The 41,041-nt window shown below is 37.7% G+C and carries 35 protein-coding genes (1 of these 35 running past the window's edge); 24 read left to right on the top strand and 11 right to left on the bottom strand.

Going from position 1 to position 41,041, the window contains the following annotated elements; translation table 11 throughout:
* The 10 genes from LB467_RS09880 to LB467_RS09835 all read left to right on the top strand — a co-directional run.
* On the top strand, positions 1 to 725 hold a 725-nt coding region (locus tag LB467_RS09880), incomplete at its 5' end, for a serine hydrolase domain-containing protein (RefSeq protein ID WP_224473868.1).
* Positions 726 to 910: 185 nt separating this feature from the next.
* Complete coding sequence (locus LB467_RS09875) at positions 911 to 2,497, top strand: type I restriction-modification system subunit M (protein WP_224473867.1); 1,587 nt, start codon at positions 911 to 913, stop codon at positions 2,495 to 2,497.
* Positions 2,497 to 2,739: a hypothetical protein gene (locus LB467_RS09870; protein ID WP_224473866.1), complete on the top strand. Its 243-nt coding sequence runs from the start codon at positions 2,497 to 2,499 to the stop codon at positions 2,737 to 2,739. Before LB467_RS09875 ends, LB467_RS09870 begins: the two co-directional genes overlap by 1 nt.
* Before the next feature lie 149 nt (positions 2,740 to 2,888).
* Positions 2,889 to 3,296 (top strand): hypothetical protein, encoded by a 408-nt coding sequence (locus tag LB467_RS09865; protein ID WP_224473865.1) that lies wholly within the window; start codon positions 2,889 to 2,891, stop codon positions 3,294 to 3,296.
* Between the two features lie 2 nt (positions 3,297 to 3,298).
* The gene (locus tag LB467_RS09860) at positions 3,299 to 3,700 is read left to right on the top strand and encodes a hypothetical protein (protein WP_224473864.1); all 402 of its coding nucleotides are present in this window, start codon (positions 3,299 to 3,301) and stop codon (positions 3,698 to 3,700) included.
* 5 nt (positions 3,701 to 3,705) lie between these two features.
* Complete coding sequence (locus LB467_RS09855) at positions 3,706 to 4,860, top strand: DUF3800 domain-containing protein (protein WP_224473863.1); 1,155 nt, start codon at positions 3,706 to 3,708, stop codon at positions 4,858 to 4,860.
* Positions 4,861 to 5,007: 147 nt separating this feature from the next.
* Positions 5,008 to 6,450, top strand: a complete 1,443-nt coding sequence (locus tag LB467_RS09850; protein ID WP_224473862.1) for a hypothetical protein — start codon at positions 5,008 to 5,010, stop codon at positions 6,448 to 6,450.
* A 157-nt stretch (positions 6,451 to 6,607) separates the two neighbouring features.
* Entirely contained in the window at positions 6,608 to 7,858 is a 1,251-nt protein-coding gene (locus LB467_RS09845; RefSeq protein ID WP_224473861.1) for a restriction endonuclease subunit S, read from the top strand.
* On the top strand, positions 7,855 to 10,857 hold the full coding sequence (locus LB467_RS09840; protein ID WP_224473860.1) for a type I restriction endonuclease subunit R: 3,003 nt from the start codon (positions 7,855 to 7,857) through the stop codon (positions 10,855 to 10,857). The genes LB467_RS09845 and LB467_RS09840 overlap by 4 nt, the downstream gene beginning before the upstream one ends.
* 125 nt (positions 10,858 to 10,982) lie before the next feature.
* Positions 10,983 to 12,320, top strand: a complete 1,338-nt coding sequence (locus tag LB467_RS09835; RefSeq protein WP_224473859.1) for an ATP-binding protein — start codon at positions 10,983 to 10,985, stop codon at positions 12,318 to 12,320.
* Between the two features lie 1,198 nt (positions 12,321 to 13,518).
* On the opposite strand, the gene LB467_RS09830 is transcribed toward LB467_RS09835, so the two are convergent.
* A complete protein-coding gene (locus LB467_RS09830) occupies positions 13,519 to 13,818 on the bottom strand; it encodes a hypothetical protein (protein ID WP_224473858.1) in 300 nt (99 codons plus the stop codon).
* Positions 13,819 to 14,108: 290 nt separating this feature from the next.
* Between LB467_RS09830 and LB467_RS09825 the strand changes: the two genes are divergently transcribed.
* The 5 genes from LB467_RS09825 to LB467_RS09805 all read left to right on the top strand — a co-directional run bounded on the left by LB467_RS09825 (position 14,109) and on the right by LB467_RS09805 (position 19,223).
* Entirely contained in the window at positions 14,109 to 15,815 is a 1,707-nt protein-coding gene (locus tag LB467_RS09825; RefSeq protein ID WP_224473857.1) for a GMC oxidoreductase, read from the top strand.
* Between the two features lie 327 nt (positions 15,816 to 16,142).
* Positions 16,143 to 17,492, top strand: coding sequence for a Gfo/Idh/MocA family protein (locus LB467_RS09820; RefSeq protein WP_224473856.1), 1,350 nt, complete (start codon positions 16,143 to 16,145; stop codon positions 17,490 to 17,492).
* Between the two features lie 15 nt (positions 17,493 to 17,507).
* Positions 17,508 to 17,843 carry a hypothetical protein gene (locus tag LB467_RS09815; protein ID WP_224473855.1) on the top strand — a complete coding sequence of 112 codons (336 nt, stop codon included), beginning with the start codon at positions 17,508 to 17,510 and terminating at the stop codon, positions 17,841 to 17,843.
* A 24-nt stretch (positions 17,844 to 17,867) separates the two neighbouring features.
* The gene (locus LB467_RS09810; protein WP_224473854.1) at positions 17,868 to 18,623 is read left to right on the top strand and encodes a 3-keto-disaccharide hydrolase; all 756 of its coding nucleotides are present in this window, start codon (positions 17,868 to 17,870) and stop codon (positions 18,621 to 18,623) included.
* Positions 18,624 to 18,626: 3 nt separating this feature from the next.
* Positions 18,627 to 19,223, top strand: coding sequence for a 3-keto-disaccharide hydrolase (locus LB467_RS09805; protein ID WP_224473853.1), 597 nt, complete (start codon positions 18,627 to 18,629; stop codon positions 19,221 to 19,223).
* A gap of 112 nt (positions 19,224 to 19,335) precedes the next feature.
* Here the strand turns inward: LB467_RS09805 and LB467_RS09800 are convergent, their stop codons facing one another.
* The 3 genes from LB467_RS09800 to LB467_RS09790 form a co-directional block, all read right to left on the bottom strand.
* Complete coding sequence (locus LB467_RS09800; protein ID WP_224473852.1) at positions 19,336 to 20,208, bottom strand: AraC family transcriptional regulator; 873 nt, start codon at positions 20,206 to 20,208, stop codon at positions 19,336 to 19,338.
* A gap of 297 nt (positions 20,209 to 20,505) precedes the next feature.
* Positions 20,506 to 22,206: a Na/Pi cotransporter family protein gene (locus tag LB467_RS09795; protein WP_224473851.1), complete on the bottom strand. Its 1,701-nt coding sequence runs from the start codon at positions 22,204 to 22,206 to the stop codon at positions 20,506 to 20,508.
* Positions 22,207 to 22,475: 269 nt separating this feature from the next.
* Complete coding sequence (locus tag LB467_RS09790; RefSeq protein ID WP_224473850.1) at positions 22,476 to 23,042, bottom strand: PAS domain-containing protein; 567 nt, start codon at positions 23,040 to 23,042, stop codon at positions 22,476 to 22,478.
* A gap of 389 nt (positions 23,043 to 23,431) precedes the next feature.
* On the opposite strand from LB467_RS09790, the gene LB467_RS09785 reads away from it, so the two are divergent.
* The 3 genes from LB467_RS09785 to LB467_RS09775 all read left to right on the top strand — a co-directional run bounded on the left by LB467_RS09785 (position 23,432) and on the right by LB467_RS09775 (position 26,099).
* Positions 23,432 to 24,019, top strand: coding sequence for a HupE/UreJ family protein (locus LB467_RS09785; protein WP_224473849.1), 588 nt, complete (start codon positions 23,432 to 23,434; stop codon positions 24,017 to 24,019).
* A 62-nt stretch (positions 24,020 to 24,081) separates the two neighbouring features.
* Complete coding sequence (locus LB467_RS09780) at positions 24,082 to 24,513, top strand: deoxycytidylate deaminase (RefSeq protein WP_224473848.1); 432 nt, start codon at positions 24,082 to 24,084, stop codon at positions 24,511 to 24,513.
* Positions 24,510 to 26,099 (top strand): S41 family peptidase, encoded by a 1,590-nt coding sequence (locus LB467_RS09775; RefSeq protein ID WP_224473847.1) that lies wholly within the window; start codon positions 24,510 to 24,512, stop codon positions 26,097 to 26,099. Before LB467_RS09780 ends, LB467_RS09775 begins: the two co-directional genes overlap by 4 nt.
* 306 nt (positions 26,100 to 26,405) lie before the next feature.
* Here the strand turns inward: LB467_RS09775 and LB467_RS09770 are convergent, their stop codons facing one another.
* The 3 genes from LB467_RS09770 to LB467_RS09760 all read right to left on the bottom strand — a co-directional run bounded on the left by LB467_RS09770 (position 26,406) and on the right by LB467_RS09760 (position 27,887).
* On the bottom strand, positions 26,406 to 27,011 hold the full coding sequence (locus LB467_RS09770; protein ID WP_224473846.1) for an FAD-dependent oxidoreductase: 606 nt from the start codon (positions 27,009 to 27,011) through the stop codon (positions 26,406 to 26,408).
* A gap of 100 nt (positions 27,012 to 27,111) precedes the next feature.
* Complete coding sequence (locus LB467_RS09765; protein ID WP_224473845.1) at positions 27,112 to 27,309, bottom strand: hypothetical protein; 198 nt, start codon at positions 27,307 to 27,309, stop codon at positions 27,112 to 27,114.
* Positions 27,306 to 27,887, bottom strand: a complete 582-nt coding sequence (locus LB467_RS09760; protein WP_224473844.1) for a MarC family protein — start codon at positions 27,885 to 27,887, stop codon at positions 27,306 to 27,308. The genes LB467_RS09765 and LB467_RS09760 overlap by 4 nt, the downstream gene beginning before the upstream one ends.
* Before the next feature lie 134 nt (positions 27,888 to 28,021).
* Here LB467_RS09760 and LB467_RS09755 point away from each other — a divergent pair, with 134 nt between their 5' ends.
* The 3 genes from LB467_RS09755 to LB467_RS09745 all read left to right on the top strand — a co-directional run bounded on the left by LB467_RS09755 (position 28,022) and on the right by LB467_RS09745 (position 31,632).
* On the top strand, positions 28,022 to 28,585 hold the full coding sequence (locus LB467_RS09755; RefSeq protein ID WP_224473843.1) for a DUF3109 family protein: 564 nt from the start codon (positions 28,022 to 28,024) through the stop codon (positions 28,583 to 28,585).
* A 524-nt stretch (positions 28,586 to 29,109) separates the two neighbouring features.
* A complete protein-coding gene (locus tag LB467_RS09750) occupies positions 29,110 to 30,045 on the top strand; it encodes a ribonucleotide-diphosphate reductase subunit beta (protein WP_224473842.1) in 936 nt (311 codons plus the stop codon).
* A gap of 240 nt (positions 30,046 to 30,285) precedes the next feature.
* Entirely contained in the window at positions 30,286 to 31,632 is a 1,347-nt protein-coding gene (locus LB467_RS09745; protein WP_224473872.1) for a deoxyguanosinetriphosphate triphosphohydrolase, read from the top strand.
* A 29-nt stretch (positions 31,633 to 31,661) separates the two neighbouring features.
* Here LB467_RS09745 and LB467_RS09740 read toward each other — a convergent pair whose 3' ends face one another.
* Together LB467_RS09740 and dxs are read right to left on the bottom strand one after the other, a co-directional pair.
* A complete protein-coding gene (locus tag LB467_RS09740) occupies positions 31,662 to 32,684 on the bottom strand; it encodes a DUF3078 domain-containing protein (RefSeq protein ID WP_224473841.1) in 1,023 nt (340 codons plus the stop codon).
* A 31-nt stretch (positions 32,685 to 32,715) separates the two neighbouring features.
* A complete protein-coding gene (dxs, locus tag LB467_RS09735) occupies positions 32,716 to 34,494 on the bottom strand; it encodes a 1-deoxy-D-xylulose-5-phosphate synthase (protein WP_224473840.1) in 1,779 nt (592 codons plus the stop codon).
* Between the two features lie 97 nt (positions 34,495 to 34,591).
* On the opposite strand from dxs, the gene LB467_RS09730 reads away from it, so the two are divergent.
* The 3 genes from LB467_RS09730 to LB467_RS09720 all read left to right on the top strand — a co-directional run bounded on the left by LB467_RS09730 (position 34,592) and on the right by LB467_RS09720 (position 40,265).
* On the top strand, positions 34,592 to 35,041 hold the full coding sequence (locus LB467_RS09730; protein WP_224473839.1) for a nucleoside deaminase: 450 nt from the start codon (positions 34,592 to 34,594) through the stop codon (positions 35,039 to 35,041).
* A 125-nt stretch (positions 35,042 to 35,166) separates the two neighbouring features.
* A complete protein-coding gene (locus tag LB467_RS09725; protein WP_224473838.1) occupies positions 35,167 to 38,754 on the top strand; it encodes a BamA/TamA family outer membrane protein in 3,588 nt (1,195 codons plus the stop codon).
* A gap of 281 nt (positions 38,755 to 39,035) precedes the next feature.
* Entirely contained in the window at positions 39,036 to 40,265 is a 1,230-nt protein-coding gene (locus LB467_RS09720) for a hypothetical protein (RefSeq protein ID WP_224473837.1), read from the top strand.
* Between the two features lie 12 nt (positions 40,266 to 40,277).
* On the opposite strand, the gene LB467_RS09715 is transcribed toward LB467_RS09720, so the two are convergent.
* The gene (locus tag LB467_RS09715; RefSeq protein ID WP_224473836.1) at positions 40,278 to 40,748 is read right to left on the bottom strand and encodes a hemerythrin domain-containing protein; all 471 of its coding nucleotides are present in this window, start codon (positions 40,746 to 40,748) and stop codon (positions 40,278 to 40,280) included.
* Positions 40,749 to 40,785: 37 nt separating this feature from the next.
* Positions 40,786 to 41,041: the 3' end of an alpha-L-rhamnosidase-related protein gene (locus LB467_RS09710; RefSeq protein ID WP_224473835.1), read on the bottom strand. It continues 2,129 nt past the right edge of the window; the window shows 256 of its 2,385 coding nt (coding positions 2,130–2,385); the start codon falls outside the window, past its right edge; it ends in the stop codon at positions 40,786 to 40,788.

The raw sequence follows: 41,041 nt of genomic DNA, 5'->3' as shown, positions 1-41,041 counted from the left end.
TGTTCTTTGATCGCTTCAATAGCTACTTTAGCCTTGAAAGAGGCACTGAATTTTCTTCTTGGTGTTTTCATTTTGACAGGGTTAATTTACAACTTAATTTCCTGTCCTATATTTGGGGAGTATTATATAGTAATACTGGATATGTGCTTTTAGCAACAATCATAGAACGAGTATCAGGCTTAACCTATTCTGAATTTATGAGCAAAGAAATTTTCCAGCCGCTTAAAATGGAAAACACTTTTATTTTTCATCGATTTCTTCAACCCAGAACAATTGAAAATTTAGCTCAAGGATATTTTTACTCCGATTCTTTAAAACAGAAAATCCCTGTTATAAATTCTAAATCAGATGATGAAGTTGTTTATTTAGACGGAATGGTTGGAGACGGAGCAATCAATTCCACTATTGGCGATTTATTTATTTGGGATAGAGCCATTCGAGACAATAAATTAATTAGTCAAAAGAGTAAAGAGTTAATGTTTTTAAACTCAAAAACTTTGAATAATGAAAGCACAGATTACGGATTTGGATGGATGCTAGAAGAAAATCCTGACATTGGAAAAATTGTTCTTCATACTGGAGATTGGGCAGGCTTTATTAATTATTTTGAAAGAGATATTAACAAGAATAATACAATTATACTTTTACAGAATGAAAAACTACCAACTACAAGAATGCCAAGAAATGGAATTAGAGAAGTTTTATACAAAGAAAAAGTAAACTAATAATATTTCCGTTTAATGTTTTAGTCAACTTCTTTTCATTCATGGTGGATATACTTGAAAATACCTTATCACAACATTCCCTCCCTACGGGAATATTTATTCTTAAAAATTTTAACTAACTTTCCCCTTCAGTTTCTTCCCTACAGGATCCTGATTTTCATGACCAAGAATACAACCCCCATTTAATGGCAAAAGCAGACATTGATTTTGAAAAAGAACTCTGGGATGCGGCGAACGAATTAAGAGGCGCGGTATCTGAGAACAACTATAAAAACTACATCTTACCCCTCGTTTTCGTAAAGCACCTTAGCGAACGTTATGAGGTGGTACGCGAGGAATTGAAGGAGCAGCTTAATGATCCCGAATCTGATTATTACTCTACAGATAAAGAAGAGATCAATTACGTCCTGGAAGACCGGGATGAATACCGTTCCCGGAATACTTTTAAAATTCCTGAAACCGCTTCCTGGCAATATTTGAAGGATAACGCCGAGCAGGATGATATCAAGGTGAAGGTTGATGATGCCTTTGAGGTGATCCAGGAGCTGTTAACGGGGTATAACCCCCAGCTGGTGAATATTCTGCCGCGGATCTTTGTGCGGAGTGAATTATCCCCCAAACAAACTGGCGGAATTATTAACCTGCTTTCCAAACCCAAATTTTCGGAAAAGGAAAATCCCGAAAGTGATGTTTTAGGCCGTATCTATGAATATTATATCGGCCGATTTGCAATGGCGGAAGGTTCGGGTGCGGGGCAGTTCTTTACGCCCGGAAGTATCGTAAGGCTACTGGTGGAATTGCTGGAACCTTACAAAGGCCGCATCTTTGATCCGGCTTGTGGGAGTGGCGGTATGTTTGTGCAGAGTTTGAAGTTCATCAAAGAACACGGCGGAAACAAAAAAGACATTGCGATCTATGGGCAGGAAATGACCGCTCAAACTTTGCGACTGTGCCTGATGAACCTGATGCTGCGGGACCTTTCTTTTGATATTAAACTGGGGAATTCTTTGCTCGATGACAAGTTCCCTAACCTTAAAGCCGATTACATCATTGCCAATCCTCCTTTTAATGTGAGCAACTGGCATCCTGAAGATCTGCCTGATGGCGATCCCCGTTTATTTGGTCCAAAGGAGGAATTCAGTACAGATGGCAGCGCCAATTATATGTGGATGCAAACCTTCTGGCACCATTTAAGCGACACCGGGACTGCCGGAATTGTAATGGCAAACGGCGCGATGACTTCCAATAATAAAGGTGAAAAAAATGTGCGGCAGCATATGGTGGACAATTCTATGATAGATGCCATTGTACGCATGCCCGATAAGCTGTTCCTTACCACCGGAATCCCTGCCTGCCTTTTTATCCTGAGCAAAAACCGCGACGGAAAAGACGGCACCCACCGCGAGCGCAATAACGAGATCCTGTTCCTGGATGCCTCCAAAATGGGCACAATGGCCAGCAGAAAACTGCGGGTTTTTAGTGATGATGATATTAGCCGAATTGCAGAGACCTACCACAACTGGAGAAACCGCGACGGAAATTACGAAGATGTTGACGGATTTGCTAAAGCAGCAACTATTACTGATGTACAAAAGCAGGATTACAAACTCACCCCGGGAATTTATGTAGGCACAGAAGCCGAAGAAGATGACGGGATCCCTTTTGAAGAAAAAATGGAGAGCCTAAAGGTGCAGTTATTAGAACAGTTCGAAAAAGGGGAAGAATTAGAGGAAAAAATAAAAGCAAATTTTAATAATTTATTCTTAAAGTAATGAATTTAGCAGAACTAATAAAAAAATCATACGGTAGTGCTGACCTTATTTTTGTCTCACACCAATTGGAAATCGATTATGCAAGAAAATCTTTAGAAGCCGCAGAAAATGAAAATGTGGGATATGAAGAATTTCTAGAAAAACATAAAGAATTTTTAAGATCGCAAAATTGTTCAGATGAACATATTGAAAGACAAATCTTAAAAGTTCAGGACTTAAGTAATTATTTCAGTAATGATTAAAACGGCAGGCAATATAAAATAGTAAGAAATGTTTAAACCTTTGTCGAACCGAAGGTCCGTGTTCGCTACTTTAGCGGGTTGACTTGCTGACAATCAAGCTCGCCAGCTCGCACTGTTTTTATTTGGATGCTGCCCCAAATTAGAAAAAAATGCTGACAGAAAATGAAATAGTTGAAAAAGTAACAAGCTTTCTTGAATTAAAAGGATATCATATTAAACAAAGTTTGACTACGAATCAGCAAGGAGTTGACATTATTGCCGAAACGGAAGTTGAAAAACTATACATCGAAGCAAAGGGCGGAACAAGCGCATCAGTGACCTCGAACAGATTTGGACTTCCATTTAGCAGGAACCAAGTCAAAACTCATATTTCTGTTGCAATATTGGCAACTATGAAAATTATTTCCAATTTGCCCGCAGGAAATCAAACTAGGGTAGGAATCGCATTACCTGACACAAAAGAACAGAGACAGGTCATTAATAACATAATTCCTGCACTAAAAAAACTTGAAATCAAAATATTTTGGGTTACTAATACTAAAGTTTCAATAGAGTAAAAATGATAATAGAATATCTCGGGAAAATATTTTTAGTAGAGTCAGTAAAAGAATCTGTCAAAGCAGTTTCTAAAGAAATTGTCAAAGGTAAAATAGACCAAGATCGCCGAGAAAGAATATCCTCAGCATTAATTGCAATTCAACAGGCTTCACTTGAAACTAGAAAATTTATAGATAACAAAGGGTATCGTGCAAACACGGATTTATCGAAAATGTGGAATGACGCACTAAAAAAATCACTTGATGCGGAATTGAAGAACTTACCCAGATTTTTACATAATAAAGCGAAATTTTGGGGTAAACCAGAGGATTGGCGAAATGAAAAAGCATCAATGGAATTAGTCCCTAAACTTTCCTATTTAGATGACCAATGCGATATGCTATTAATTCAATTGGAAAAATAAACTATTTGACAAAAATTCTTGCACATATTGACGAGTTCGGCACAAACTCAATAGAAGTTCATAAAGAAGGAGTTTCATCTCATTTCCTGATTTGTGCAACTTTAATAAAAGAGGAAAATTTAATTACTGGACAAAAAATAATTGACAAAGTCCGAAAAACTCATTTCCAAAATAGCGAAATAAAATCCTCAAAAGTAAAAAGAGCACATCACGCAAGAAGATTGACGATACTTAACGATTTAAATGAAATTGATTTTACAATTTATGTAATAGTAGTTGACAAAAAAGAAATTGATTCAGAAGGTTTAAGCATCAAACAATCGTTTTACAAATACTTCAATAAACAATTAGTAACTGACTTAAACAGAATAAACAATAAAATTACATTTATAGCAGACCAAATTGGAACTGCAGAATATCAAAAAAGTTTTCAGAAATATATAGAAAAAGAAGTTACTCAATATGATTTATTTAATGAGACCAAGCTATTCGAGTTTAGTGATAGTAAAGAAAATAATTTAATACAATTAAGTGATTTCATTGTTGGAAGTTTAGCCAAATGTTTCGATACAAAACACTTCCAAGAAAATTCATCTGATTATCTAAAGTTATTAAAAGACAAACTTAATGTTAGATTTTGGCCAAATAATGTAACCAACTATTTAAGAACAGATAAGGACACTGAAAATTTGGATCCGAAAATTGCGGAACTCTCTCTGAATTTAGTGAAAGTCTATATTGATAAAAATGAGTCCAAAGTTGAAACGGATATTACAGCTCAAATCTACCTTTTAAAATATTTAATGTTAATTCAAAAAATCAGTCCTCATTATTTCATTCAAACACACGAATTAATGGACAAACTTAAAAATGAAATTGGTTTAGAGTACTCTGTGAGACTATTTAGAAAAAATATTATAGGAAATTTAAGAGACAATAATGTAATTATTGTGAGTTCAAATAGTGGCGGATATAAGTTACCAGTAAACAAATCTGATTTAACTGAATTTGTAAATAGATACAACAGTATTTTACAACCTATGCTTTCGAGAATGAAGAAATGTAGAGATTCCATATTATTAGGTAGTTTCAATGAAATTGACATCTTGGAATATCCTGAATACGAATCTTTAAAAGAAATTATTGAATTGAAAAAATAATTTTGGGAAACAATATAACAATGCTCAAATCTGTGTTGAATCGAAACTCGCTGCTCGCTTGCTATGGTGATGGTCCTGGGGACAATCAAGCTCGCCAGCTCCCACTGTTTTGATAAAGACATCAGAAAAAATTTAAAAAACAAGCGGATGAACAACAAACAAATAATTATTACAGAAAATCACTCTGACATTGTAGAATCGCAAGTTCAGAAAATAACTGAATTTTTAGCAGATTTAGGGTTACCGTCCGACAATATTATTGCATCAAATCAAGAAAGAGGAATAATTAATCAAACTTTACCTGGTTATATTTCTCAACTTCCAGTTGAATTAAAAAAGGATGCTAGATATTTATCAAAGTTTGTTGTAGGTGCTGGATTTGGACTTTTTGATTATGCTTTGAATTCAATTTGGAATGAAGTGACCTTAGCGTTAAGAAACAAGGCTATTACTTATGGCTTGGATATTTTCTTTGATGCATCTGTAGGTGGTAAAATGCGAGAACTTTATAACTCGGAAGAAGATTTAGCTGGGTTAAAAGACAATACACTTTTAAACACCTGTAAAAAACTAGAGTTAATTAGTGAAACCACATATAAAAAACTTGCTCACATATTAGATATGCGTAATGATATTGGTATTTCGCATCCGACAAATTATACCATTAATGCTTTCGAACTAATGGGGTGGTTTCAAACTTGTATACAAGATGTTTTACAAGATATGCCATCCGATTCTGCAATTCAGGTTAAAGCATTTATTCAGAATTTAAAAAATTTAGAACAGACCATTGAAGATGACAAAGTAGAAAAAATTAAAGGGCAAATTTCAAGCCTTTCATCTTTACATTGTAGTAGAATATTAAGAACAATTTTTGGCTTATACGTTTCAGAAGACAGCAGCCAAATATTGAGAAAAAACATTTCGAAAATAATCCCCATTGTATGGAATGCATCAATTGATGATGTGAAATATAAAATTGGAATTATTCTCGAGGGTTACAATAATAATCTTCACACAAAAAAGTACGAAAAAGGATGTGAGTTTTTTGAGATTGCAAATGGTAATAAGTATAGAACAGAATCTGAAAGAGTAATTAATTTAGAAAATTTATCTAATGAATTAAGAGAAGCTCACTATGCTTACGATAATTACTATCACGAAGTGCCTGTCATTAAAAAGATAATGACATATTTTGAGGATTCAACGGATATTCCTAATGAAGTAGCATTAAACTTAATTCATTCAGTGATGTTATGCAGAATTGGTCGTGGATTGAGTTATAAGAGAGGGGTTTCACCGTCTGGAAAAGTATATTATGATAGATTTTTCAATATGCTAAAAGATGATTTTATACCATTATTTATAGCTCAATTATGCGAATTTGATATTCAACAAAAATTAAGCAGGAAAATATCAATGGAACAGGCTCTTGAGATGATATCAGAAGTTAAACATAATATCATTAACGAGAGATATATAGAATCTCTAGATTATCTACTGGAGAAATTTCCCAATACAGAAAGAGCAATTTTTAATACAGAATTTAAAAAATTAACATCTGGATTTCTGACTTGGGAAAAGAAATAAAAAAACGTTTGCTAATAACTAATAATCAATATTGATTGAGAGCACTCAAAAATGTCATTATTGACTACTATTTAAAAATTGTGATTAACCGAAAATTTCGTGTCACCTAACCGCAACTTGCGTTATTCGAAACGTTAAAAAAAGTAAACAACAACTAATGCCAGAGAATTGGAAAACATATAACCTTGGTGAATTAGTCGATTTGAAACAAGGATTAGCTATTAATAAAAAGACGAATCATCTATTATGTGATGCGGGCATTAACAGCATTCCTCTTTTTAAAATTAGAGATTTGCTTAATGATACTGTTGAACATTATGTAAAAGCTGATGAAGTACCTAGACAATGTATAGCTAAAAAAGAGGATCTGATTTATAGTAGAACTGGACAGGTGGGACACATTTTTAAAGGAAAAGTTGGCTGTATTCATAATAATTGCTTTAAAATAATACCTTCCGAAAAACTAGACAGCGGGTTTTTATATCACTATTTAAAAAATCCAGTAATACGACAATACGCGAATGACATAGCATCTGGTTCTGTTCAAAAAGATTTAAACCATACAGCTTTTAAATCTATACCTATTAAAGTTCCTGAAAACTTACAAGAACAAAAATCCATCGCCTCCATCCTTTCCGCTTTAGACGATAAGATCGAGCTCAACCTGCAGATGAACAAAATCCTGGAAGAAATGGCAATGGCTTTATACAAGCACTGGTTTGTTGATTTTGGGCCTTTTCAGGATGGGGAATTTGTAGATTCTGAATTGGGGGAAATTCCGAAGGGATGGGAGGTGCTTACTCTTTCAGATGTTACTTCAAAAATTACGGATGGTGCACATCACAGCCCTAAGTCCGTCGAAGAGGGAAAACCAATGGCTTCTGTTAAAGATATGGATCACTGGGGGTTTAATATTGAAACCTGTAGAAAGATTAGTGAAGTAGATTATCTTAAACTGACAAATCAAGGTTGTCGCCCATTGAAAAATGATGTAGTAATTGCAAAAGATGGAAGTTATCTAAAACACGCTTTCGTTATTGAAAAGGATTTAGACATCGTACTTCTATCTTCCATTGCTATTTTAAAACCAAATGGAAAACTCAATCCTCACCTATTAAATCTCAATCTTAAATTAGATTCAGTTAAGACGAGAATGAAAGCAATAGTTTCAGGTGCAGCAATACAGCGTATAGTTTTAAAAGAATTTCGAAAATTTCTAATAATAGTCCCTCCAAAACAAATTCAAGACTCCGCTCTTCAAAGTATTGAAAACCTAATGGAACAATGTTGGAACAATAATTCTGAAAACCAAACCCTCACCAAACTCCGCGACACCTTGCTACCCAAACTCATCAGCGGGGAAGTCCGCGTGAAAGATGTGGAGAAAACCTTAACGGAAGTCTTATGACACAAATGATCGAGATCACGGTACAAAAGGCTGCCATAGAGTGCCTTCAGGAGTTGGGGTATACCTATAAAGAAGGTAATTCCCTGCAGCGGGATCTCAATAAGGTGGTGCTGGAGGAGGATCTTCGGGATTTTTTAGTAAGCTCCTATCCCGGTGTTCCGGCAACCGCCATTAACGAAGCCCTTTCAGCTTTCACCCAGCACCAGGGAATGGATCTCGATCACCGCAACCGCGATTTTCACCTTAAAATGACCCAGGGGGTTTCCATTACCTGGAAAGATGCTTCGGGTAAAGAACAGGCCCGGCACCTCTACCCTATCAATTATAAAGAACCCGAGAAAAATACCTTTTTGTGTGCAGATGAAGTAAAGATCATTGGCAAGAACAGCCGCCGTACAGATCTGCTCGTTTTCGTCAACGGACTTCCGCTCATCGTTTTTGAATTCAAGAATATGTTTGATCCCGAGGTGGGTGTGGAAAACGCGCACCGGCAAATAGGGCATTACTTTCAGGATATTCCGCAGCTGTTTGATTACAATGCCATCACGGTAGTTTCAGATGGGCTGGAAACCCTGCACGGGATGTACAACTCGTCGCTTAAGTGGTTTGCTCCGTGGAAAAGTGTACACGGGGATGACCTTCAGCAGAAACAGGAACTTCAGCTGGAAACCTTGCTGAAGGGATTATTTCCGAAGAAAACCTTATTAAATTACCTGCAAAACTTCATTTTCCACGAAGACCACAACGGGAAAATAATCAAGAAAGGCGCAAAATATCACCAGTACTGGGGCATCAAAAAAGCGGTGGATAGTGCGGTGGAAAATATAAAACCCAACGGTGACGGTCGGCTCGGAGTGATCTGGCACACGCAGGGATCTGGTAAAAGCATTTCGATGGCCATCCTTACCGGGATCCTGAGGCAAATGCCCGAAATGAAAAATCCCACCATCCTCATCCAGGTAGACCGCAATGACCTGGACCAGCAACTCTATGAGAATTTTGTGCTGTGCAAAGACCTGGTGGGCCACGTACAACACGCCGATACCACAGATGAGCTGCGGGCCCTGCTGAGCACCGATGGCGGCGGGGTGATCTTTACCACCATTGAGAAATTCCGCTTAAAAGAACTGGCTTCGGGAAAAGAGCTCTCCCACCCTGTACTTTCTGAACGTTACAACCTGATCGTGATGGCAGATGAAGCCCACCGCACCCAGTACGGGTTCCATAGCGGCGGCTTTGCGCAGAACATAAGACGCGCCTTACCCAATGCTTCCTTTATAGGCTTCACCGGAACGCCCGTAGATGGCAAAGATGCCGATACCCAACAGGTATTTGGCCCCACCATTCACACCTACGATATCAAACAGGCCGTGGAAGACGGTGCCACGGTGCCCATTTATTACGAGCCAAAAATGGTTCCGCTCAACATCAAAGCCAAATATGACAAGGAGCTGGATGAAATGGAAGAAGATGAAGACGAGGAGAACAATACCGTTTGGGCAGCGATAGAAGATGCCGCCGGGGCCAGTGACCGGGTGGAAAGAGTTGCCAAAGACATCCTCACCCATTTCAAGGCTAGGACAGAAAGCCTGGAAGGCAAAGCGATGATCGTGTGTATGAGCCGGAAGAACTGCGTAAAAATGTACAACGCCCTCACCGCGCAGGAAGATTGCCCTGAAATAGCCGTGATAATGACCGGAAACATCAGCAAAGATCCTACAGACTGGAATCAACACATACGCACCAAAGATGCGATGGAAGCCATTAAAAAGCGTTTCCGTACACCTGAGGATCCGCTGCAAATTGTGATCGTTCGCGATATGTGGCTAACGGGATTTGATGCCCCCTGCGCCCATACGATGTACGTGGATAAAATAATGAAAGGCCATAACCTGATGCAGGCCATTGCAAGGGTAAACAGGGTTTTCAAGGACAAACCCAACGGACTCGTAGTGGATTTTATAGGAATTTCCGGCTTCCTGGCCGAAGCCACCAAAAAATACACCGCCGGAGGTGGGGAAGGAAAACCCACTTTGGATCTCGACGCCGCGGTGAAAATTTGCCTGGAGCAGTTTGGGAAAGTGAAAGATCTGATAGGGGATTTTGATGCGGAAACCATAAATGCATTATCCTCTATGGACAGGATGAAATGGTCCAACTCTAAAGTGAACAGCCTTTTAGAGTCTGATGCCGTCACCGATGCCTTTTTGCTCGAAGAGCGGAAGCTGGCAGAACTGGTGGCAATGACAAGCTCAGATCCGCGTGTTTGGGAGATACAGGAAGAGCTGGCGATCATTCAGAAGATCAGGCAGCTTATAAGAAAGATCAAATTCCCGCCCGGTCCGCGCAGGGAGAAGAACGAAAAGATAAAAGACCTGATCAGCAAATCCCTGGAATCCCAGGAAATTGTAGACCTGGCAAAAATGTACAACCTCGATAAGATCGATATTTCCATAGTAGACGATCGCTTCCAGGCCATAGTAAAGGAAAAAGGCGACGAGAATATCAAAGTAGAATTGCTGCGCAGGATCATCAATGACGAGATTCGGGTGCGGATGCCCAAAAACATCCGCCGGATGCGGAAGTTAAAGGATGAATTGGATAAGGTTCTTAGCAACTATCACAAAAACAGCCTAGATTCTATAGCAGCAATAAAGCACTTACTTGACCTTGCAAACGAATTCCAACAGGATGACATCAGGACCAAACAACTCGGTTTAACCGAAGATGAACTGGCATTCTATGACCTCTTATCTGCCAACGAAAAATTACTCAACCAAACCGGCCCCATCCAGGACCTGGTGCATAAAGTAGTAGATTCGGTAAAGAAAAACCTCCAGCTCGACTGGACCAAAAAAGAAGACGCTCGCGCCGCCATTCGCCTGGCAGTGAAAAAGGAATTACGAGGCAAAGTGCCATTTTCTGAACTGGATAATTTATTGAAAGAAGTAATTGAACAAGCTGAAGGGCAATATGGGGATTGGCCGTTGGAGGCTTAGGAAATTGGAAAATGAAAGAATCTATAAACTATTAGCGTAAGTTAATTGGATGAATAGAAATTTAAAATCAACTACCAGGAATAAGCTAGAAGTCCAATGAGCTTTTCTAATAAAAAAAGACAATAATGAATCGGGAATCACAAAATATCGAATGGAAGGAATCCTGGCGGGATGATTATTTTAAATGGATCTCTGGATTTGCTAATGCCCAGGGTGGTATTCTGTTTATAGGGAAGGATGATGAAGGGGAGGTTAAACATTTGCCCAATGCAAGAAAACTATTGGAAGATATTCCAAATAAGGCCCGGGATATATTAGGTTTAATGCTGGATGTGAACTTGCATTCAGAAGAAGATAAGGAGTATTTGGAAATTGTAGTAGAACCTTACCCTTTTCCTATTAGTTTAAGGGGTAAATATTACTACCGTTCCGGGAGCACCCTTCAAGAATTAAAAGGAGCGTCGCTAACCAAATTTTTATTAGAAAGGCAAGGTAAAAAATGGGATGCGGTTCCGGTTCCAAACGTTGAGATCTCGAGTTTAAAAGATGAGACTTTTTCTTTTTTTAAATCTAAGGCAGCCAAAAATAATAGGTTAGCATCTGAAGATTTGCAGGAATCTAACCAGGAATTACTGGAAAGTCTGCATCTATATCTGGACGAGGAAAAACTATTAAAACGGGCAGCGATTCTTTTGTTCCATCCAAAGCCCGAGAAATTCATAACCGGAGCATATATTAAAATAGGCTTTTTTGAATCTGATGATGACTTAAAGTTTCAGGATGAAATAAAAGGCAATCTAATAGAACAGGCCGAAGAGGCGCTTGATTTGCTTAGAACCAAATATGACAATGCGGCTGTTTCTTATAAGGAGGGAGTTAGGGAAGAAAAATTCACTTTTCCGCAGGATGCAATTAGGGAAGCATTATTGAATGCTATTGCCCATAAAGATTACAGTAGTGGGATACCTATTCAAATCAGTGTGTACCGCGATAGAATTATTTTCTGGAATGAAGGGCAGTTACCGGAAAATTGGACGGTAGACCGATTAACACAAAAGCATCCTTCTAAACCTTTTAATCCTGATATAGCGAATACCTTATTCCGCGCCGGTTATATTGAATCCTGGGGCAGAGGAACAATAAAAATTATCAATGCATGTAAGGAGCATAAAATTGCTCCTCCAATATTCTCTAATAACCCCCCTGATTTTCAGGTAGAACTAATAAGATATTCAGAGGGAGGGCTTAAAGAGAGAGGGCTTAAAGATGAGCTTATACAAATAGTCCTTTACGTTCAGGCTAATGAAATTATTACGAATTCTGAAGTCCAAAAACTTTGTGAAGTGAGTAAAGCAACTGCAACCCGATACCTGAAAGAACTTGAAGATAATTTTATTGAGAAAATGGGAACCACAGGGGTAGGTACTGTATATGTTTTGAAAGGACTCAATAAGGGCTCATAATCTATATTTTAATGGGCTCAACAAGGGCTCACTGAAAAGAGTAAAAGAAATATAAAAGAGTATAACCCTAGTGATATCAATAGGTTTCAGCGATTGAATAAGGGCTCATTGAATTCTCATAACGAAAGATACAAGGGTTCGATAAGGGCTCAATAAGTTGAAATATAATAAAGTATAAAAACAATATAGATGGCATTTAAAATTTTTAAAAATGAGATTTATAACCAAAAACAAACGTTTCTTATCAAAGAAATAACAAAGAAAATTTAATTTAAAATTTATAAGCCCAACATTTACAAGGGTTTGCTTAAGGATCAAACAAACAAAGCTTAACAAAGAAACTCTGTTTTTAAACAAAGAAAAGATATAATCATTCTAATTATAACAGATGAATTTCAGTTCCTTATTAAGCCAACACAATTTAAAGAATCAGACAGGATAAACAGATCAGCTTTTTTGTTTTAATAAGTTGGCGAAGCTATGTCATGGCGATATAACTTGTAATGGGTTTATCAATTCCTGCTAATTCCTTTAAATCTTTATTTTACACCGGATCTTCTCAGCCTTTAACATTGAATTATTCGTTAATTTTAAGTTAAAGGTGTCTAATTCGGGGGCACTCTAAAATGACCTAACCGAAAGGCTTTGTAAATAAGGGGTAAGAGGGAATTAAAGCACTCCCGCCTCGAGTACTTTTCAGATATCAAATAACATCAAAACCCCGTAAAACTCAATGTTTACGGGGTTTCTATTTTTCTACAATATTAAATAATATAATTTAACTACATCTAAAAGGTGTCTAATTCGGTGGCACTTAGAGAATGAAAATAAGTGCGCCCGAATCACATATAAAGCCCTGTTAAATAAGTGTTTAAGACTTTGAAGCGATATTTATTCAAATTAAAAGCTAAAAAGGATGCAAGATTTACTGTCAATATTATTTTATGTAAGAAAGAGCAAGGATAAAAATGCTACTCACGCCAGTGTTTACCCATGATGGGAAACGAGCTGGAACCAGCACAATGCAGAAAGTCCTAAGACTTGCACATTTCAACAGCCTAATTAAATTTTTCAGCAATGTTTAGATAATCTTATTTAGATTCACGAAGATTCTCTGCTATAACAGGAATAATGACATAATCTTGATTGAGTTGATTTGCTACTGAAATTACTTCTTTAAAGTTTTCAAAGTCACCTTTTATAAGTGAATTACCATCGTAATGACCGCTAGGAGATGTCTGTTTTTTTTAAGAGTTCTTCTTTTAGTTCGGCAGCCCAATCCCCAAAAGCTCTCCTTATTATATCCATAAGTTTCTATCTCATTAAAACCGATATCGGCTAGTGTCTTTAAGATTTGTTTGGGGTTATCATTAATTGTTTCTCTTAATGAATAAAGCTGAAGCCCTATAGACAACTTTTCTTTAGAGGTAAAATTGAAACCTGGAGCGATTGAGCAGGCTACAAATGCCAGTTTGATAAATTTCCTTCTATGTATCATAATTATATTTTTAAAATATAGTTTTTTATAAAGCTTAAGAAAATAGGCTTTTAATTACCTAATCTAAATACAATTTATTATTAAAGATCCATTAATTAATCTAAAAATTTCAATAATGAAAGAATAATACAATAAAGTGATTAAATAGTATTATCCAGAGTTTAACTGATGGTATAATTTAGATCTTCATAATTTGAAGAAAACCACGTTACATTTATTAATGTTAATTTTTTTCGTTTTAGTTTTTTACTTTTAAAAATAGATGCCAAAATTTGATAATTAAGAAATCAATGAATAAGAAAAACACCTATAAAACATTTCCTGAAAAATTTGATGCTATCGTTATAGGCACTGGAATAACGGGAGGATGGGCAGCAAAAGAACTCTGTGAAGGAGGATTACAAACTCTTGTGCTGGAACGAGGACGAATGGTAGAGCATATTAAGGATTATTCTACAATGAATGATGACCCATGGGATTATAAATTTAAAGGGCAGGTAACCAGAGAAGAGCTTAAAAGGCAAGAGAAACAGGCTAGAACGGGATATACTATTAACGATACCAGTAAGCATTGGTTCGTAGACGATATAGACCATCCTTATAACGAGAAAAAGCGTTTTGACTGGATTAGAGGTTATCATGTTGGGGGAAAATCACTAATGTGGGCCCGAATGTCTTTTAGGTGGAGTAATTTGGATTTTGAGGCCAATAAAAAGGACGGTTTTGGAGTAGACTGGCCAATACGCTATAAAGATCTTGAAGCCTGGTATGAGAAAGTAGAAAAGTATATTGGGATAAGTGGAAAGGCCGAAGGTCTCCCACAGCTTCCCGATAGTATTTTTACTCCGGAAATGCCTTTAAATTGTGTGGAGGAAGAACTCAGAGAAGGAGTTGCCGCACACTTTGGCGACAGAAAGATTATCAATTCCCGGGTTGCAAACTTAACCGATCCGGAGGGACGGGAAGGAAGATCAAATTGTCAATTCCGGAATCGTTGTATTAGAGGATGTCCTTATGGGGCGTATTTTAGCAGTAATTCCTCAACACTTCCCGCGGCCGAACGCACTGGAAATATGACCCTCCGGCCCAATTCTATTGTTCATGAGATCATCTATGACGAAGACCGGGGTAAAGCTGTTGGAGTAAAGGTTATTGATGCTCAAACCAAAGAAAGTCTGGAATTTTATAGTGAAATTATCTTCTGCTGTGCAGGCGCCATTCCTACTACTTCTATTCTAATGCAGTCTAAATCGGAAAGATTTCCCAATGGACTCGGAAATGACAGCGGAGAGCTGGGTCATAATCTTATGGACCATCATTTTAAAGTTGGAGCTACAGGAAAATCAGATAATCATTTAGAGGACTATTATAAGGGAAGAAAACCTGCAGGATTCTTTGTGCCTCGATTTAGAAATATAGATGAGAAAAGCAAAAGGAGCGATTTTGTTAGAGGTTATGGAATGCAAGGTGGTGCAAGCAGATCTGACTGGACAAAGGCAATAGGTGAGCTTCAGTACGGGGAGGAACTCAAAAAAGCAATTGTAGAACCTGGGGAATGGCAGATTGGAATAAATTGTTTTGGAGAATGTTTGCCTTATCACGACAACAAAATGTCGCTTAATTATGACAAGCTCGACGAATGGGGATTACCAACAATTACATTTGATTGTGAATATAAGGAAAATGAAATGGCAATGCGGAAGGATGCAAAACAGGAAGCTGTAACCATGCTTAAAAAGGCAGGTTTTAAAGAGGTAAAGGGATACGAAGAGCCTTGCTTCCCTGGCAATGGAATTCACGAGATGGGAACAGCCAGGATGGGCCGGGACCCCAGAACATCTGTTTTAAATGGAAACAATCAGGTTCATACTGTACCTAATGTTTATGTTACTGATGGTTCTTGTATGGCATCCTCAGCCTCTCAAAACCCATCCTTAACCTATATGGCGATAACTGCCAGGGCGGCAAATCACGCAATAGCAGAATTCAATAAATAAATTTTTAGGTAAAGATCCTATTGAAACAATTCACTGCGAGATATAAGAATATAATAATGTAAATTATTACATAAGTATTTAAACATGTTTTAATTTTTAAGAATTATTTCTTGTCATTTATGTAAAAAAGCTTTTACTTCGTTTCTATTAACGAAAGTTTAAGAGTATTGGTTAACTAACCATGAATATTAAAAGTATGAGAAACCTCTTAATTGTGTCAAGTTTTGTAGTCGTTAATTAAAAGAGAGTGTTTTTTTGCACTCTTTAATTTTCAATTTAGCTTAACTAAACTTGGGATTTAATCAATCTCGGGATAACTTAATAGTGATGAAAAAACAAAGACGTTCTTTTTTAAAGAATCTTGGTCTCGCAGGAGCTACCGCAGCCATTATGCCTTCTGCTTTTGCCTCTGAAACAAAACAAACTAAATTCCTGGAAAGGAGGGCTGCAAATATATTCGGTTCTAAACCCCTGGGGCTGGCTTTAATTGGTGCGGGTGGAATGGGCGTAGCCGATGCAAAAACAGCATTGGAACACGACAATATTAAGATGCTTGCCGTCTGTGATTTGTATGACGGAAGACTGGAAGAATCCAAAACCCGATGGGGTGAGGATATATTTCTCACCAAAGATTATAAAGATATCCTGAAAAGGGAGGATGTCGATGCGGTAATAGTCGCCACACCAGATCACTGGCACAAACAAATAAGCATTGATGCATTAAAAGCAGGTAAACATGTTTACTGCGAGAAACCTATGGTACACTCTGTCGAAGAGGGTCACGAACTGATCAATGCCTGGAAGAAATCGGGTAAAGTTCATATGGTAGGGAGCCAGGGCTTATCTTCCTTGGGGAATGAAAAAGCTAAACAATTACTTGCCCAGGGTGCAATTGGAGATATAAATTATGCCGAAGGTTTCTGGGCAAGAAATTCCCCATTTGGAGCCTGGCAATATCCTATTCCTCCAGATGCCTCCCCTCAAACTGTAGATTGGCAAAAATTTATTGCAAATGCCGAAAAACGTCCCTTCGATGCAAAAAGGTTCTTTCGATGGAGGAATTATCTTGATTATGGTACCGGGATGGCCGGGGATTTATTTGTTCACCTTTTTTCAAGCCTTCATTTTATAACTGGTTCCATGGGGCCTAACCAAATTGCAGCTACCGGGGGGCTTAGGTACTGGCATGATGGTAGGGAAGTACCCGATGTGCTACTTGGAATGTTTGATTATCCCAAAACGGACAACCATCCTGCTTTTAATCTTTCATTGCGATGCAATTTCGTTGATGGTACCAGCGGAAGCACCTACCTGAAAATTGTAGGTAGTAAAGGTTCTATGGATGTTACCTGGGATGATGTAACGCTAAAACAAAATGACGTTGCCGCTTCAAATGATCCTTTCATGGAGGAAAAGGGTAGGGAGCAGAGTCAAACACGTAGTGACCGTAAAAAGATTCTCCCACCTTCAGAAACCTTTTACAAGGTTGAAAAAGGCTATAGAGGAGCTCATTACGATCATTTTGCTAATTTCTTTGAAGCTATAAGGAATAATGGGCAGGTAGTAGAAGATCCGGTATTTGGATTCAGGGCAGCCGCTCCAGCCTTGCTTTGTAATGAAAGCTACCGGCAAAACAAATTTATAGGTTGGGACCCGGAAAAGATGGAAATGATATAATACTATATACTGCAGATGCAAAAACTAATCCCCGAAAGCTTTTTATTAGCCTTATTAATTTCTGCTGTTCCCTTTGAAAATCAAACATCTCGAAATTTAAATGCCACAGAAAGGAATTTCGGAATTTTTGAAAATGAGGTCACTGTCGGAGATATTACTTTTATTGGAGAGCTGGAGTATAACCCCTCCCTGCAGGAATATTCGTTTTTATTTTCCGAAGATCAAAAGGTAGATGGTGATGAGCCAAAAGTTATAGCTTACGTATATGGCGGGCAGGGTACAATTAATGTCCCCAGCTGGTCCGGGGATAGTAAGCATATTTCATTTGTTACTAATACCGCGTGTTATTAAAACTTATTAAAACCATAAATAATTATGAAAAAAATAATCCTAAGTGTCTTTACTGTTACCGCTTTGATAGCCTGTAAAAATTCTTCAGAAAATTCAGAAAATGAAGCGGAAGTAAAAGTAGAAGAAAAGGAAGAACAATCAAGTCAGGAAGGAGATTGGCAACATCTCTTTGACGGCGAAAATGCTGATGGCTGGCGGGCATACAATGGGGAAGACGGAGAAGGTCTTCCTGAGGGTTGGATTATAGAAGATAGCACATTGAAGTCTCTTGGTAAGGGAGGTGATATTGGAGGAGATATAGTTTATGGAGAGGAAGAATTTGGAGAATTTGAACTATATCTTGAATGGAAAATTTCTCCTGAAGGAAATAGCGGTGTTTTTTACCATGTGATAGAGGATGAAAAATATGATGCGCCTTACTTTGCAGCTCCCGAATACCAGATCATAGATCAACTTGGTTTTCCTCAGGAACTGGAGTCATGGCAATCTATTGGAGGAGATTATGGAATGTATGATCCTGAATATAATGAAGATGATCTAAAAGAAATTGGAGAATGGAATTCCAGCAGGATCAAATTCACCAACGAGAAAGTTACCTACTGGTTAAATGGTAAAAAAACTCTTGAATTTGAACCCTGGTCTGAAGACTGGCAGAAAAGAAAGGAAGAAGGAAAATGGAAAGAATTCCCGGACTATGGAAAAGCCAAATCCGGACTAATTGGTCTGCAGGACCATGGCAGTTTTACCTGGTTTAGAAATATAAAAATTAAAAAACTATAAAAGATGAAGAATATAGGAATTGTATTGGCTCTTTTGTTTGTGACCTTAGCAGGCTGTAAATCGGAATCCAATCTTTTTAATGGAAAAGACCTGGATGGGTGGCAGGTGTATGGTACCGAGAAATGGTATGTACAAGATGGTTTACTGGTTGCCGAGAGCGGTCCGGACGCCGAATACGGTTATCTGGGGACCGATAAGGAATATAAAGACTTTGAATTGGAACTGGAGTTTTTGCAGGAAGCAGATGGCAACAGCGGAGTCTTTTTTCGCTCCGATATTGAAGGCACAAAAATTTCAGGTTGGCAGGTTGAGGTCGCACCACCGGATTTACATACAGGCGGTGTTTATGAATCCTACGGGAGAGGCTGGCTTATTAAACCCGAGAGTAATAAGGAAACTGTTCTCAACTATGGAGAATGGAATAAGATGAAAATAAGAGTCAAAGGTGACAGGGTTCAAACCTGGCTCAATGGTACGGAAATGGTTGATTTTTCTGATGAGAAAATTGGTGAGGCCAACGGAAAGATAGCGCTGCAAATCCATGATGGAGGTGGTATAAAAGTACTTTGGAGAAATATGAAAATTAAAAAATTAAAGTAAAGTCATTAGCTAGCAGTGTTACAGTTGATTTGTTAGCTAGCGTCTGTTTCTTTGAGAGCAGACGCTTTTTTTATTTTCTTAAATCTGGAAATATCTTATAAAATTAGAATATCTAAAGAACTCTTTTTATTCCACTAAATTCATCACGATATTGGCTTGGGGTGCAGTTTTTACTCTTTTTAAAAACACGGTTAAAATTAGCAATGTTATTAAAACCACATTTAAAAGCGATCTCGGCGATGCTCAGGTCCTTTTCTATTAACCATCGTGAGGCATAACCAATTCTGGTATCATTAATATATTCTATAAAAGTTTTTCCGGTTCTTTTTTTTATGAAGCGATTAAAAGATACCTGGCTCATATTTACCAGTTCTGAAATTTCTGAGAGTAAGATTTTATTATGGTAATTTTCCTGAACGTACTCATAGATTATTTTAATCTTGTCGCTATTTTCGAAATCTTTATTTGTGGAAATATAAGAAGATAACAGCCTTTGGTTTCTTGAATTCGCCAAATCGTGAAGTATCGAGATTAGCTCCAAAAGATAATCTATGCTATCAATTTTAGATAATCTAATTAACCTCGGTTTTATTTCAACAGCGATCTTTTCTGAAAATAGAATGCCGTGGGCAGATCTTTCAAACATATCTTTTATAGGCTTCATAATACGCCTGCTAAGTAATTTTGAATCAAATAGATCCTCGTGAAACTGGATAGTAACCTCGTGTATTTTGTTACTGGTACAATTGTGCTGCTGCCATCCATGTTGAATATTTGGCCCCACCAGCACTAGTTCAATTTCATGTATCTCTTCCATACTATCTCCCACTACCCGTCTTACCCCATTTCCATTTATCACAAGATTGAGCTCAAACTCCGGATGAAAATGGATAGGAAAATCAAAATCGTTCTTAATTCGGTCAAAAACCAGAAAACTATCCTCAGGTGATAAAGGTGTGATTTCTCTGTGTATATATTTATTCATAGTAAAAAGGACTTCAGGTAGAAAGAATTTTACCATTAAATAACCAAATCATATCAAGTTAATAAAATGAAGGGTGCTATTTTTGAAATTCTCCAATAACTAACTTTAAAAAAAGGAATACTAAATTTTATAGGCTAAATATAAAATAAGATTTGACCAATCCTAAATTATTTCTCTCACCTATGGCAATTAATGTACTATTCTATGAATAAATTCATTAAAATTCTCGAAAAGGCTAGACATAATTAGGTTATTCAACGATCTTTAAAATCCACTAAATTACACATAAACAGCACATTAACTTCGAACTTCCGTCTTTTGCTTGACGGTTTCAGAATTATCCAGGGTTGTCCCTTTTTCCAGTTTCCAATAAATAATAGAACTGTATAGATTATCAATCGAGGAATGAGTTTGCTGTATTACATTTGTCAAGGTAGATACCGGTACCGCATTTTTTCTACGGTGGCTTAAGTGCTCGTAAAGATAGCTGATGGTTTTATTATAAAAATCTTCATTTTCCTTTAACCACATAGTGGCTAGGCCAGTCTTCAATTCAGGATCAACCGCTTCATCATTTATAAATTTATGAATTTCCTCTAAGCGAATGTTTATATGGTTACCTGATCTTTTTAGAATTTCCGTTCCCAGTTTATCATCGCTATCCAAAATAAAACTGATGTTGTGCATCACATCTTTTACATCCTTGGCGCCATAGATCATAGACCGTAAACCCATCATACTTGCAGTGAGTTGCCGAGCCTCCTCAATGCTTAGATTTTTCTCCTGGAGTTGGGCATAATAAACCGTAAGCTCATCTTCTAAACGTTTAATCTTTTCGTATTTTTTAGTAAGATTTGTGGCGCTGCTGAATATTTTCTTCCATCGCGATTCTCTGTTTTTATCTTTTGGTCGTATTTGAAAACAATCGAGAATAAAGGCTTTAGTGTAAAGGAATATTTGATTCAACTCCTTATCAAGCGCTTTTATGGCCACATCTGGCACTTCAGGGGGAATATTTTTAATGAATAAGGTTTCTCCCTGGGGAACGGCTTTAGCAAAAAGGCTTTTAAGAAATTTAGTGAATGGCTTAAGAAACGGGTAAAATAAAAGAATCCCATAGAGGTTGATAAGGGAATTCAGCAGCACCAATTCCATCAACGGGTCGCTTATTCCAAAGATAGAATAAGTGAAATCTACCAGTTTCTGAATAAAGAAAAAGATGGAGACGCCGGCAACCAGGTTAAAAATCAGATGGGCAAGCGCCAGTCTCTTTTTATCAGCGGTGCCGCCCAGGGAGCCGATGAGCATCGTGGCCGTGGTACCGACATTCGCACCAATTATCATCGCCACTGCCTGGTAAATATCGATTAGCTGAGCATTTAGCGCACTTAAAATAATCACAATTAAAGCCGAGCTAGATTGCAATAAAGCGGTAATAACGAGTCCAACTAAAAGAAATGCCCACAGATCATAGGATGCAATTTCAGCCATATCTACCTGGGTAGCGATACTTTCTATAGAGTCTTTCATATAGTCAAGACCCAGGAAAAGCAAACCAAAACCTACCAGAAAACCGCCAAGGCTTTTAAGAATCGGCCGGGAATTAAAGAACAGGTAGCTCAAGATTCCTACGGCCAGGAAAGGAAAGGAGAAATCGGCAATATTCATTTTAAACCCAAGGGCAGCTACCATCCAGGCGGTAAACGTAGTACCCAGGTTTGCTCCTAGCACCACCCCAAGGGAATTTTTTAAGCCTATCATTCCTCCTCCCAGAAATGCCAGGACCAAAAGTGTGACCATGGAACTACTCTGTAAAATGGCAGTCACTACGGTACCGGTTATTATACCTTTCCAGCTTTTGTTGGTAAAACGCTGAAGCAATTTTTTAAATGCTTTACCAGTTAAACCTTTAAGCCCGTGCTCAAGATGATGCATCCCGAAAAGAAAAATCCCCAGGCCTGCTGCGAACATCCAGAAATCAAAACTGGTAGTTTCCATATCTATTATTGAGTATAATAAAGATACTTAAAGTCGTAGATTTAAAAGTTATGCCGGGGCAATTTCACCAAGAAACACTAATCATAAAAACCCCATAAACAATCAAGTTTACGGGGTTTTTATATTTATGTAGAAAACTACCTCGGAACAAGACAAGAATCATTATTGGAAAATATATCTTGGTTTCAAGGCAAGCCCGCCTGAATGATTCGGGCAGGCCTCAGAGCTCCCGATATTTATCGGGATAAAACTCGATTATCGAGTAATTTTTAGCCTGCCTGGCGTTCCAGGGCTAAATAGTGAGTTGCTCTATTATTTATTAATGGAATGATACTAATCTCACATTTATATGGAGTTTTGTCCTTTTTATAGTTCACTAAAACTTCTGTAAAAGGTTCATCATGCGATAATTTGTGCTTAATCCGATTTAAAACAGCCCTATCGGTTTCTTTACCTTGCAGAAAACGAGGGGTTTTATTTATGGCAAAGCTGCTACTGTAACCGGTCATTTCAGTAAAACCTTCGCTTACCCATTGTATTTTAGCTTCCTGATTGGTTAAAACTAAAGCATCAAAGGTCTTACCCTCAAATACATCATCCAAATCAATTTTCCACTCAAACTTTTTCGCCAGTTCTTTAAAGGAATTGATAGCATTTTGTTGTTTTAAAACCAATAACTGTCTCGCAAAATGATCATTATAAATATCCCAGCTATGAAGAGGCATTACCTTTATATCAGAAACAGTGATCTCATCTTCAATCTCTTTGTATTCCTCTAAACTTAGCGAGGAAAGATAAATATCAAGACATTGCATATTCATTAAATTCTTCTTCATAGTCATTTGTTTTTGTCGGTAAATCAAATCCTGTTATTGCTTATACAAAGAGTATTTAATCTTAACATCAAAGCATTTTAAAATTTAGTTAACAAACAAAACTACCTAAAATCTCATTCAACATTTTTTAAACCAACGTTAATGTTAGGCTCTTCAATAAATAAAACAAAGATAGCCAGATATAAACACGTCATTTTTCAGAAACAATATAAAGGCGAAAAGAAAAAAATGATCCTTTTCAGCTTAATCTTTTTAACGCAGAAAACAAGTTGTTACTTCTATTCAGAATCTCCTGAAAACCTCCTCTTCTGCAAGAAAAATGAGAGGTTTAAAAGCTTTTGCATTTTTCTGAATTAGTTGTACTTTCGGGTTTTTCTAATATTTTAGATATGTCCCAATTCTGGCTGTACTTTAGATTAGGTCTCGAACATGTTCTTGACTGGCAGGCCTACGACCACGTTTTATTTTTAATTGTACTGGTTGCCGCCTATAGTTTTAGCAGCTGGAAACGAATTCTCTGGTTAGTTACCTTATTTACCCTTGGCCATACCCTGGCTTTATTCCTTTCGGTTTACGGAATTGTAAAAGTAGATTCAGACTGGGTAGAACTGCTAATTCCCGCCACTATAATTTTCACTGCCCTTTATAATATAATAACCGCAAGTAAAAAAGAACGCAATAAAAATCATAATTTGCTGTATTTTACCACCGTATTTTTTGGCTTGATACACGGGCTTGGTTTTTCTTCTTATTTTAAAATGGTGGCTTCCAATACCGAAAGTAAACTCCTACCCCTCCTGGAATTTGCCCTGGGAATAGAAACGGCGCAGGTTATTGTAGTAGTTGCTGTAATAATTCTTGCTTTTATTGCTCAAAATATCTTTTCGGTTTCCAAAAGGGACTGGGTATTAGTAACTTCAGCAATAGTAATCGGAATTATTTTACCGATTCTTCAGGAAAATTTTCAGGCTATTTAATAAATTAGTGACTTAGAATTTAAAGCGAAAAAACGAGCTTTTAAAGCCGGAAAATACCGTGCATGGATAAGAAAAAACAATTAAAATACGATAAAGCCTATTTAAGAATCGCCCGCGAATGGAGTAAATTATCACATTGTAAGAGAAAGCAGGTTGGCGCAGTTATTGTAAAAGATAGAATGATAATTTCTGATGGTTATAACGGCACACCTACAGGGTTTGAGAATTATTGTGAAGATGACGAAGGCTACACCAAATGGTATGTGCTACACGCAGAAGCCAATGCTATTTTAAAAGTTGCAGGTTCTACCCAATCCTGCAATGGCGCCACACTTTACATTACAATGTCACCCTGCAAAGAATGCAGTAAGTTAATTCATCAGGCGGGAATTACCAGGTTGGTTTATTATATAGATTACAAAGATAATTCCGGGCTGGAATTTCTGGAAAAAGCAGGTGTAACCCTCGAACAAATTAATGATTTAGAAGATTGAATACCAGGCAAAAAATATTAATTCCTATTCTTCTGGCCATAGCTTGCGCCGCCGGTGTTTTGCTGGGCGGAAAACTGGATTTTTCTTCTTCTGATGCATTATTCTCTTCCAATCCTAAGAAACAAAAACTCAACCGACTTATAGACTACATAGATTATGAGTATGTAGACGATGTTAATACCGATAGTATTGTAGACCTCACTGTAAATAGGATCCTGGAAAACCTCGATCCGCATTCAGTATATATCCCTAAAGAAGAATATGCTGGAGTAGTAGAAAATATGCAGGGGGATTTTGTTGGTATTGGCGTAAGTTTTTACAATGTTAATGACACAGTGGTCGTAATCCAGGCCTTGGAAGGCGGCCCAAGTGAAAAAATAGGAATTCGCGGCGGTGATCGCATTCTTTATGCCGATGACACACCACTTTTCAATAAGAATATTACCAACGATTCCCTCACCAAACACTTAAAAGGAGAGGAAGATTCCCGGGTGACGCTTAAAGTTAAACGAAAAGGGATTAGAGATTTATTAACCTTTAAGGTGAAACGAGGTCGTGTTCCTTTAAAAAGTGTAGATGCCGCGTACATGTTGACGCCAAAACTGGGCTATATTAAAGTGAATAGGTTTTCTGAAACTACTTATAGAGAATTTCAAAAGGCATTAAAAGATCTTAAAAATAAAGGGGCAGATCAAATAGCCCTGGACCTTAGGGACAATCCAGGTGGCTATCTTTCTGAAGCGATAAAAATCGTAGATGAATTTTTGGAAGATGAGAAGTTGATTCTCTATACCAAAAACAAAAGTGGCGCTGTTGAAGAAACTTATTCCCGACGAAAAGGCCTCTTAGAAAAGGGAGATCTTTATGTTCTCATTAACGAAAATTCGGCATCTGCCAGTGAAGTTGTGGCAGGTGCTCTACAGGACAATGATCGGGGCACCATTGTAGGTCGCAGATCTTACGGAAAAGGCCTCGTGCAACGTGAAATGGAACTTGGGGATGGCAGCGCAGTGAGATTAACCATCGCACGCTATTACACTCCCACAGGCCGTTCTATTCAAAAACCTTACGATAACGGAAACGAAAGTTATTTTAAAGATTATATGCGCCGTTACAAAAATGGCGAACTCAACAGTGCTGACAGCATAAATGTTGATGATTCTCTGAGATACGAAACCCCCAAAGGAAAAGTGGTTTACGGCGGTGGCGGAATTATTCCGGATATTTTTATTCCCCTGGATAGTGATAATGACAGAAATAATATAAAGCTATTGCTGCACGGAGGTTATATGAGCCGGTTTATCTTTAATGTACTTGAAGAAAACCGTTCGTTTTACAATAACGTGAAGCGCGAGAATTTTGAAAGTGAAGTAATTATTTCAGAAGAAATGGTTCAGGATTTTGTTAGGTTTGTAGGTAACGCCAATATTCGACTTAATATAAAAAACCAAAAAACTTTACTGAAACAATACCTAAAGGCAGTAATTGCCCAGCAATTATACGGCACCACTGCTTTTGAGAAATTGATCAATGAAAATGATCCTGCCATTGAGAAAGTGCTTGAATTATCGCAAAAAAATGAATAGATTGCAAGCGTGAGTGTATTCCATGATAACCTTATAATCTTCTTCACGGTTTCCCCGTTATTTTTCTTTATAGTAGCGGTGAGTTTCAGGTTATTGGACAACAGCACATTACTTTTTTTACAAAAAGAAATTCTGGTTACTTCTTCTAATGTTTCAGTAAATTGCATTAAAAGTCAGATAAAAAATACAGAAGATCAGGATTTTCGAAAGAAATTGAGACTGGCTCTCCTTTACAGAAGGTTACACCGCACCTGTTTAATTTTAATGATGCTTTCAGTACCCTTAATGATAATAGGGTATTATATGTTATAAAAGTTTATCGTGCACTTTAGTGTGTTCTCCTTTCCACAAACTAAGAATATCTGTCGCCACACTTGCTCCGCTCCCACAGGCAATAGAAAATTGACTTCTCCAGCCGGCCAGACTGCCCGCTACGTATAATCCGGGCTTAACCAGATGATCTTCATTTTTTAACTGAATACGCTCTTTGGAAACTTTGGCTTTTTTATGCGGAATTATCTCCTCTTCCAGACCTTTTATTCTAAAAGGACTCGTATAACCGGTTGCCATTACTACCATTTCGGCTTCGTAAGTGTTTTTATTGGTAACTACGCTGAAGCTTTCATTTAACTGAATAATCTCCTTTACTTTTTCCTTAGCTATTTGCTCAATTTGTGGATATTGCTCCTCCAGGTGAAAGACTCCTTCTTTTAAGATTAGTTGTCCTGAAGTACCCGGTACTACCCCCAATACATTATTGAGAAGTGCCGAATTTAAATGTGAAGCTTTTTGATGAATAATTATTCCTACACTTTTATCGGTGATTATCTTATTCTGCATCGCAGAACCTAAAACAAGCGCGCAGGACATTCCGGCCGCTCCTCCACCTACAATAAGCACGTTGAATTTCATCTGTTTATAGTTTTATCCCAATTTGGGAATTAGGCACAGGCTCATATAAATCCTCCTGGATGTTGCCCATTTTTGAGCCCGGAATCATGCGGGTTTCACCTTAAGAATTGTGCTTTTCTGCAATACTTCTTGAGGTTAGCAAAATCCCCATAAGAATAATAAGGCAAAGACTACCTACAATAACCAGCACAGCAGTACCGCTATCGCCTATTAAAAGATCATCAAAATTCAATACGGTAGCGCTGTAGCCAATGATGACTACGGCTAAAAAAATTACGGTATAAATAAATAACTTCATGAAAATAAACTCTGAATGTTAGTGGCAAATAATTTTACGGCAATGGCCAGTAAAATTACTCCAAATACTTTTCTAATTACGCTAATTCCCTGGCTTCCTAAAACTCTCTCAATTCTGGTTGAAGATTTTAATACCAGGTATACAAAGATAATATTGATAAGGATAGCCACAATAATATTTACTGTTTCATATTCTGCCTGGATCGAAACCAAAGTAGTAAGTGTTCCCGCACCTGCAATTAAAGGAAATGCCAAAGGAACAATAGAAGCGGTTTCCGGTTCATCGTCTTTATACAGTGTGATTCCCAAGATCATCTCTAAGGCCAGGAAAAACAAGATAAATGCACCGGCTACGGCAAAAGAGTTCACGTCTATCCCAATAAGGTTTAGAATCTCCTTTCCTACAAAGAGAAAAACAATCATAATAATCCCGGCGACCACAGAAGCTTTCTCACTTTGAATATGGCCCACCTTTTTCCGCAGGTCTATAATAATTGGGATATTCCCAATAATATCAATAACCGCGAAAAGAATCATTCCGGCGGTAAAAATCTGTTTAGCGTCGAGCAATTTCCACATAACTCCCTTTTTTAAAAATTTTGCGCAAAAGTAATTTTTAAAAACAGGGTGTCAAGGAATTAGCAGATAAAATTTTTATTAAAATTGTGTCAATTTTTTTACAGTAAAAATGACGATAAAACTATATTTGCGAAATGTTTCAAATAGGAAAAACCATAGTTTCAGAAGAGATCTTAACTAAAGATTTTGTGTGTAACCTTTCGGCCTGCAAAGGCGCGTGCTGTGTAGATGGCGATGCCGGGGCCCCGGTAACGCCCGAAGAACGACAAATTCTTGACGATATTTACCCAAAGGTAAAACCTTACCTGCGCCAAAAAGGGGTAGATGCCATAGAAAAACAAGGCACCTATATCACTACCGATCTTGATGAAATTGAAACTCCGTTAATAGACGGAGCCGATTGTGCCTATGTAACTTTTGATGAAAAAGGCATTGCGCTTTGCGGAATTGAAGAAGCCTACAACCAAGGCGATATCGATTTTAAAAAACCTATTTCCTGTCATTTATATCCAGTTCGCATCCAGGAATATTCTGAATTTTCTGCAGTAAATTATCATAAATGGCAAATTTGTGACGATGCATGCAGCCTTGGAGCCGATCTTCAGGTTCCTGTTTATAAATTCACCAAAGACGCCCTTATTAGAAAATTTGGTGAAGATTGGTTTAATCAATTAGAAGAAGCAGCCAAAGAAATTTAGGAACTTCATGTTTTTCATCCATTTGATTTTCAGGATATTATTTTACATTTCCTGAATGATTTTGTACGACTTATACACAGACCGAGAATGAGAATTATGAAGATACAAGAAACTATTCCCTGGATTTACAAAAAGTATGGAATTTAATTGAATATCATATCACCGGAATCTTTAAAGATTCATCAGGAAAAATTCTTCCCGAAACTACAGAGATTCAAATTATTGAAAATACTTCTTCCGACATAAACTGGTATTTCTCACCAGAGAAATAAAATCATTATTCGGTACTAAATCCAGGTATAAGAATTTAACTGAATTTAACAATCTTTATTTTTCTATTTTTCAACAATCCCTAATTCGGTTTAAATCGATTAACGGCGAAATAATGGGTTCGAAGCACTAATAACTAAGTTTTTGTGTTGAAAACTTTGTGAATATCTTTAATAAATTATATTAAAGAAATCAGAAATTTTCCCAATCTTTGTTAAAGAATTTTTAACTAAAACGAAATAATTTTAGCTTTTATGAATAAACAGGAACCCCTGCTTCGGGACAATAAAGATAGATTTGTAATCTTTCCTGTAAAACATAACGATATTTGGGATGCCTATAAAGCGATTGAAGCCAATTTATGGACTTCAGGAGCAATAGACATTCATCAGGATCTACTAGATCGGCAGCAGTTAAGCGAAGAAAAGCGATTATTTCTGAATAAAATTATTGGTCTAATTCTTCATTCAGAAAATAATCTGAATGGAAAAAGCACCAAAAAACTCAGCCAAAACATCAAGCTCCCTGAAGCAAAATCCTTTTTCGATTTGCAGGTAGTTATGGAAAATACCCATACTGAAACCTATAGCATTTGTCTAAATTCCTTTTTAACAGCAACAGAGCAGGAAGAAATTTTTAATGAAATTGAAGCTTCTCCAGCTACCGCTGCAAGAGAAGAATGGATAAAAAAATGGACAAACAGTCCTTCTTTTGCCGAAAAATTAGTCGCTCTCGCCACAGCTAAAAGTATCTTTTCTTACGGTAGCTTTGCCACAATTTTCTGGATTAAAAATTGGGGTCTAATGCCAGGGCTTTGCTACGCTTACGAAATGATATACAGGGATAAGGCTCTGCATCGTGACTTTGCCACGCAACTATTTAGAGATCATCTTCTGGAGAATATTTCAGATAAAAAGGTGCAACAAATTATTGGAGAAGCGGTGGCTATAGAAAAAGAAGTGATTTCTAATTTCCTCCCCTTAGATTTAATTGACCTAAATGCTAAATCTTTAAACGAATACCTGGATTATGAAAGCAACAGGTTGTTTACAGGTTTACTGGTGAACAGAACTTCAAGCGAAGAAGAATATGCCAAGGAAAGTTTATTGGAAAAAAGAGCAAAAAACTTTTCTAAAAGCAATAAATCAGATAAAGATTTTAATAAAATCAGTAAAAATACTGATTTGTAAAACTGAAACGGGCGCCATGATCCCCAATGTGACGCTGTTTCAGTTTTTTTATAAACCACCCCCCGGCTATTCCTTTATATAGCATTTTCTAAAATCCTTTCTTCAATTTAGGGGCTTATAATTGTATCCCTTAAAACACTTTACTTTCAGCAAATAAGTATCAACTAACCCATATTCTTAAGGCTTTTTCTATTTTTGGGCTGGAATTAATAATTGCGCTTAAATAAGAACTAAATTATGATGAACTGGGAACAACTCCTTTCTTTAAAACGTTTTGGAGATACGAATAAAAGATTAAGAAAAGAACAGAATGAAACCCGACTCGGTTTTGAAGTGGATTACGATCGAATTATTTTCTCATCGGCTTTTAGAAGTTTACAAGATAAAACCCAGGTAATCCCACTTTCTAAAACAGATTTTGTTCATACCCGCTTAACGCATAGTTTGGAAGTTTCAGTAGTTGGCAGGTCTTTAGGCAGACTGGCGGGACAAAAAATTCTGGAGAAACATCCACAGCTGGAAAAAACCCACGCTTATAAAATGAACGATTTTGGGGCCATCGTCGCTGCTGCGGCACTGGCCCACGATATTGGGAATCCGCCTTTTGGCCATTCGGGGGAAAAAGCAATTGGGGAATATTTTAGCCACGGAAATGGCAAACGCTTTAAAAATGAGCTTTCCCCAAAAGAATACCAGGATCTCGTGAAATTTGAAGGTAACGCCAATGGATTTAAGATCCTTACCCAAAACAGACCGGGCATCTCCGGGGGACTTCGCCTTTCTTATGCCACTTTGGGTGCTTTTATAAAATATCCTAAAGAATCGCTGCCGCATAAACCAACACAAAACATAGCCGATAAAAAATTTGGATTCTTTCAGACTGAAAAAGAGATCTTTGAAGAAGTTGCCACAGAACTTGGCTTAATAAAAACTGGAAAAGATGGGAATACAAGTTATTATCGTCACCCATTGGCATTCCTGGTAGAAGCAGCAGACGATATTTGCTATACCATTATCGATTTTGAAGACGGTATAAACCTCGGGCTAATCGATGAAGACTATGCACTGGAATATCTTATCAAACTCGTTAAGGACAATATAAACACTGCTAAATACAACAGTCTTACTAATACCGCCGATAGATTGAGTTATCTTAGAGCACTTGCCATTAATACCCTAATCACAGAAGCGGTGGAGACTTTCCTGAAAAATGAAGACGCAATTCTTGCCGGGAACTTCCATCAGGGTTTATTAGATAAGAGCAAATACGAAGCTCAAATAGATGATATTATAAAAATTAGTATTGAAAAAATCTACCAAAGTGAAGAAGTAATTGGTAAAGAAATCGCTGGTTACAAAATGCTTTCGCATCTTTTAGATACTTATACCGAAGCTTTACTCCCGGATGAGGGTGAAGAAAATTCTAACTTTAACAAACTGGTTTTAAAATCGATCCCAAATTTGGCTCATCTTCAGGATGAACATTCGGTTTACAGGCGCTTACTGGAAATTTGTTCGCATACCGCCTCACTAACCGATGGTTTTACCGTAGCTTCCTTCGAAAAATACAAAGGGATTAAATTGTAAGAATATGCCGGCTTAGACAGCCGGCCTCTTTAAAATTCGTAGACCAGTCCCACACCCAACATTTGTTTAAACTGCACCCTGGGCCCGGTAGTTTCCAGTTCACCATCCCCATTGGTATCTTCCTTAAATTTCACATCGTCATCATAACGCAAATGAGAGCCTACATTGGCCTTTATAAAATCGTTTACTTTTAAATTAACGTTTAACTGCCATTCCACATCAATATTCCCAAATTTATTTAGGTAATCTGAATAAAGGCTTAATTGATTATCTACTTCCACATTTTCAAAAACTTCTTTTGAAAAATCACTGGAGACCAGGAAGCCAAATTCTGTTCTTACATTCTCTCCTTTCTCCACAATATTGCCAAGTGTGTCCCGAACAGCCGCGGTAACACCAAACATCCCTTCGTTGGCCAATCTTTGATCAAGCACAAAAGTTGATTTTTGCGTAACCGGTGAAATATAGATCACAAGATCTTCTACCGGATCTGAATATTCACTACCAATACCCAAAAATAGATATCCGGGCGCCATAAATTTGGAGATAGGACTGCTGGTGTCAGGATATTTATACCCATTGGTAAACTGGGTATTAAAATTGAATTTCGCTGAATAAAACCAATTGGAAACCGAATCTTTTCTATAGCCAAAAGAAGAACTTAAACGTAACTCGTCCTCGGTTTTTCTAAGTGCCTGGCCTTCCTGAGAGTTAATACCATAACGCATTGTAGCCCTGTTTCGCCAGTTCAGATCGTCTTTCTTGAAATTTCGCTCTGCGTTACCGTGCAACAATGCCGAAATGGAGTTATTACCCCCGGCATTCCAGTTAATAAAAGCGACTTCATTCAGGTTTACTCCAACCTGATTTTTCTCTGTCCAAAAAGTAACTATAACCGAGTCTACCTCGGTGGTATCCGGTACGACTCTAATAGAATCTGAAGGTTTTATAGTATCGCTATAAATATCGTAATAGTAATCTGAAAAGGAATTTTTTGCGGTTAAATTTAAATGAATTAAGCAGGCTAAAAGACATAAGACTTTGATTCTCATTAGTTAATTTAGATTTTTCGGAATTGCAAAATTAAAGGTTTTGAAGTAGAGACACTATTTCTTCCTCAATATATTTAACGCTTATTTTCGCAATTTCTTGTAATTCATTTACATTTCCCTGTTCAATGAATTCATCTGGCAATCCCAAATTCCTAATTTTCGCCTTATAATCATGTTTTGCTGCAAATTCTAATATAGCACTACCAAAACCACCGGCCACTACGCCATCTTCTATTGTTACAATCGCTTCATATTTTTCAAATACGTTATTTAAAAGATCTTCATCCAAAGGTTTTACAAAACGCATATCAAAATGCCCTATCTCTTTTGTTCCAATATTTTCTATAGCTTTAGCTGCGTTTTGTGTCATATTCCCAATACTCAAAACGGCGATTTTATCACCATCTTTTAAACACCTGGCTTTTCCTATCTCTATTTCTTCAAAAGCTGTCTCCCATTCTTTTTTAACACCTCTTCCTCGCGGATACCTTATCGCCATGGGGAGTTTTAAATCGAGTTGCGCAGTGTAGAGCAGGTTTCTAAGTTCAGTTTCATCACTGGGTGCAGCAATAATTATATTCGGAATACACCTTAAATAAGCGATATCAAAAGCCCCGTGGTGTGTGGCGCCGTCTTCACCAACAAGCCCTGCCCTATCCAGGCAAAAAACAACCGGTAATTTCTGAATTGCTACATCGTGAATTACCTGGTCGTATGCCCGCTGTAAAAACGTTGAATAAATGGCGCAAAAAACCATAAATCCCTGGGTAGCCATTCCTGCGGAAAGCGTTACGGCGTGTTGCTCGGCTATACCTACATCGAATGCTCTTTCGGGAAAAGCCTGCATCATAAATTTCAAGGAACTTCCCGTCGGCATCGCAGGGGTAATTCCTATAATTTTTTCGTTCTTTTTAGCTAATTCTACCAAAGTAAGTCCAAAAACATCCTGATATTTTAACGGAAGCCCAGCAGTGTCATAAGCTAAAAGTTCACCGGTATCGGGTTTAAATTTTCCCGGTGCGTGGTATTTTACCTGGTCCTCCTCGGCCTTTTTTAAACCTTTTCCTTTAGTGGTAATTACATGAAGAAATTTAGGACCTTCAATTTGTTTCATTTGCTCAAAAACCTCAAGCAATCCGGCAATATCGTGGCCATCTACCGGTCCAAAATATTTAAAATTAAGGGCTTCAATAATATTGCTTTGTTTCGGCTTATAGCCTACCCGCGCTTTAGTAAGGTATTGTTTAAGGGCTCCAACGCTGGGATCTATTCCAATAGCATTATCGTTGAGTACCACCAATAAATTAGCCCTGGTAACTCCCGCGTGGTTTAACCCTTCAAATGCCATCCCACTGGCAATAGAAGCATCACCCACAACCGCTATATGGTGTTTTTTAAATTCTCCTTTAAGGTTGGACGCTATCGCCATTCCCAGGGCTGCCGAGATCGCGGTAGAGGAATGCCCTACCCCAAAAGTATCGTATTCACTTTCTTCCCTTTTTGGAAATCCGCTGATTCCATTAAGCCTTCTATTGGTATGAAAATTCTCCCGTCTTCCGGTTAATATTTTATGGCCGTACGCCTGGTGACCAACGTCCCAAACAAGGAGATCTTCAGGTGTATTAAAAGCATAATGCAGGGCAACAGTTAATTCTACTACACCAAGACTGGCACCGAGATGCCCTTCTTTGGTAGCCACAATATCTATAATAAATTTCCTAAGCGCTGCTGAAACTTCCTGCAACCTTTCAGACGGGAATTTCCGAAGGTCTTCAGGTGAGTTTATATCTTCTAAAATCTTGAGATCCATGTGCACAAAGTTAAGCTTTGAAATGTTATTTCATACAAGGATTTATTCCGAAGCTAATTTTATAATTTTTATCTTTCCGCAGAAAATATTATCTGAAATGCTACAGCCATACAACGACGAATATTTTATGCGAAAAGCCCTTGAGGAAGCCGAAAAGGCCTATGATAGGGGCGAAATTCCTGTTGGCGTGGTGGTAGTGATAAATAACCAAATTATTGCCCGTGGCCATAACCTAACTGAAACCCTTAACGATGTAACCGCTCACGCCGAAATGCAGGCCATAACCGCGGCGGCCAGTTTCCTTGGCGGAAAATACTTAAAAGGTTGCAGCATGTACGTGAGCCTTGAACCCTGCCAAATGTGTGCCGGCGCCTTATACTGGAGCCAGGTTTCGAAACTCATTTTTGCTGCGGAAGATGAACAACGCGGCTACCGAAAAATAGGAGCAAAACTTCACCCAAAAACCGAAGTGAAATCTGGCATACTTGCAAAAGAAGCTTCCACATTACTAAAACGCTTTTTTATTGAACGAAGAAATTTGAATTAATTCGGGCTCTTCTAAAGTTAAAGACTTACTAAAACCAAGTGTTATAATGCGTTAAAAGCTATGGCTAAACGGCATTTTTTTGAAAAATTTGAAGTTTAGTTCAATTTATTTCCATTTGCGCATTTATGGAGAATATTAATATATTTTTTAAAGTCACACTTATTTTTTTACTTACTGGATTCCCTGCAAGTGCGCAGGTTATTCCCGGTGAAAAAAATCCTAAATCACTGGAACATACTTTTTATGTTGCCGGTAATATAGGAAACAACCTTACCGGGGAAAGTCGAAAATTACTAAAAGCTATAGTTGAGTCTTCTAAAAATGATAAAGAAGCGACCCTGCTGGTTCCCGGTAATTTTCTTCCGTCTCAAGGATTTCCAAAAAATGATACCGAGCGGGAAGCCCAAAAGCAGTTTCTTAAAAAGAACCTTCTAGATGTAATTCAGGGATTTAACGGGAAAGTTGTGTTTACCCCGGGAAAAAACGAATGGACCAAAGGCGGCCAGAACCGAATAGACGACCTGGAATCATTTCTCCAGGATAATCAGTCTAATGTAGAAGTTTGGCCAGACGATGGTTGCCCCATAGAACAAAAAGATATCACCGATGACCTTATTCTGGTTACTGTAGATACCCAGTGGTATTTAGAAAACTGGGACGACCACCCCAATATGAACTCTAAATGCGATATTAAATCGAGAGAGCGATTTTTTGCTGAATTTAAAGACGATATAAAAGATGCTCACGGAAAAACCATTTTAGTTTCCCTGCAACATCCCGTGATGAGCAATTCCAAAAGATCTTTCATTGAAAAGATTGGCGGATTTTCCCCTCAGGATTATCAAAATAAAGAACACAGCTATTTACGCGGTCGCTTGGAGACCCTCGCGAGCCAGTTTGATAATGTAATTTTTGCTTCGGGATTGGATGGTAATTTACAGTATCTGGAAGACGATGGTATCCCTCAGATTATTAGTGGTTCTGCAGGAAAGAAGAAAAAACTAAAAATAAGGAAGTACGGGCATTTTGGGAGCACAAAAACCGGTTACGCCAAATTAAAACTCTATAAAAACAACGAAACCTTAATTGAGTTCTTTGAAATTGAAAGTTCCGAAAATCCAGTTTTCAGCAAGACGATAAAAAGCGATGAAGCCAGTTGGAATGAAATCGATTTTAAAACCAAAGAAGAAATTGGCGACACAATAAGCGCTTCAATTTACACCGAAGAAGAGACCGATAAATCGGGTTTTTATAAATCGATTTTCGGGGATTTCTACAGAGATGTTTATAGCAAAAAAATAAAAGCTCCCGTGCTTTTTCTTGACACCCTGGAAGGAAACCTTGAACCCTTGAAAGAAGGTGGGGGAATGCAATCCCGTTCCCTGCGTTTTATTGGGGAAGACAAACACGAGTTCACCATACGGGCAATGCGAAAAAGTGCAGCTCGATTTCTACAAGCCACAGCAATAAAGGATCATTATATAAAGGATTACGTAGAAAATACGGTCGCCCAACGTTATGCCATGGACCTTTTTACAAGCGCCCACCCCTATGCCCGTTATTCATTAAAACACCTCAACGATCTATTGAATATTTACGCGGGAAAACCTGAAATATTCTACGTACCCAAACAAAGAGCCCTGGGACTTAACAATGACGAATATGGAGATGAACTTTATATGTTTGAAGCCCATGTGGGTGACGAAAATAAGGAATTTGAAAGGTTTGGATCACCAGAAGATATTTTGAGTACTACAGATTTACTTGAAGAATTAAGGGAAAGCAAAGATGCGGTTCCCGACGAAAAAGAATTTATAAAAAACAGACTTGTAGATATGCTTATTGGTGACTGGGACAGGCATTTTGACCAATGGCGCTGGGCCGAGCATTCGCAGCCAGATGGCACTAAACTTTATAAACCCATACCCCGGGACCGGGATTTCGCATTTCCAAATTACGATGGATTCATCCCAGATCTTGTAAAACTGGGACTCCCTATGCTGAGAAAAATGGAAACCTACAGCGGAAATGTAAATAACGTAAAATGGTTTAACCTCTCCGGATATCCTTTAGACCAGCGCTTGCTGAAAACTTCAGATTGGGAAGACTGGAAGAAACAGGTTTCCTTTATTCAATCCCAACTTACCGATGAAGAGATAGAAACCGCATTTAAAGCGTTACCCGAAGCAGCTCAAGACGAAAGCATAGAGAAAATTAAAACAAGCCTTAAGGCAAGAAGGGATAACCTGAGGGATATTGCTGAACGTTATTACAAATACCTGCAGAAGTTTCAGGTACTAACCGGGACTGAAGAAGATGACATCTTCAATATTGAAAGAAAAGAAAACGGTATTACTGAGATTGTGATGATTAATGAAGATGGAAAAGAAATCTTCAAAAATTCTTATAATTCTGAAGCTACCGATGAAATCTGGATCTACGGTCTAGATGGCGAGGACACTTTTAAAGTTACGGGTGAAGGAAATAAACCTTTAAGGATAAATGTAATTGGTGGTGGGGAAAACGACATCTACGATTTTGACAACACCCGGAAAATCAAGATATATGATCATAAAAGCAAAGAAAACACCATTAAAAACCCAAAATCCAGAAGATGGCTGGTTGATGCTTACGACATAAATACTTTTGACCCGGACAAGCGAAAAAGAAGTGAAAATAAAATAATGCCCCAAGCCGATTATAATGGAGACGAAGGCTTGTCTTTAGGGCTAATGGACATCTATACTACTTATGGCCTCGCCAATAACCCCTTTAGTATCCAGCACACCTTTAAAGCCTCTTATTTCTTTGCCACCAATGGTTTTGAAATAGGGTACCGGGGAGAGTTTGCCCATATTTTTTACAACTGGAACCTGGGAATTGAAGCCCGGTACACAAGTCCTAATTTTGCGATCAATTATTTTGGGGAAGGAATAAATTCAGAAAACTTAAGAGATAGCTTTGGTCGCGATTACAACCGAGTACTGATAGAACAATGGGAAATTGCCCCCTCGCTGATTTGGCGTGGCCGGGCCGGTGGCAGTTTTTACGCAAAACCCATGGTACAATCTAGAAATGTTTCTTTTCAGGAAGATAAATTTATCGCTGATGCTTTTTCTGAAGACAACGATCTTTTTAACCAGCAACTCTATGCCGGGGCCGAGGTAAATTACCGGTACGAGAACCGCGATAACCCCTCCTATCCAACCCGCGGATTTGAAGCTGAAATCACCACCGGTTACAAAACCAATATAGATGGGCACAACAATGAATTTGCTTATGTGAGTCCGTTGCTGGCTATAGATTATCCTTTACACGAGAGTGGAATTGCAGTTCTTGCCACCAAAGTTGGCGGAAAAGCGATTATTGGAGATAACTATGAATATTACGATGGTGCTATTCTTGGCGGAAATGAAAATCTAAGAGCCTATCGTTGGGAGCGTTTCAATGGTAAACAATCTTTCTTCCATTCTACTGATCTTAGAGTAGGTGTAAGCCGATTTAAAACTAATTTTATCCCACTGCAAATAGGCGTGAGCGCAGGCTTTGATTACGGTCGTGTTTGGGCTGAGGATTCTAATTCAGATAAATGGCGTAACAATTATGGCGGCTCTATCTGGATAAATGGTTTTAGCGCCATTACAGCTAATACGGGTTATTACTACGGTGATGATGGCGGGCGACTTACGTTCAGTTTTAATTTTAAATTCTAAGTAAACTACTGCAGAAAAAAACTTAAAAAATCAGAAGATTCAAAGATGTTCTTCACAGATATTTACATCCCACTTGTAAGAAAATAGATAAATATTTCCACACAATTGTAGATTAATTTATGGGGAAAAAATTGAAGGTTTCACTTTTGAATTATTAATATCTTACACAATTCAGTTAAAAGACTTAAAATCAGTTAATTTTTAAGCTTAAATGCCAAACACTCATAACTTTACATTTTGGGTAGGGTAATTGAATTAAGGGGAATAAAGGAAAAAGAAGAATGTCCCCAGATATAAACCTAATTCATAACCTATTGCAGGCGGTAATGCTTATTCCGTTTTTGCATTTGGCAAACCAATTTATCTTTAAAAAGATTAGTGAAAAACACGATTTTTTCTCGGCTAACCTGATGAATAAATTGTTCTATTATCACATCATCTTTGCAGGAATTTATTACACCTACGCATTTTTTAATCCTTCAGATTCTAAACGCTATTTCAGTGTCCCTGGGAAAGAAGGAAAAACCTGGAGCGGCTTTTTAGACACCGGGACCTCTTTTATAGATTTTCTATCCTATCCTTTTATTAATTTCTTCGGTTTCAGTTATGAAATGATGATGTTGCTTTTTAGCTGGATTGGTTTTATGGGCTTTGTTTATGCCTATTTATTTTTCAAAGAAAATATTGCGATAAATATCAAGATTTTCAAGAAAATAGATTTTTTGGTATTAATTCTTTTTCTACCCAATATGCACTTCTGGACGGCTTCTTTAGGTAAAGGTGCACCAATATTCTTAGGCTTAATGTTATTCGCTTATGCGCTTAGAAGCCCGAAAAACAGATTAATTAGTCTTGGTTTAGGTTCGTTATTGGTTTTCGCAATAAGACCACATATGTTTTTATTACTGGCGGGAGCCGGGATGTTTGGTATTTTCATAAACCGAAACCAGATCACAGGAAAACAAAAGGCTATTTTCCTTGGAGCAATTGCAGGTCTTGTACTCCTGTTTAATAAACAAATTTTAGGTGTGGTTAACCTTGGAGATTCACAAAATCTTATTGGCGACTTCCTATCATTTACTGAAAACCGTTCCAATAGCCTCGATAACGCTACGTCAGGTGTGCCGATGACAGATTATTCCCTTATTGAAAAGTTCTTTACTTTTTGGTTTAGACCACTGTTTTTTGATGCTCCGGGAATTTTAGGGGTAATCGTTTCTATAGAGAATTTTATCTATATATTGATTTTCGGAAAGTTGTTTAAAAAGAGCTTCTTTGGTTTCCTAAGGAGTGCGCCCGCCAAGGTGAAATTAAGTTTAGTTTTGTTCTTCACCAGTTCTTTTGCCATGACCTTTGTAATGTCTAACCTGGGAATTATTTTAAGGCAGAAATCAATGATTATGTATTTTCTGTTCTTTGTGATCTATTATTTTCTGGCTTACGAAAAAGACACAGTTTTCAGGTTAAATCAGGAAGTGACTGGTAGCGAACCTTTACAAAAAGCGGCGTAATTTTCAACTAATTTACTTCCAGAATTCATCTTCCCACACCCCACAGGAGATTTCCTTCTCGTGGTGTTGCTGAATATGTTGAAGTTCTTCTACGGTGGCTTCTTCCTGGATTTTATTGAAAAGCACCCGCTCCTCAAATCTGATATGTCCTTCCAGGTCGTTTTTAATCATCTCAAGAGCAAACGATATTTCAGTATCCTGGCGGAATAATGTAGCAAGATGTTCGTGTTCTTCCAAAGCCTGTTTTACCAAAACATCCTGAGCGCCTAAAACCGGGAAAACATATTTTTCTTCAATTCTAAAATGTTCCTGCAATTGATTTTCCCAAAACCAATCGGTATAATTCTTAATGCGCTGCAGTTCTACTCCAGTTTCAAAACCTTTTCTAATCTTCCAGCAGAGCAAAAGCCCCTGGTGATGTTCACGGCTTAAAGGTTGAATGGCTTTATGTCTTTTTATCGGATTATTCTTTGGTGGTACCATAATGAGAAAAATTGGTTCCTATATAAAATAAGAAATCTTAATCTGTTTTTATCGAAATTTCCAATTTATCTGAATTTCCCTTAATAACCAGATTTCCGTTTTCAGTAGAAACTTCGGCGTTTTTTGGAGTCAATTCGTATTTTAAATCAGCCATATTAGGTAGAACGAGTTCCAGCTCCCAGTTTTTAATCTGAAAAATTTCAATATTTAAAGCTTCACCTGTCTTTGAATAATAAACTGAAATTTCATTTTCACCAAGCTCAACATTTTCCAAAGAAGCCTCGTTCCAGGCA

It is taken from the genome of Salegentibacter tibetensis (assembly GCF_020164485.1).
GTDB classification, from domain to species: Bacteria; Bacteroidota; Bacteroidia; order Flavobacteriales; family Flavobacteriaceae; genus Salegentibacter; species Salegentibacter tibetensis.
Note: the sequence above shows the minus strand (reverse complement) of the source record. Positions and strands in the feature narration are given on the sequence as shown.

Excerpts from the sequence above, each read along its gene's own strand:
- LB467_RS09875 (WP_224473867.1), top strand. The coding sequence starts at position 911 with ATGGCAAAAGCAGACATTGATTTTGAAAAAGAACTCTGGGATGCGGCG.
- LB467_RS09805 (WP_224473853.1), top strand. The coding sequence starts at position 18,627 with ATGAAGAATATAGGAATTGTATTGGCTCTTTTGTTTGTGACCTTAGCA.
- LB467_RS09770 (WP_224473846.1), bottom strand. The coding sequence starts at position 27,011 with ATGAAATTCAACGTGCTTATTGTAGGTGGAGGAGCGGCCGGAATGTCC.
- LB467_RS09740 (WP_224473841.1), bottom strand. The coding sequence starts at position 32,684 with ATGAGAATCAAAGTCTTATGTCTTTTAGCCTGCTTAATTCATTTAAAT.
- LB467_RS09720 (WP_224473837.1), top strand. The coding sequence starts at position 39,036 with ATGTCCCCAGATATAAACCTAATTCATAACCTATTGCAGGCGGTAATG.
- LB467_RS09860 (WP_224473864.1), top strand. The coding sequence starts at position 3,299 with ATGATAATAGAATATCTCGGGAAAATATTTTTAGTAGAGTCAGTAAAA.
- LB467_RS09820 (WP_224473856.1), top strand. The coding sequence starts at position 16,143 with ATGAAAAAACAAAGACGTTCTTTTTTAAAGAATCTTGGTCTCGCAGGA.
- LB467_RS09870 (WP_224473866.1), top strand. The coding sequence starts at position 2,497 with ATGAATTTAGCAGAACTAATAAAAAAATCATACGGTAGTGCTGACCTT.
- LB467_RS09835 (WP_224473859.1), top strand. The coding sequence starts at position 10,983 with ATGAATCGGGAATCACAAAATATCGAATGGAAGGAATCCTGGCGGGAT.
- LB467_RS09830 (WP_224473858.1), bottom strand. The coding sequence starts at position 13,818 with ATGATACATAGAAGGAAATTTATCAAACTGGCATTTGTAGCCTGCTCA.
- LB467_RS09790 (WP_224473850.1), bottom strand. The coding sequence starts at position 23,042 with ATGAAGAAGAATTTAATGAATATGCAATGTCTTGATATTTATCTTTCC.
- LB467_RS09795 (WP_224473851.1), bottom strand. The coding sequence starts at position 22,206 with ATGGAAACTACCAGTTTTGATTTCTGGATGTTCGCAGCAGGCCTGGGG.
- LB467_RS09765 (WP_224473845.1), bottom strand. The coding sequence starts at position 27,309 with ATGAAGTTATTTATTTATACCGTAATTTTTTTAGCCGTAGTCATCATT.
- LB467_RS09825 (WP_224473857.1), top strand. The coding sequence starts at position 14,109 with ATGAATAAGAAAAACACCTATAAAACATTTCCTGAAAAATTTGATGCT.
- LB467_RS09850 (WP_224473862.1), top strand. The coding sequence starts at position 5,008 with ATGAACAACAAACAAATAATTATTACAGAAAATCACTCTGACATTGTA.
- LB467_RS09815 (WP_224473855.1), top strand. The coding sequence starts at position 17,508 with ATGCAAAAACTAATCCCCGAAAGCTTTTTATTAGCCTTATTAATTTCT.
- LB467_RS09715 (WP_224473836.1), bottom strand. The coding sequence starts at position 40,748 with ATGGTACCACCAAAGAATAATCCGATAAAAAGACATAAAGCCATTCAA.
- LB467_RS09755 (WP_224473843.1), top strand. The coding sequence starts at position 28,022 with ATGTTTCAAATAGGAAAAACCATAGTTTCAGAAGAGATCTTAACTAAA.
- LB467_RS09845 (WP_224473861.1), top strand. The coding sequence starts at position 6,608 with ATGCCAGAGAATTGGAAAACATATAACCTTGGTGAATTAGTCGATTTG.
- LB467_RS09750 (WP_224473842.1), top strand. The coding sequence starts at position 29,110 with ATGAATAAACAGGAACCCCTGCTTCGGGACAATAAAGATAGATTTGTA.
- LB467_RS09840 (WP_224473860.1), top strand. The coding sequence starts at position 7,855 with ATGACACAAATGATCGAGATCACGGTACAAAAGGCTGCCATAGAGTGC.
- LB467_RS09725 (WP_224473838.1), top strand. The coding sequence starts at position 35,167 with ATGGAGAATATTAATATATTTTTTAAAGTCACACTTATTTTTTTACTT.
- LB467_RS09865 (WP_224473865.1), top strand. The coding sequence starts at position 2,889 with ATGCTGACAGAAAATGAAATAGTTGAAAAAGTAACAAGCTTTCTTGAA.
- LB467_RS09760 (WP_224473844.1), bottom strand. The coding sequence starts at position 27,887 with ATGTGGAAATTGCTCGACGCTAAACAGATTTTTACCGCCGGAATGATT.
- LB467_RS09785 (WP_224473849.1), top strand. The coding sequence starts at position 23,432 with ATGTCCCAATTCTGGCTGTACTTTAGATTAGGTCTCGAACATGTTCTT.
- LB467_RS09800 (WP_224473852.1), bottom strand. The coding sequence starts at position 20,208 with ATGAATAAATATATACACAGAGAAATCACACCTTTATCACCTGAGGAT.
- LB467_RS09730 (WP_224473839.1), top strand. The coding sequence starts at position 34,592 with ATGCTACAGCCATACAACGACGAATATTTTATGCGAAAAGCCCTTGAG.
- dxs (WP_224473840.1), bottom strand. The coding sequence starts at position 34,494 with ATGGATCTCAAGATTTTAGAAGATATAAACTCACCTGAAGACCTTCGG.
- LB467_RS09780 (WP_224473848.1), top strand. The coding sequence starts at position 24,082 with ATGGATAAGAAAAAACAATTAAAATACGATAAAGCCTATTTAAGAATC.
- LB467_RS09745 (WP_224473872.1), top strand. The coding sequence starts at position 30,286 with ATGAACTGGGAACAACTCCTTTCTTTAAAACGTTTTGGAGATACGAAT.
- LB467_RS09810 (WP_224473854.1), top strand. The coding sequence starts at position 17,868 with ATGAAAAAAATAATCCTAAGTGTCTTTACTGTTACCGCTTTGATAGCC.